Here is a 48,120-nt window from a genome sequence, read left to right on the forward strand (position 1 = left end):
TGTTGCCCATGCAAAACGTTCCTGCACAGTACAGGAAGGTTTTGTTGCCCTGTTGAGGCTCCTGCAAGGATGCAGGAAGGTTTTGTTGCCCCTGCAAAATGTCCCTGCACAGTACAGCTATATTTTAGGGTAACATTTTTGGTTTTTATGACATTCATGTAAAAGTGCCTTATGGTTTTGTTGCCAAAAAAGGCAAGATTGTTTCACCAAATTACTATATAAAAAGATCAGGATATGAACGTACCTTTTTTGAACCGTTACCGCCACGGGGAATTTTTACAATATGTAAAAGACGTGTCCCAATTGTTGAACGAACAGGATATGGCTGTTTTGCAAATTACCACGCAATATGATGCGCTTAGACCGCAGCTTGCTGCCATCGACACAGCTTTTAAACAAAGCTTGGCAAGCGGTATTACCCCTGAGCTTACCGCTTTGGACAACCAGAGGGATGATGCCCTAACGGGCTTGCGGTCCGTCCTTAACGGGTATGGTTATCATTATGAACAAACGCTTAAAGATACTGCAACGGCATTACTGGCAAATATTGACCAACACGGTACGAACATACAACGGTTGAGCTATCAGGAAGAAACCGCCGTTATAGACAGTATCCTAAAAGACTGGCAAAATCAAACCGAATTAAGCCAAGCAGTAACTACTTTGAACCTTGGCAAATGGCTGCACCATTTACAGGCAGCAAACACTGGATTTGCCACGCGGTATCTGGCAAGGGTAGAGCAGCAAGCTGCCAACCCCACCGAGGATATCCCCAAGCTTCGCGAAGCTGCCACTGCCAGTTACAGGAATTTAATGGCACACCTGCAAGCGCACGCTACCTTAAACACTGCGCCACAACACGCTATCGTGTTGCAACAGATCAGCGTATTGGCAGGACAATATAACCAAGTGGTCGAAAACAGGGCAAACAGTTCGCCAAACGCTGCAACAACCACCCAAACCAACACATAAACAACAAGCCCAGAACACGGGCTTTTTTATTGCCATCCCCCAAAAACAAAGCCCGATCAACCAAGGGGGTGCGACCACAGATAAAGCCCGCAAAGACTATTGATAACTTTTGGTGATAAGCGCAAAAAAAACCACTTCAATCCCAGAAGTGGTTTTTTTTGCGCTTATCCAGTATATCTATACCCCTAGCAAATCGCCTGCTTTACGTAAAGCTTCTAATTGCACTGCGGTGGGTTGACCGCCAAAATCTTGTTACGCCTCACTGTACAAATTCCTGCCATGACCATCTGGAGAGCCTTTACTGCCTGTGTGTTTTAAGTGCGATTTCTAGGCACTTTTACTACCCGCTGCTTCTAACAACGCCTTGCTTTGTTGTAATCTCTGTCTTTGATTGGCATATCTTTGGTTTTAAGGTTACTTTATTTTTTTTATTCTTACTCTTGACGGCACGAGCGGGACGCTCGCGCTAGCGTGGTAAACTTCGCAGAATAAGGGTTATATCTTAATTCTGACTGGGATTTTTAATCGACTCTAAATAGTTTTGTTGTTGTACCGCCCTTATCTTTTCTAAACGATCGGAAGAGACCCTTATATCAAAAGAGGCATTACCAAATACAGCCAAAACCTCCATTTGATCATCAGCATAATACACTCTGACAAAACCCAGTTTACTACCCCGATACTCTTCTAATACAGGGTATGCTTTAAAATAAGACTCCTCCAGATCATCCAATGTATAGGACTCTACGATATCAGCACCTTTTTCTTTGACCCCAAGGCTATTATTAAAATAATATATATCTTGTAACTGGATGCTACCATATAATTTATCGGGATCTACTTCGAACACTAATTCTATTTCACAATCAGCACTCTCATTAGATACACCGATTAGTCGCTTACCGGTTAGCTCTCTTGTCGTTTGTTTTGCTATCTCCATATCTAGTATACCTGTATTATCTACACTCCTAACAAATCGCCTGCTTTACGTAAAGCTTCTAATTGTGCTGCGGTGGGTTGCCCGCCAAAATCTTGTTGCGCCTCACTGTACAAACTCCTGCCATGACTATCGGGAGAACCTTTGCTGCCTGTGTGTTTAGGATGCGATTTCTCGGCACTTTTACTACCCGCTGCTTCTAACAGCGCCTTGGCTTTGTTGTAATCTCTGTCTTTGATTGGCATATCTTTGGTTTTAAGGTTACTTTATCTTTTATCTCTTTTGCTTACTCATACTATACCGCGAAGTCAGGAGACTTTGCGGAGCGGGGATATTTCTTTCTGTAATCCCTTCATATACTAAATCTCCACTATTATTAAAAAGTTGATAAAATGTATCTAATCCAAATACATCTACCCAAGAGTTAGAATCATGTACATAGGCATACATATTTGGCATTTCTCCTGCCAGTCTAATCGGGTCTTGGGAGATGTACCGTCCATCCTCAGGATCGTAGTAGCGGAACCTGTTATAGGCGAGTTCTATCTCGGTATCGTAGTACTGCCCTTGGTATACCAACCCTGTACCAGTATCAGAGGCAAAATGTACTTCCTTCTCAAAAGCAACACTATCATTAACCAGTACATTACTTGTACCTGTTAGGCAGCATAAAAGAGTAAGTATGTAAATCAGTTGTTTCACAGTTCTAAAAGTAAGCTTTATACTTTCAATTGAAAAATAAAAAACTGTAGGTATTTTCTCCAGCCGTGAGAACGGTTTATAATAAAGGGGAAGTGCGCAAAGGCTGTAGCCGCAGGCTTCCGCTTTATTATAAACCCTAGCCATCTGGCGACTGAAGATAAGCTGCGTTGCACGCAAAACAAAGGCGTAGCCGAAGCGAAGGGAGCAGCCGACGCAGACCGGGAGTGATAACGGAGGGATGCGCCACAAGCTGTTTTTTTTTCAATTGAAAATAAAATAACAACTTCAAAAAAAAACAGCGCAGTAGGCTGCGACTAGCGGCGTAGCCAATGAAGTGTGTAAGGATTTTTTTTGGCACATGTTTTTTGGTAAAACTGTGACTAAAAAAAGACTGGGAACACGACGAGGGGATGCAAGGCGGCTGGGGCTAAAGATTTTTTATGTTGCTTTTTCTGCAACTTAAAAATTTTTGCCATAGAAAGGGCAGCACCGAGACCTTATTGCAGCTTATTACAAAAGCCCTTTTCGGGATGATGTGATAATAGTAAACCCGACCGTAGGGAGACACTTGGTCTTTATTCATCCAGAGGAAAAGTAAATAGTAGGATTTTGGATAACCAGTAAATGCTTTCCCGACTTTCTGGATATTGGGGATGGCTCAACAAATGGATTATTTCTGCCAAAATGTATTGCAGCTCTTTTAGCTCTTCTTCTGTTGTAACTGGTAGTATCATTCGTGTTTTCATAAGGGTTTCTGTTTTAATGGACAGACATAGTTGTCTACCGCTATCTTTAAATAGTGTTTCTTAATATGGATTTATAAAAGAGTAATAGGGTGTAAAAAAAGTGCTAGGGGTTTATGACAATGGGTGCTTTTTTTCTAGTTCTGATCGTAATTCTGTAAACTGCGAGGTAATGTATTGTTCTGTGGAACTAATATAACGGTGCCCTGCAAAGAGTTGTACCTTTCTAAGATCGTGACCGTTTTTAAGCAAGTTGGCAATCACGCTTTGCCTTATTTTTTGTGGTGTAAACCTTTTTGCTGCCTTGTAATTAATAGCGTCATTAATGGTTACCTCCAGTATTTTATTACCACTTTTAGAGAGTAATAACAGCGCTGTTTTTGTGCTGTTTTTTATCTTTTTTCGATCCGTAGTAAGATACCTTTGTAATGGTAATAACTGCTTAGGGTGTAATTCTAACTCTCTACTGTTTTTAATGGCTAGGGTACAGTTTTCTAAGTCTATATCCGTGATCGTTAATTGCATGAGTTCTTTTACTGTTAAGCCTTGATATACCAATAACTGACGGATAATTTGATTACGTAGTTTTAATTGGGGTATGGCTTTATCTTCTCGGGTTAAGAGTTCGTTTAATTCTTCTGGAGTAAATAAGGTTTCTGTACTAATCCTTTTATCTGTTTTGTCTTGTAACAGGAGGGTTTTGCAAGGATGATGTTTTATATATCCAAGCTCTAGTAAACAGTTGTAATAAAACTTAATAGCACATAGATGATTTTTTAGGTTTCTAGAAGATAATCCAGATTTCCGTAATAAAGATATGTAGCTGATAATATCGCTATAACTAGCATTTTGTATATCAAAATTGGCAGTGCTAATAAATTGTTTAATGTTGTGTTTATAGGTATTCCCTACTTTTTTATGGTGTAGTTCTTCCCATTGTTTTAGGACTTCCATAAGATATGGTTTTGGTTAGTGTTACATAGTTTTGTGTGGTTTCTAAAGAGCTATGCCCTAAAAATTGTTGTACCAGTTGGATAGCTACCCCATTATCCACCAGATGGGAGGCAATACTGTGGCGCAAGTGGTGCAGGGTAAAATAAGGGGGCAACCCTATACGCTTTTGTAATGTTTTTAGCTCTTTCCTAAGTAAATATTGACTGATTATTTGATTCTCATACCTAAAAAGATAATCTGTAGTTTTTAAATTTTTATGAAGGATGTAATTTTTTATATATTCAATATGCTTGTATTGTAGTGGTATGCTCCTTTTTTTGTTAAACTTTCCAGATTCTACAGTGACTATTGCTTTTTCGATATAGATATCTTTTACTTTTAAGTGCTGCAGTTCTGCTGCCCGAAGCCCACACCCATACCCAAAGATCAGCAACAGTCTTTCTGTGGGGTAGATACATGCTTTATATAATTGTTTTATAGTTTCGGTATCTATTGGTTTTCTGGGTGTTTTCATAGTGTTTTTTAGCAAAACAAGAGCACCTACGGGGTTTTGTTGGACATGTCCAAAAAGACAGCACCAATCGTAAAACTGGTTTAGGGTAAGGATGTATTTATTTAATGTCCTGATTTTACAATAGGATTTTTCTTCTAACAAATATTGGTAGTATTTCTTAATGTCTTTATCGGTAACCCCTAACAACGTTTTATCTGCTATCCACTTGGTAAAATGATGTAAGTTTCCTCTTTTTGATCGGATGGTTTGATTCGTATATCCTATTGCTCTTAGGTAGCTTAAGAAAGGGGTTGTATACTTCATTGCACTTGTTCTTTTTTTAAAAAAGCCGAACGCCAGCTTTTTCAAGTAGTTAAATAATTGTTTTACAGTATCTTAACAGGTGTTCTGGTGTTCGGCAGGCAACCGAACACCAGACATAAGTAATTGATTTACAATATTGTATTGTTCGGTTTGGTGTTCGGTGGCTTGTGAACACCAGTTATATCTGGTCTATTTGGGTTTGTAATATGGACTGTATTTTGGCTTTTACGGCTTTATGATCGTCCCAGTGGCTTATCTTATAGGTGTACCCGCGATTGGCGTACCCAAACTGCTGTAAGTATTCCAGTTCTATCAATTGGTTAAGGTAATGGTGCATTTGTGTTTTGCCCAATCCCGTGGCTTGTTTCACATCAAAACGGGTAAAGGTGCCATCGGTGCTTTTGTTTTTAAAATGTGTTTTTAAACACTCATAAAACTGTCGTAAACTACCATGCAGTTCATCTACTTTTAAAACTATACTTTCCATTAAAATAGTACAGGCTGCTTGTAGATCCTGCTTTTGGGTTATAAGCCGTCCTTGATGGTCTTTTTTGCGTTGGTATTGGTTTAGGCAGGTGATTTGTGCCACTAGGTTTTGGTACATACCGTGCAACCGTCGTAGTTTATGGATGTTTTGGGGCAGTTGTATTTTATCGGCATAGGGGTTGACCACTTCACAGGGTTGCAACATTCTGATACAGTTCTGCACGAAGCGTTGTGTTTTTTGTATTTGCTGCAGATCGATCTGCCCTGATGCTAGCTTATTCTGATAATCAATTATTTTGCCTGTCTGTGCTACGGATTCATCTACGGCAATGACAAAACACCGGCTTATATTATCCTCGTAGGTATCGGCTTTGGTGGTACAGCTTAAACTGGATATCGGACCATTTACGATACGCTCCATACTTTGCATTTTACCGCTTTCCATCTTTTGGGTCGTGGCACTTATTAATTTACCGTTAGATTGTAGTTCCCGTAATGCCAGTAAAGCTTCTTCCTTGAGTCCATCCATATCCTCGAAGCATAATAATTTGTGTTGTAAAGTGTTCTGGCTAAAGTTATAAAAACTGCTTTCGGTTACACGGGTAAAACTCTTGTAATGTTCTGCAGGGATTAATTTGTAGATGCTTTGTAACAGCTTGGTTTTACCACTACCACTACTGCCCTGTATTAAGCCATGCAACGGTTGTTTGCTTGGGTAACTAATAGCTATAAGGAATAATAAAAGTCGATTATCGACCTCGCCCACTACCCCTGTTTTACCAATGGCAATATTGATGCGTTTTAGTAACTCCGGATGTTTTAGGTATTCGATACATTTGGCTTGGGTGGCGGCATCTATGGTATACTCTGGTTCTTTTTGTTTTTGGGTGGCTTGCTGTTCGAGCTCTAATGCGTAGTTCTGCCAGTGGTTTAGTATCGTATCTTCTGGTATATCCAATGCTTTGGAGGCTTGTTTGGCGTGCTTTTCTAAACTGGCATACTCATATAAGTCTAGCTTTTGGATTACTACACTATGGTTTTTGGGGTTTTTGGATTGTAGTGTGACTTTTAAGCTATCCCCCAGATTTCGTACTTGTCCTTTGATCGTAAAGTCTAAAGGCATTGCCTTTTCTGGTGATATTGCTTCTTTTTTATTTTTAGCTTGTGGTGCTACCACCTCTTGTAATAGTGTAGTAAATAACTCGGTAGATTCATTATTAACCCACAGGCTATTGATGTCCTCGTCCTTTGGGGTGTCAATGGCACCGATGGTTATATTGGGATAGTCTTTTTGTAACTGGCTTTGTAATTTCGTCGCTGCTGTGCGACCTGCTTCGTCCCCATCAAAAAAGACGATAATCGTCTCTAGGTTTTTTAGTTTATTTATTGCCTCGGCGTGTTCTGGGGTAAATCCGTTGGTACCATAACAGGCTAATACTGCTGTGTGTTTTGGTAAGTTACCGTGTAGTAGTAGCGTGGCGGCATCAATGATGCTTTCGGTCAGGATCAAGTGTATTGTTGTGGTATCGAGATATGCAGGATATAAACCTTTGCGGTTTTTTAAATAATAATGTACATTCTTTACCCCTGTCATGCTACGACCGTATAAAGATACGGTCTGCCCGTGGCTGTCTTGGAGAGGAAAAACAATACAATCCCGTAGGTCTTTAAAACTGTAAGCTGTAGTTCCTGAACCGCTACGGTGATTACTACCTACTTCTTTTAAGCCCAACAATCCTCTTGCTTTTAAATAGTTGGTAGCTTTTCTGCTTCGCGGCAGTTGTTCTTTTAGGGTCGTAAACACTTTGCCAAGGATCAATACAGGGGTTTTTGTTATGGATGGTTTGGTTTCTGCAGCAGGTACTAACATTGCTTTGGCTTTTTCAATGGCTTGGTGTTTTGTGATAGATTCTTTGTGCATGATAAAATCTATAACATCCATAGATTTGCCGCTCTTAGCACAGTTGCCAGAAAAACAATATACCGTGTTACTATCAAGGTACACTTGCATACTTGGCGTTTTATCGTCATGGAACGGACATTTGCAATGTTTGTTTTTAATTAATGTAACCCCGTAATGCTGTAATACCTCGGTAATCGATAAGTGTTCTTTGATTTGTGTGATTTCCATAAGGTTAATCTTTCACGAGTTCTATGATCAATACCTCCCTGTCTACCGTGATACGTACTTTATCTTGTGGACTGAACCCACAATCTTGTAACCACTTACCACATAGTTTTAAACCAGGATACGCTTTATACTTTTTATCAGCACATTTTCTGTGATCGGATTGTAGCGTGAGTTTTCTGTGTCTCATGAAGTTTTGTGTGTATTAAAAATTGTTGAAAAAAGTGTAATCTGATAAATACCTCACAAATCTAACTCATTTAACGTTTTTAAACAAGAGTTATTGTAATTGTTTTTAACCTATAAGTCGTTTATATTTGTCTTAACCTAGTAAATAGGTGATAAAAACGAGGTATTTATGGCTTTTTCAGAAAGATTGGCGTTTGCCAGAAAACAAAAAAAAATCAAACAGGCTGATTTAGGGAAGATGGTAGGAACATCTGGAGATATTATTGGTAAGTACGAACGTGGAGAAAACACACCATCTATTGATGTAGCTACTAAAATAGCAGATGCACTTGGGGTTACTCTAGATTATCTGGTAAAAGATGGGGAGTATGAGCAGATTGATAAGGAGACTTTAAAACGACTACAAGATATACAGCAATTGACCCCTGAGAATAAGGATCATGTTTTTGCATTGCTTGACGCTTTTTTAAAACAAGTGAAGCTGCAAAGTATTATGTAACAAAAAAACCACAACATCTGTTGTGGTTTTTTTTGGTTATTTAGTATATCTATACCCCTAGCAAATCGCCTGCTTTACGTAAAGCTTCTAATTGTGCTGCGGTGGGTTGCCCGCCAAAATCTTGTTGCGCCTCACTGTACAAACTCCTGCCATGACTATCGGGAGAACCTTTGCTGCCTGTGTGTTTAGGATGCGATTTCTCGGCACTTTTACTACCCGCTGCTTCTAACAGCGCCTTGGCTTTGTTGTAATCTCTGTCTTTGATTGGCATATCTTTGGTTTTAAGGTTACTTTATCTTTTATCTCTTTTGCTTACTCATACTATACCGCGAAGTCAGGAGACTTTGCGGAGCGGGGTACTAGTTACAAACTAGCACTAGCAGGGTACTTTATTTTTTATACCATGCTTACTCTTTGACGGCACGAGCGAGACGCTCGCGCTAGCAGGGGGACTTTGCGGAGCGGGCGGAAATTCATTATTTTATTTATCTTAATTCAAAAAATCACTTATTTCAGCTTTCAAATCATCACCTATATCCTTACGATCTAATAAATCTATCATAATGTTAGGATAGATTTTAGAAATTTTATTTTCCGAATCATTCAAGATTCTGCTTAACATCCAAACAGTATGACTTGTGGGTTTCTTATTAATTGAATCAATTAATTTTTCTTCGTAACCCATTTTATAGAATTTTTCTAAAAAATGAACAATTGGACCTGGACTGCCAAAATCTTCATCTGAATTAGTCTCTAAAATTAAAAAAAGCACGTCCATAATAAGATTTTTGTCTTCCATATACGCTGTCTCTTCAAGTAAATAGATGTTCTCATTTAACTCATCAACATCCAATGAATCAATTTGTTCCTTTAATTTTCTTAAAATTTCTTTCATCAATTGTAAATGTTTAAGTTTTGAGCATGACTAATTGCGTCATTTTTGATTTGATTAACAGAAGTATCTGGAACACCGTTATCGCTTAAAATTTTTGAATTCGCTTCAATACTTTCTTTAACACTCATATCTTTTGTTCCTTGCTCGATTTGTGCCTTATTTACTTTTTTATGTGTATCCTTATCTAAAGCAATAACAGGATTGTTTTTCGAAGCGTCTGTATCTAGTCTCTTTTTTGTTAAGCCTTTTTGTTTAAGGATTGAATTTTGCAAAACTTCATGTCCTTCTAAATTATCTCCAACTTTCGATTTTTTTCTAAAGTTATCATAAGTTAGAACTTCATTCTTTTTAACATATGTTTTAGAACTTAAACCAAATGGATCTATGTAAGAATTGGAGTCTTGCACGTACGTATAAGAGTTCATTCCTCCCGCCAGTCCTATTGGATCCTGTGAGATGTACCGTCCATCCTCAGGATCGTAGTAGCGGAACCTGTTATAGGCGAGTTCTATCTCGGTATCGTAGTACTGCCCTTGATACATAAACGGACAACTACCATGATCCCCAGATTTTAACCTACCAAAGCTATCCAAAGAACGCTCCCAAGTGGTTTCGCCTTCTTCATTATACATGTGTGTGGGCGTACCCAAATGGTCTGCTAATATACTAAATTTTTTGTCTCCTTTTAACTTTGCGGTGGGTATAAAACTGTTTTCTTCAAAAACCCATGTAATGATACCATCTTCATTAACGGTGGTATTGCTCAATATTTGTCCGTTCTGATTTTCTTTCCATTCATGGAGCGGTACATTGCCATCCCACAACCATCGGGTTGTAGTGTTTTTAAAGGTTTTGGATAGCCGTCTGCCTAAGGCATCGTAGGTAAATTTTACTTTGTGGTTATCTGGTCGTATTACTGTAGCCAGCATGCCCTGATCGTCCCATTGGTACCGCCAATGGTCTGTTTTGCTAGAGAACAGGCTACTGCTGCCTTTGTATTTTTCTGTCAAAAAACCTTCATCATCATATTTATAGTGCCATGCCCCTTTTTTGATGAGTTTGCCCCCATAGGCGTATTCCCTGTCTTTTAGGGTTTCGGTTTCGTAAAGGTTGCCTACGCTGTCTGCTGTCCTGTGCTCTTGGGTGCCATCGGCATATTTAGCATGCTCCAGATGCCCTGTTGGGGTATACCCATAGGTAGTGAGCCCTTGTTTGCTGTCTGTTATGGCATGAAGCCGATCATTGACCCCCCATGTATATTTGCGTTGGTGTTTTTGTTTTTTGGCGGTATGGGTTTCTTGCCCGGTTAGCCTGCCTATGGCATCATAGTCAAAGTTTTGTGTTAATTTACCTGGCAATATGCGGGCGAGTTCAAATCCCAGTGTATCGTATTGGTAATTTGCCTGCCATTGAGTTTGTTGATGAGAGGCTGTTAGGTTTGCCAGGTTGCCAAAATCATCGTGTTGGTATTTTATATCTGCCCCTAGGCTACTTTGCAGATTGGTGCGCACCCCCAAGGCGTTGTATTGGTGTGTTATGGTATGCCCGTTTACGGTTTCGTTTTCTATAAGCCCGAGTTGGTTTCGGGTAAATTCTACTTTGGCATCCCCGTTTTCTGCTACTAATAACTGCCCTGCATTGTTATAGGCAAAACTTTGTGATCCTGTATTGTTGTGCGATATTTTTGTGATCCTACTGGCTTTGTCGTAGGCGTACTGGGTTGTTTTTCCGCTGGGTTTGGTAAGTTGTATTACCCGTCCTGCCAAATCCCGCTCGTAGTATTTGCTTTGTTGGTCAAAACTGGTTTCTTCAATAACATTGCCCACGGTGTCCAATGTAAATTTATAGGGTATGTTTTTTTCGTTTACGATCTCGGTAAGTTGCTCTTCTGTATTATAAAAATAGTGTGTTGCGCCCCGTTTGTCTGTACGGCGGGTGAGTTTCCACATGCCTTTGTATTGGTAGCGCACTTCTTGCTGCTGGTCTTTATAATGCAACAGGTTGTCTATGCCGTCATACGCCAGTTCTATGTGGTTGCCATCAAAGTCTTCTACTTTTATAATTCGGTCTATAAGATCAAAACTTCGTTTTTGCACCGCTCCTTTTGGGTTGGTGATTTGTATGCACCTACCCAGGTTATCGTATTGATATTTGGTGGTATTGCCTTGGTTATCGGTCACGGTTTCTATCAAATATTGGCTGGTATACCCTAAGGTAGTGGTATTACCCAAGGCATCGGTGATATCTTGTAATAGCCCATCTTGATAGTTCATCTTACTGGTGGCGCCCATTGGATTTTGCCGCTCTATAACATTGCTTTGGTCGTCATATTTCCATTTCCATCTTCCTCCATTGGCATCTAACGCGGTTGTGGGCAGATGTGGCTGGTTGGTATCTGTATATTCTGTTACCACGGTTGCCCCTATGGGGTCTACCACTTGTGTTTGGTTCCCAAGGTCATCATAGCTGTACATATAGGTATTGCCCATGGGGTCGGTTTCTGACAGCAACTGGTTGTCTTTGTCATACAACCAATGGTGCTCTGCGCCATTGGGGTCAATTTTTTTTGTTACCAAGCCACCCTTATGGTAATATTCTGTAAGGTGGCCAAGGCTATTTTTTACCTGAGTGAGCCCATCAAAAAATGTAAGTTTATGGTTTTGGATATTACCATCTCCCCAGGTGTGTATACAGCGAGATCCGATTTTGGTGCCATCGTATTTAAAAAACCAGTTTAATCCGTTACGCCAGGTTTCTTTTATCATTAGATAGCCTTGATACTCAAAATACATACTATCTCCTACGGCATTGGTTTGCTGTAGCATGTTCCCTATATCGTCGTATTTGTATTGTGCTATTACAAAGGTGGTTGTATTGTTTTCTGGATGCGGGGCATGTATCTCTATAACACGTCCTTCTGTATCATTTTGAACTGTTAATGTACGGTGTGCGCTATCTATAATCTGAGTTAAATATCCCTGGTCATCATATTTAAACTGAATGCTAAAGCTATTGGTATTTACAATGCTTCTTAATAATTGTACTTCATTAAAAGTTTTTTGGGTAAAATAATAGAATACTTCTTCCTTTATATTCCATACATAATATTCTCCTTTATCGTTCACTCGCATTTCCAACTGCTCTGCTTTATTAAAGGTTGGCGTATGTATTTGTGGTGTCCTAAAGGCTATAGGCCGCCCATCTTGCATACGCAAAGTGATATTGTTTTGCTCGGGGTCTACTACAATACCTATATCATAACTATGGTGCCACCCATTACCTAATGGTCCTTTGTAATCACTTTCTGCATACCAGGTGCGCTCCCAAGATAGTGGTATAGGGCCGTTTAATGTAAAATCTTCTTCATCTGTAAAAAACATCCCTGATGCCACATCTACAGGGTGACCAGTTGTAGTACATATTTTTTTATGAAGCTTGTCTTTTAACGCATCACTTTTGATTAGTTTATTGACAGCACCATGCCCAACCTTTGCTGCTAATTTTTTAAAATGCCTTCCAAAAGCTCCTTTTGCTGCTTTTGTTGCTAATGCCATTGGGTTAAAAGGGGCTGGTACCGGATTGGTAAGTATGCTGGTTGCCATTGGGATTGGGGTTATTACCCCAGTTGGCATAAAGAGTTGTAATTTAAACTTGGTACTATCATCTGTGTTTTTACTTTTTCGAAAAGTATGTGGTGAAGGAATACCAATATCCCAACAGTCGTTATGCAAATGAACAGTTCCTCCTGCTATGGGATCATCATCTGCCAATGCTAGCAAGCTTCCGAATAGTGCGTGTCCTTTGTTTTTTTCTATAGCTGCCGATGTTGCTGGAAAAAAACCAGGTCCCATAGGGAAATGCGGAATACTTTTTGTTGGAGTTCCTGCTACTGCTCTTGGAATGAATCCTCCTATTTTTACAGTAGCACCCAACATGCCTACTGCCATAGTTGCTACAGTATGCCCAATGGTAACTGCTTTGTTTACATTTGCTTCTTGTTGCTCTGCATTAGAGATATTATCTGGATCTTCTGGGGTTGGAGGTTCTGGTGGGGGTGGTATAAAAGAGGCTATGGCGGCAGCTATAAAATCTTTAGACCTAAATAACATCCCAATGTACGGGTGAGGCATAGGGGTTGGTATCATAGGTGGCATGGTGACTATATGCACATCTATTCCTATAACAGGATCCATTTGTTTGGTGATCGGAAGGCAGGCGATACCCTGCATTCCTAATGCCCCTAATATGGGCAATACAGCGGATTCTGCCAGATTAGTTGCAAGCCCCGTAATCGCACCAAAAGCCTGTATCCCGGCATCTGCTGCATTGAGTGCCTGTGCGGTTGCTTTAGTACCTGTGCTTAGATTATCATTATTGGCAATATCAGAGGCATTGGTTGCTGCCTGGTTTAATCCTCCTAATTGCTCCCCTACAGTTGAATTGATATTTTCACTTACCCAGTCAAAATGGTTCTCTTCTGCTGAAGCGTCTATTTTTCTATTTGATTTTACTAGTTTAGCCATTCTGATCTATTTTTGCATGTAAAAAATATAGGCAAGAAGAAAGCTTACTACTGCCAAAAGCGCCCCTATAATAGCCACTATCGTTCTACCTGATACTTTAGTTTTTGATTTTTTCTCTAATCGTTTGTAATATTCTTTGTCACTAGCACTTAACAAAAAAAATTCTTTGTAAAAAGCAATACCACAAAATATGGCCACTACCAAAAAGGCCCCTATGGTTTTCCATGGGATGTTATCTATATATATTGGTACAGCGTTCATACTTATAAGTTATATTAATTATTTTGCGGGCAAATTGTTGTAATACATAAATATTGCCAGACAACTACACATGCCCGCAGCCATGACCACACCCAGAATTATGCGCACGGTTTTTTCTCCAAAGGTTTCTATCCAGTATACTACATTAAAATATCCTCCTCCCGGCTCCAGTGTCCATTTCCAGTTTAGGATAAGCCCTAAGAGATAAATACCAAATCCCAATACGCCGATTAAATACCCGTAGTGTGGGTTTGTTTCCATAAATTTCAAAAAATTGTCTATCATAACGTTTTTCTTGTTTTACCGTATTTTTCTACCTCGGTACGCCAGGATTCTCCCCAAACAGGGATTAGATCCTCATCCATTTTTTTATCGGATATGTGTTTTAATCGCTCCCCATTATTTATCAATTTTTTTAGTATGAAAGGAAAAGTAGATCCTTTTATTAGTTCTGGAGAAAGCTTATATACCAGATCGTACGCTTTTATATAGTGTTTGGATGCCTCTGAGTATGCTCCTGTTTTCTCACATGCCCACCCGCATAGCCTAAATGTTTCGCTTTGCATTACATAATCTTCGCACGCTGTATATGCCTCATTGGCTATGAGGTAGTTTTCTAATGCTGTTTCCCATTTTTTCTGCACGCTGAGTAAGGCCCCAAGGCCAACATGGGTTTGCCCTATTAACCGATTAGATAATTCTGGCTCTATCAAATTTTTTGACAATAAGGAGGCTTCGACAGCTTTTCCTGCATAATATACTCCTTTGTTATATTTTTTATATCCCACCTGATTGTTATATAATATAGTATATACTATTACAATCTGTGCCAACCAGTTTGGGTCTTTTTTTAGTTCGTTTGTTGCTATGGTCAAACATGTTTTGGCATGTTCTTGTACTTCGTCTTTCTTTCTGTTTTTTACGGCATTCATTAATTTTACCAGACTGGTCCTGTATGGGGTCTCGGCAGCATTAGGGTTTCCTAGTGCAGTAAGCTCCTCTACAGCTTCATCCATATCCAATTGAGGATAAATGGTGTATACTCTCTCTTGGTTGCCGTTTTCTAGTTTATCAAAAATTTTGTTGGTAAGGGTATCACTAATACCAAAAACAAGATGCGGTGCTGTTTCTACCTGCAATAGGTCTTCTAACCACCTGCAGGCTTCATTTTTCTCTACCTGGTACATTCGTATTACAATACTAACTTTGGTTTTTTGATCCGGGATTAAATAGTTTGCAAAATTGTTTAGATTTTTAACCAGAAGCTGCGCTACATTATTGTCTGATCCCAATGTGTAATCGGGTTTCCATTCTATGGTTTTAAAAGGTATATCTTCAGGAATTTTTGCAGTGTTCCATTGGTTTATTTCTTCTTCTATTTCTTCTAACAAGTGTTTGCTATATACTTCATGGCCAGAAAAAGGTTCTTGTAAAACCATTACAAAATCTTCCTGATCGGTATCTACAGCCAACATATACTCAAAAAGGGTATTGATCATATCCTCTTCATCGTGTTCTGACAGGATTCTAACCACTTTTACCCCAGGGGTATTAATTGCTATAGTCCATTTCTGGAGCAATTGATTAATACGTTCTTGTATGGGATTGTTCTCTGTCATTAATTTAATTTGATGATAGTGCCTTGTACTGCTGTTGTTGCCGAAGAACTTATGGTAGCTTTTGCGGTTCCGTTAATGGTTACTTCATTCATAGAATTAACATTTACTTTTTGATTAGAGTTTACGCTAACTTCTTGATCCCCATTAATGGTTACTGCTTTTGTACTTGTATTCGTGATAGAGTCTCCACCATCTATTGTTATATTTTTTCCTGTTAAGCTAATTGTACCGTCGCTGTTTAGGGACAAGGAACTTTCTCCCGTGGTTAATTTTATAGACGCAGAAGAGCTTACCGCTATATTGCCTTCTCCATCTAATACCATTTTATTTTTCTTTGCATCAGAAACCGTTATACTACCTGTATCATCATCAAAAATAATAGTGTTACCACTACGTGTTGTAATGCTTTTTATTTTATTACCATCCAGGCCTCCTGCCCCTGTTGTACCGCTAAACAGGCTACCCATTACAAACGGGCGGTTTGGATCGTTGTACCGAAATCCTACCATTACCTGATCGCCTACTTCCGGGATATGCACAAACCCCCTGTTTACACCTACCAGATCGCTTTTTCCTGCATCTGGAGTCATCACTCGTATCCATGAGGTTTTCATCTCTGCTTTTTGCCATAAAAACTGTACTTGTACCCTTCCTTTTTTCTTAGGGTCGTTATTGGATAATACGGTTGCTATTTGCGGTTGTGCCACCGGAAACTCTACCCCTGGTTCTGGTAAAACTTCTACCCCAGACGAGATTGCTTTAAATTGGTTGGTGTACTCATAAGATCCTGTTGCATTATGGGTAATTTGGGTGATTATGTATTCGCCATAATTTTTTATGTCAAACTCTCCTTTATCGTATCGTGCAGAGGTGACTTTTATTACCGATCCCACGGTAAGTCCTTGCAGGTGACTGGTTGCGCTAAGAACGTTTGCATCTGCTACAGCACTGGACTGCTTGTTTTTAAGAACGGTGTCTATCTCGCTCTTGTCTTTTACCCTTGCTACAGAAAATCCATTAGGCTCGATGGTAAACAGTTTTTTGGAACTGTCTAATGCAAAGGCACCCAACTCGTTTAACCCTGCTACGTTTCCTTTGGTTTTGGATTCGTTTTTTTTATCATCCAATGCATTGTACGAAAAGTTAGTATAGTTGTTTGCTTTGGCTTGTATGGATATGCTTATGGTGTTTATATCTTTACCATACTCTATTGGTATTGCTGCTTCTAAATTTGGTTTCCCAAAAATAAGTTTTACACCATCATAATACAGCCACTCATTGTATTGTTTTGCCAAACGTTGTATAAATTGAAAATGGCTTTCCTGATATTGCGCCTGATACTCTATTGGTGTTTTAAATACCGGAGATACGGCTGCTTGTACTCCTGCTGCACTAACGGTATCGTTGATTATAGAGGAAAGGCTTTTTTGCAACCAGGATTGCATGTGGACCCCTGCTTCTAGTTTTATGGTATTGGAGTAGCCACTAACAATAAGTTTGCTGTTAAACCCATTATCGTGCATAAGTTGCACATTGGTAATCACCCCCAAAAATTCGGTTTCATCAAAGCCGATCACTACTGGTTTGCCCAGCCATTCTTTTGATTTATCTAATGTGTGTGTCCCTAAAGACTCTATAGTATCATAATCCAGAGTAATTTCAAAATCATGATGTTCATTTATTTGCTGATTAAGAGATACATTCTCAAAGTTGACAAGAAATTCTCCATCTATACTTATTTTTGTTTTTGGCTCTATCATATCACACTATTTTTATTTACATCAAAAAAGTTATTTTTTTATCTTCTTTAAAAGCATAGCGATGCTAACTTTTAATTAGTATGCGGGTAAACGGGCATTGTTTTGAAAGTCTTAAATACCTGTTTACTATGTTTTATTCATAAAACTGAACCGTTTGGTACTCGCCTGATGGTTTTATGACATTGATTATTTCTTGCTTTATACGTTGCATCTCCTTATCTGTAACTTGATAATCTAATGCAAATACCAAAAATATTGTATTGCCCTGATGCACCCATATCCAATTTATTGTTTTAAAATAAATCTCTACTTCGTTGTATCTTTTTAAACTCTCGAAACAGGATTTTGCTTTTTGTGGGTCTTTAAAATCCCATTGCTCTACAGATATATGACTTGATCCTTTGTTATCTTCTGGAACTATATACGAATAGTGAACAGAGGACACTTCTAAAAAATCTTTGTTTTTAAAATCTCTGGCCAATGTTTTTAAAAAGCCTTTAGATTTACTCCCCTCCCGTATTTTTTTTAAATCCCGTAACTCATTAGGGTCTTTATCGAATTTATATCCTTTAAAATCCGCTAGTAACCCTTTATTGATTATGGATATTTTTTCTGTTGTATTGCTCTTAATACTATCATAACTTATATAAAAAACCTGGATAGAATCCTTTGTTTCGACATTTGTTTCTTGCTGTAATTGAACCTGTTTTTTTACAAGGTTTTCAGATTGTTTTTCTTCTTCATTTTGTTTTCTTTCTTTACAGCTTATAAAGAATATGAATATTGTAATAAATTTTAGCATCAGGTTCATACTATTGTTTTATAGTTTTATTAATAGAGGCTTAGCCGCAGCTTCATATACTATCTGTGCTAATCGATTATTACTAACTTCTTCTAAAGAAACAGATCCTGATAGTTCTTTAATCAAATTATTAAATCTATCCCATTCGCCAACACCACAAATTTCTATACATCCTATCGATCCGAAAGTCCCTGAAGATGGATAATCCGGGCCTCTATGCACAAAAAACCCTGCATATACCCGCCATGCCATCTCCTCCATAGTAGTTATATAATCCCATGTTAATATATATGATTGTGCATCTTGCAAACCTACCACATGTGCATTAACAGTAGTTGTTCTTTTTACACCAAACCGTATTGCTTCAAAATCTTCTGTAACCTCGTTTCCTAATGTATCTTTGCCACTTACCTGCACTTTATATAAGGGCACTTGATATTTTAATCTTTTTGGACGATAAGGATAACTTGTTAGTTTAGCCACCCCTACTTTATTGTTAGTTACCGTAATTATTACTTTTTGCATATTGTATTATAATTAAAGTTTATTACGGATATCATTTTTATGTTATTCCTGAAAAAAGACATACAAGTTTTCCTTTTTTAAGGGTTTCCATCTAATTCCTTTAAATTCTTTTTTTGCCCAATAAAAAGCAACATCAATGCTTTTAATATCATCCAGACCACCTGTAAAACTTAACATATTCTCATGAGTATTACCTATGGTGTTTCCTACCACTTGTATAGACCCTTGTTTTGAGGACATTAGTTTATTGAGGGCATTTATATTATTAATTTCAGTTTCTACTGTTTTACTTTGCAAAAGTGCATTCCATAGATCCTCAATACGCTGCTCCTCTGTTGGCTTTATAACCGAAATCGATACTGCAATAACAACTAATACCAAAAGAGTAATTGAAACAAATATCTTAAGATTTTTAATCACATAGTCATATTACACCAGACCAGTTTATATATTAGAAATTAGAATAATTGCTATCTAAATTTTCTTCAGGTTTTAGTTTCATAAATGATATGTTTTTAAAAGAAAAGTTAAGTGTAAAAAATCTAAGTTTTGATTTTGTGCAAAGTAAAGCACCTCTTATCCTATTAACCTGAAACCCGATTCATCTGAAATACATCAGTTTGAATGAAATTCTGCTAAGAATTTTGCATCAACCTTTCGACAAGCTCAAGATGACTGGCATTTCAGCACTAAAAACCCATTCTCGATAGCTCTCTGCTGAACTTGCCGAAGTATAGTTTTTACATATCATCTCGAATGCAATCGAAAGACTAATACAAAAACCACTCGAATTGACGGTTTTTTTATGGTACATACCCAAATATTAATCCAACTCGGGTTATTAGCATAACTACTATATGGTATACAATTTATCATACACGTTTATATACACAAACATGATTTTTGTACAACTATATGGTTATCAAAAAAACAGATAAAAAAGCAAGCCAAATAATTTGACTTGCTTTTGTACTAAATTATGCTACTGGCCAACGGTTATCTATAGTTGCGTTACCAATAGACATCTCTTCTGCTGATATTGTAAAGTTGATGGTCATTGGGGTATCTCCGTTTACTTCTAAACTTTCTTTGTAGTATACGATATATCCATTTTTGAATCCAACCGCCCTCATTGAGGCATCTTCATTGGTTTTCTTAAAAATGATTTCACCTTCTATTGCCTTAAACTGACTGTTTAGCATTGCTTCGATAATAGAAGTATCTTCTGTAGACTCAACAGTGATATTAATCCTACCACCGTATACATTAGAAGAAACTTTACCTTTTTTGTCTGTGTCTCTACTAAATATGTATTCTGTAGCCAATACATCAAATTCTTTTCCTGCAAACCTTAATGATGCTCTAAATGATCCCATAATGTTTTTTTTTAAATAATTAATTAATAATTGATTTTGGTTGTTTTGCACGTATAGCGACTAGTATTGTATAGATACAAAACAGACCTGATTTTCTATGCCAATAGAAAATTTTCTCAACTAAAAATAAACGTGCTTATTTGGGAGGAACTCCCGAGTGAATACTCATTGAATAGACCTAACCGATCTATGACCAGACAAGTACGACAGTTTATTTTACAAGAAAGAAGAAGATTCTAAATTGTCATTTGTTACTTCAAATATACAGAAATAGTTTTTATAAAAAAAATATTTCTGCTTTAAAATATTCAAATTTTACTTTTAAAAAAAGTAAAGGTGATAATCAACAAAAAGATGATATTACAAAGTATTATTTTATGTAAAATATCATTTGTATACGTAATGTTTTCGTTTATATTTTTATCCAGTTGTTGCTGTATTATATTTAACCTGGATTGTTGCTGTTTTTGTAAGCTATCGGTAATCTTATATAATCTGGCTATTTCTTGTTGTACATCGGTATTATTACTATTCTGCCTGGAAAACAAATAGGATATGTCTTCTATTTTTTTTTGTATATTTTCTTCTTTATTATTAGGTAAAAATAACTTTTTTGCAGGCGTTTGTGTATCTACAATAGTATTGGGGGTTATTAGTTTTGTGGATATCTCATAATCCCTATCCATCTTGGTATATAAATAGGTTACAACACATAATGGTATTAGCCCAACAAAAAAGAGTATTTTGCTTCTTATATTTTTGATCTTTTTCTTAGATGGTTTTATGTAGTAGGTTTCTTTTCCTGCTTCCACCCCGTCTTCTTCCTCTTCTTCCTGGTATTTAGCTTTTTGATCCAAAAACTCATACCTGTCCAGGCTATATTTATCGAGATATACTTGTGCTCTTTTTTCTCTAACCAACCAATCTAATACCTCTCTTACATATCGTTCTGTAATTTCGGGGTTATCAATTTTCCATAAAACGTCTCCCGCAGTTAACCCTATTGGTTTTTCTCTGTCTGCATTATACATTATTTTTAAGATAACGTCATGTATAGGTAAATCTGTAGATGTACTCATTTTTTTAAAGAATATGATGTTCTGAAATAAAATAATATTGCTTTTTACTACCGTCTGTATACATTTTTGTATTCTTTTTGGATAGTATTTCTTCTAATACTTCTATCTTTTCTCTTAGTTCTTTTACTATTTTGGTAAAAGCTGCATGTGATGTTCTTCGTTTTCGTTTTATATGTTTGATCTTGGTTTTGAGTAAAAAATCGTTTTTTACAGGAATTCCTGTTTTTGTAAAAATTAAATCTGCCAGATAGTCTTTTCTTCTTAAGGTTCTTCTAAACAAATCTTTATTAATATTTCTACTATTTTTTCTGTACATACGATACAATCGTCGTCGTTCTTTTCTTTTTACTTCTTTAGAAAACAGTGGCACTAACGATTTATAACTGTCTATTGCTATTTCTAATTCTTCTTTACTTAGCAAATACCCGGTAACTGCATCGGGATTATCTTGTGGGCTATATTTTTTATTTTTGTAATATTTTTCATACATATAATTTCTTGGTAACATCCCTAAACTGTTAGAGTAGGTGGTATCCCTTAAAATCATTTCTTTTATTTTTTCTCCCGATTTGCTTCTTAAAAACCCCAGTTTTTTTGCATGATATTCTAAAGATCCCGTAAATGTGGCATTAAACCGTATAGTTTTACTTAATACCGAATCCAATGCTTTATCAAAGGATGTAGCAAATAATGTTTTATTTATTTTAGGAAAAACAACCCCTCCCTGATAGGTGCTGTTATCGGGAGCATCGTATACATAGATATTATCTACTGCTGGTATGCTTGTGAATATATTTTCGTTTTTGATAAGGTCGTTTTCTACTATAAACGCTCTTATAAAACCAGAATGATTTGTGCTAACACGACCTAAAATATCTTTTGCTTGTAAAAGATAATCCTGATGCTGATCGTCTGCTTTATTTTCTAACTGGTAAAAAATTATCCTGGAGGATGTTTGTCCTAGTTTTTGGGTAATATCTTTGATATTTGGTGGGGTGAAAAACCGTTCTTCGCCAGCTACCATTATAATATTATTGGTAAAACTTTGCTCTGGCATACCTGCTATTGCATATTCAAAACATTGTTCTATACCTTTGGTATTGATCTCATTGGCAACATAATTTTTTGTGTCCAAAAATATATTTTGAAGATAGTCTACCCATAAGGAAAAAGATTTGGTTTTTGGTAAGGCATAAAATTTTCCGCAACCATAAGAACTGGCACTAAAACTAAACTCATATCCTTTATATTTTTCTTCGGTAGATAGTAGTACCCATATCCTCTGCAAGGAACTCATGAGCAGAAGCTGCTTTTTCTTAAGCTCTTCTCCACAATCAAAAATAAAATGAAAGTTTACAATTTTATTGTCTGCTTTTATATCTTTTAATTTTCTGATCAATACATCTTCTCCATCTACATTTATCAATTTATTGTCATAGTGATTCCAAACGCTTATTGGTACTGCTACGGTTGTAGAATCTTCAGTTTGTATTATTTTTTCTTTATGTTTTGAAAGGTCATAGATAAATCCTCCTCCTATTTCATTGGCATCTATATACGTATACGCTCCTTTTGTTTTTTCAAAAAAGGCTAATGAATCTACTTGATCTATAGCATATACCTGTTGCTGCCCGATTTGTTTTAACAGGGATCCCGGTATCCAACCTATGGTTCTGGAAACAGAATCCTCTGGTTTAAGGTGTGCCAGATTAGAAACTAATGCGGCTTTTTTATTGGGGTTGTATTTATATAAAAACACAAACTGATCCAGCATTAGTTTTTTATCGCTTTTTTCTTTAAACAACGGGTCTTTGAATACGTATACCGAGTCTTCTTTAACATATTTTTCGATAGTATATAAGGTGTTAAGATCCTGCACCCCTACTGCATACCGCATAGGTTTGTAATTATACTCGCTTAATTTTGGGTGTGCATAATGTATGACATTATCTTTATGAACCCACCCTACATATTTTGCTTTTTTGGCATCTTTAAAAGTTCTTTTTCCGCTAAATAAAAAGGAAAATAATCCTTTAGGCTTTCCTAGTACCTCAGGGTCTGCTGTTGCTACTTCTAAATAATCATTTTCTTGATCCAGCACATAAAAGGGGGTTAGCATATCCTGATCCTCTCCTTTTTTTTGTGCGTAAGGATCTAAATACACCAAATTTTTGGATCTGTCTGAATATACTTTGTATACACTTTTATCTTTTTTCTGTCTTTTTCGTGTTTTTGTGGTTTCTTCCAGATTATAGGTGTTTCTTTTTGTTTTTTCGATTTTGGTATATTTCTTAACCTGTGCTAAAAGCGGTGTTTCCAATACCGATAAAAGACTTAAAAACGTACCTAAAAAAAGTACTGTACCTGTTTTAAGTTTTTGTTTTTTATTGTGTTGCGAATATTGGATCATTGGTTAATTATACTTTGTGTTACTTGTATTTTTTTTAAGCAATTAAAGGTGTCGATCACCACTTCATTAATAAGTACCGTTTTCTCCCCTTTTCCTTCTAAATGGTGTAATCCCTGACAATAGCTGTACAGGTCATTATATTTTGCACCATTGATTACTACGATTACCTCATCGGCATCGTTACAAGTATACCTGTTTTCGATATGTTTTAAACTTTTGTAATAATCTTTTTTATTGTTAACAGAAGCATCTGCGATGGTCTGCAACCTTATTTTTATATCCTCTTGTGCCAAGGATAAGGAATCTAAATTACCAGATTCTTCGATAGGCTCGAATAATGGTAAAATCTGTATTTGATGGCTAACGGGGTATTTAGAGGTGTTTGTTTTTAGCTTTACGCTATATATCCCCGGGTTTTTATATACATATACGACTTGCCCCTCGTAGGCATCTACAGTACCTGTTTCTCCAAACTCCCAAAACCAGGAATCTATACCGGGCCCATAAGATGAAAAGACCAACTCCTCGCCTACATACCCCACATCTACCCCATAGATTCTGGCAATAGAGTCTTTTGCTTTTTTCTTAGGCAACGAGATTACCTCTATATATTTGGATATTTTATATTTGGCATCTACCTCCAGGGTAACCATGTATTTTCCTTTTTTGTCATACGTATAGTTAACATCATGAGCGCGCATTATGGTATCGCCATTACCCATATACCATATCATATCACGGTTTTTATAATCTAAACTATCGTTTACTGAAAAATTTAGTTTTTCGTTTACTTCATAATGATAATTTTCATTAGAGTCGTATATCGAAAAATCCATATTGCTTATCGTAGTCTTATAGGGCATCCATATCGCTATGATTAATGCTGCGATAATAGCAATGGCAAGTACTATTAATATGACTTTTTTATTAAATCTCATCGGTTTTAAATATTTGCTTTACATTCATTAAGGTTATCCAAAATGATTTTTTTGTTTTTTAGCATAGAACTATGTTCTTCTCTTGTATCAAAATAAATCTGTAATATATTAGCCGACTGGATCCCAAAAAAGTACTTTGAATTCATTTTATTTTCTTTGTACACCGATCGAATACCAAATATTTTTTTATTTATTTCGTCCTTTTTTTGCACTTGATGGATATCGAATTCCATTGCTTTTACTTCTTCATGAATATTTTTTACTTTTTCGGTATATTCATTTTGCTTTTTTATAATAGTTTCATAGTTATTGATTGCTTCCAGCAACTCCCCATTATCTACCACGGGTATTTTTACTATATATTTTGTTTGAATAATATATAGTATGACAATTGCCAACGTAAATAGTAGTATAAATTTTATTCTTCTCCAGAAGGATTCGCTTAAATTATCTGTTTTCATGTTTTTGGATATTTTAATTACCTGTTCTTTACTACAAAGTCTGTTGTTATTTTTTTGACTTTACCCCTTCGGCCCTGTATTTTTCTCTGCACTTTTCTAACAACTCTTTATTATAGAGGTATTCTTCGGATTCGTTTTCATAGTCATCTACTATGGTTTGAATTGCTTTTACCTGCCCTAATAGTTCGTTGTATAATTGAAATTTATATCCTTCTACAACAGATTCTGTGTTTGCAATTTCGTTTTCGATATCTGTTCTCATATTAGATATTAAACCTTGAAACTGTTTGTGCTCTCCCAGAGTTCTTTTTTTGTTTTTTAATCTGTACAGATATTTGGTAATCTCATCCAGCTTGAAGGTTATAGATGCTTGTTTTTCAAAAATTTTATTGTACTCTGCATGCTTTTTTTCTAAGACATCTATTCCTTTTTTTCCGGTATGGATTGCAAACAAGCTACTACAAAACAGGACTGTTAGTGTTATCAAAAAAACCAACAAAAATTGTAGTTGAGAAGCTCTTCTTTTTTTATAATTTAAAGGTTTCACGAGTTTATAAATATTAAATAGTTACCTAAATTCATTTTACATACAACGAGGTTAGCATTATACTGCTAATCTATTATAGACCAGGATTTGTTTTTGGGCGTGGATTTTATACTTATACTTTCTTCGCTAATCACGATATTATCTTTTCGTTGTCCTATATACTCCAGATCACTTAACCTTCGCCATAATTTATCCATAACTGCCACAAAGTAATCTACCTTATCCATGGTGGTGTTGATATCCTGGTGGTTATAGTTCATATCGATTACATCTCCTAATGTAGACTCAAAAACCGATGGTTTTATATCTATCCACTCGTAGTAATATTGTAATAGTTTTTCTTTTTCGGTTTCGTCCATAATGGCCAGTTCGTTAGACAGGTAGTTTGCCAAAATGGATATTTTTTGTGCGATATACACCGGGGGTTGTTCTTCTCCTGTTTGGTTAAACTCAAAAGTATGTTGGGCCACAAAATCCATTACCTTATCACTTAGCAAAAAGGTATTACGAACCAGTGTATTGCTTTGTTGTTTTTCCTTGTTTTTTTTATTGATAATCACCGAGTAGTTTCGTAATCTTATTAATACTTGTGCAATTTTTTTATAAAATTCGTGCAGTGGTTTGTGATACAAGATTCGGGATACGGGCGGGGTATATTCTTTATCGATGATAAAGTTACCGTTGCGCCAATACACTTTACCTGCCAATAAAAAATAGGTATCCAAAAAGCTACTGTTAAATTGGCTTTTGGGCACTATTTTAAGACTCACTTTTGGTAACACATTTGGGTGATGCAAAGGGATTACCTCCGGATCTGGTTCTCCTACCGGGATTAGCTCAAAAGGATTGATAGTTACCATAATATAAAACTCTAAGTTGCTATTGGTATCTATATCTTTGGATTCTATCTTTGCCACAGGAGCTTCGCCCCCATACATATCTGTAGAGAATTTTATTTTGCATCCTCCTGCGGTAATTGCATTACAACTTTGCAGTGCCAGTACCAATCGCTCTTCGGTATGGGTTTGGGTTTCTATTTCTAAGGCAGACAACATTCCTTGTTCTGCTTGCAACAAGCCATAATCATAGGTATGGATTCTGGTTTGCACGCTATCTCTAATGGTATCTACCGAGTTAAAATAACTTTCTACAAAATGATCTTTGGTTAGTTTTACTCCGTCTGTCCAATTAACTGCATAATGGTTGCTATTTTTCATCTGCTTATATTTTTATGTTTTTCAACTGTGCTATCTAATTTGCTATTGTTGTTCTATTATTTTATTTAACTCTGCCTAAAATGGTTTTAGGTATTTTGGTTTCTTTACCCAATTTTCAAAATGGATAGTATAAGTACTATTATATGATCTTTAATTTCATCTTTTCTGGTTTTTATAATCCACTTTAAGAACCTTCTTCAAAAAGATCCTTGTCATCAAGAAGTATTTTTCCTGTTTTCCCATCAATACGAATATTATAAATATAAAGCCCTTCCACATAATAGACCCACCACTCTCCTTCATCTTTTCGAATAGTTGTATTACCTGTATCTTTAATATCTACCTCACGTTTTTTTAGTAATTTTAATAAATCTTCCCAGGTATAATCAAATCCTTTATCATAATCGGTTTCTTTTATTAGATTGCCTTGCTCGTCGTATTCTTTCCAGATTCCTTTATAAAAATCATTTTCCAAGAAATAACCTTGTATCTTTAGCTTACCATTTTTGTGATAAGAATTAAAATCTTCAATGTGTTTATCCTTATACTTAATGGTCTCAATATACTCTCTCTTTCTCTCTCTCTGTTTTATAATTGTTCCATTATATAAGGTGTCAGCATATTCTTTACGATGGTTCTTATTTTTATCAAATTTTTCTATATCAAAAGTATCCATAGGTTCTTTTTTAGTAAAACCCTGTGCTTTACAGTTTATAACGGATAGTATAAGTAGTATTGCGATCTTTAATTTCATTGTATAACCTTTTATGACTATTCATCTAATGGATACTCTTGGTCAATTTCTTTTATTATTTTTCCTGTAACACCATCAATAAATGCTCTTCTTAAACTGCTCTTGTTTTCTTTCTCCCATGTAATATCCCAACTTGTACCACTTTCATCAGAACCACGTGCAATAATTAGATAATCAGACTCCATATTTATATTTCTTTCTTTTATCCATTCTAATACCTCTTCCCAAGTAAATTTATACGGAGCATCATAGTTGGTTTCTTTTATTAAGTTACCTTGTTCGTCGTATTCTTTCATTATGCCCGCTAAAAAGTCATTAGGAAAATCCTCTACAGTAGATTTTAAATTACCATTCTCGTAATATCTATTAATTGTCCTAAAATATGCACCTTTTGGCTGAATGGTTTCAATATATTCAAATTGTCTTTTTCTTTGATGAGCAAAGGTGCTGTCTTTTAAAAAAAACTCATATTCAAGCAAATGATTTTTATGTTCATTAAAGGTTTTTATATCAAAAGTATCCATAGGTTCTTTTTTAGGAAAGCCCTGTGCTTTACAGCTTTGTATGTAAAAAAACATGCTTAGTATTAAAAAGGTTGCCAATTTTATTACTACTTGCATCGTATAGCTTGTTCTAAGTTGTTTTTTAGTCATTTAATAAATATCCTCTTTTCTGGTTTTTACGATCCACTTTAAGAGCCTTCCTGAAAAACATTTTTAGCATCTTGTATTACTTTTCCTGTTTTGCCATGGATAATCACATCATGAATATAAATACCCTTTACATAAGAAAATCGCCAGTTTCCATCTTCTTTTCTAATGGTGGTATTATCTGTATCCTTTATATCTACCTCGCGTTTTTTTAGTAATTTTAATAAATCTTCCCAGGTATAGTCAAACCCCTTGTCATAATCTGTTTCTTTTATTAAATTGCCTTGCTCATCGTATTCTTTCCATATTCCTTTTTCAAAATCATTAGGGAAATTAAGTCCTTTTAACATTAAACTTCCATTTGGATAAAATCTTCTGTAAATTTGAAACACCTCCTCAAGAGATGGAGAAGTTTCATACTCTACAAAACCAGATAAACTATCCCCAAATTGTCTAACATAAGTGTTATCTTCTTTATAATACCCTTCATATTCAGGTTCTTTTGATCTTTCATAGTAACCTTTAATATCAAAAACTTCTATTTTCTTTTGCATTAGATTATTATTATTTGTCTGTGCTTTACAACTTCCAATTGTAAGCATTAAGATTATTAATATCTTGATTTTCATTTTTTTTTTCATTCTTTAAAGACTAGTGCATTGCTCCACAGTTTTTTCCATTGCCATAGCCAAGTGAGTATTCGTTTTTTGCTACCATATTTTTGCCAATGGGAATAGTCCATAATATTGTATGTCGCTCCCTTTTTATAACTATAGGCATTCTTTTTATGGGATGAAAAGGTATGGTACAGCCCTAATGCATGCAGGGCTTCATGAGATACAGTAGCTTTATCATGCCCACCAAATACTACTACGGTATCAGAGGATATTGCCATCGCTTGCCCATTAACTTTTCCTGATTCTATACCGTTTTTATCAAAAGTCGGACACTTATCTGGGATAAAATATACCTTTAAATAATCTTTGTATTTGGCATCTACTTTTTTATTGAGATACGCATGTATGCCTGTTTTATTATCTATATACCCTTTCTTTTTACCTGCAAATTTGGTGTTAAAAGTTATATCTGCTGTTAGATCCATAGTTTCTTCTACAACTTTTGGAGTTATTAAACCTTGTTTTAAATATCTTTCTAAAAGAGCTTTTTCACCTACAATTTTTCCTTCTTTCCACTTTCCCTTTCCACTTAGATCTGTTTTAATCTTCACAAACACCACATCTGCTTTATACCGATTGGCTTTATCATTTTTTAATACCATTAACTGCCCCAGTTGTCTTTTTTGGTACATTACCTTAATGGTTTGATCGGTGGCAAACTCTTTTAAACATTCGATCTCTACATGATCTTTTAACCGTTTTTTGCCCTTGGATTGTGCAGGGATGGTATCGGTATTGATTTTAAACAGGTTGGTATCGTACTCTAGGGTTAAATCTTGTTTTTTTGGGTTGGCTATCGTTTCTAATTGCAGGCTTAGGGTTACTTTTTGCCCGGGATAGATCGCCAGCCAACTTTGCAGATATTCTATCTCTTTTCCTTTTTTATCTTTATACCACGGTAGGGTAATGGTAGTGTATTGGTTATCTTTTAAATCGGTATACTTAGTATCTGTTGCGTATTTGGTAAAGACATTAGAGCCGCTTACCTTTTTATTGGCCCCCAAAATATCCTTGTAGGTCAACAGGTCTTTTTTTTCTGATTTATCCCGCATATAATCAAACCCATACTCCCCATCATAGTCTTTGTTTGGTCTAAAATCCACTACGACTTCTGGCGGTGGTATAATCTCTAAATAATTACTTTTTTTGTGTACCTCATTATACTCTACCCTGGCAATAAGTTCGTCTATATCTTTATTTTTAAAATCCAGCCATACTTCTTTTATCTCAAAAACAGGAAACTCTACCAATCCATCGGTTGCGGTTTTAGAAAAGATGAATTCTTTTTTGTTTTTCTCGAATTCTGAGCCATCTTTTTTAGTGATGGTAACTTTTACGTCCCCTCCCTTAGTGTTTTTTAACTGAGCTTGTATACTTGCTTTTTTTGTGTACAGAATCTCTGTTATGCTCTTTTTATCTTCATCTACCCAATCTACCTGTACAATTTCTGGCTCAACACTCTCTTCTTTTGCTTGGTATGGTAGTTGTTCTATTGGTTTTACCCAATTCTCTTGCCAGTGTTTTATATAGGTTTGCCCTCTAAATTGTTGTATCGCTGGGGATATTACTAAATCTATTGTCATTGGTGTTTCTCCCTGATTAGAAAACGCTTCTTTATATTGCACTAATGCGGCATCGTTAAAACTATAGGCAAACTGTACCGGGGTATCAAAAGAGTCTTTATAAAAGGATAGTTCCCCCCCAGTCAATTTACAGAGCTCTCCTTCTTCACTATGGAGCATCCACCATACCAGCACCTCATCGCCGTACCCGGATAACAGGGTAAGGTATATAAAGCCCCCCATTGGCTGTTCTCCTGCGCGCCCTGTTTTTGGGTTCATAAAGCGGTGGTACACTACCTCTGCGTTTTGTACTTCCCACTCCCTGCCAAAGACTTTTAATTTTGCTATATACCCCATATTACCCTTCTGTTATTTCTGTATATCCATCTTTGTTGTTAGAAACGCGACGTACATACAGAACAGTTTTGTTTTTATTGTTGAAAGAACATGTTATCCTGTTATTTTCTTTATGCTCATTAAAGGTTTTTATATCAAAAACTGCCATCAGTTCTTTTTTAGGAAAATCCTGTGCTTTACAGTTTATAACGGATAGTATAAGTACTATTGTGATCTTTAATTTCATTATTTATTAATCTGCTATTTTTAAACTATGCCCATTATTTTTTCATTAATTAAAATACAATAACCTATATCTTTTTTAAAAGGAGATATTTATCTTCACATTCGGATAATCTAAGATATGGATTCATATTGTTTCCATAATTTTGAATAATTAAAGACTCTTTCTCATATTTAGCATAAATAATCTCTTTTGGATCATCTCCATATAAATTATCAAAATAAATATATGATGCGCCCTCATTTTTCACTATTCTTATATTTCCTGAAATATTTTTTTTGTTTGTCTTAAATTCATATTTCAAATTAGTAATCTGAATAGTTAACTCACAATTGTTTCTTCCTGTCAACTCATAAATACCATTATAGTTATGTTGGTCGTTTTTAGAAACATTTAATACTTCAGAATTCTTTTCTTTACCTAAAGAACCAGAAACTTCTTGTTTAATTGAAATTTTTTTTTGGTTTATATAATTCCCTTCTTTACAAGAGAATAAGCTCAAAGAAAAAAACAAAAAACAAACAAGTCTTATCATTATATTCTATCTAAAATGGTTTTAGGTATTTTGGTTTCTTTACCCGATTTTTTCATTTGCTCGACATAGGTCTTATATGCTTTTTTAGCTTTTTCTTTATCTCCTAACCCCCAATATGCATCACCCAAATTTATATACGCAACTGTACGGTCTGGAAACTCTTTCGTAATTTTTTTTAATAAAAATATAGCTTCTTTGTATGCACCCGATTGCTCTAAATAATATGCTATATCGTTGTACTTTGTCAAATTTTTACTAAAAGGAACATTTTTTAAACAAGAACTCAAAACTAACGTGTCCGCTTTTAATATTAATTTTTTATAATATTTATTATTATACAGATTCTTTACATTATTAAAATAATCATCTATATTTTGCTCATAATCTTCATTTTGAAAATTTTGAAAGCTAATTAATTTAATAAATTCGTTTTCAATCTTATCAATCGCATCATAAGAATACAATGGTTTTTCTTTAAACTCATGACCAAAAATGGTTTCTTCATTACGATCACTATATAAATTGAAAGCTTTAGTTATAAAGACATCTTTATTTTTAAAGTGTATATAGTGCAGTTTGGATTTATTTTTATACAAAAACAAATCCAATGTATAATTGAGTTTTAATCCATTAGGAATACACTCACAGTTTATCTGAAAATCATTTACCATTTCTTTATCGGAAATCTCCTCAATTAATTTAGATGCAGAAATATTATATTGATTATTATTTCCATCAATTATTACTGTCTTATCTGTGTGATTAAGCTCAATTTTGTACTCTACATCTTTGCATGTTTTAGATGTACTGTAAATAATGGAATCATTAGATATTAAACCTCTATTAAACGTATTGTCTTTTAACTCCGATTTTTTTATAGAATTTATATCTGTTTTCTTTTCCTTACAAGAAAATATATTTGCCAGAATGATGATTATATAAAAACACTTAAACATTATAATTTATTTTTTAGTTTATTATATCTTATAGAAGCATGTGTCATATCTCTATTAGGCCCATATAGCTCAATTATTGTTTCTTCATAAGATTCATGATTATCTCCCCAATCATTAGGGTTTCTAGAGATTTATGATTTATGATCATTTTTATCCTTATCCTCATTATATTAAACTATGCCCATTATTTTTTTACTCCTATCCTCATTCGCAACACGCTTGGCTCTAACTATTTTTTCAAGACATATTAATGTTAACTATTTTTTCTTTTTCAGGATCAATAATTATAATTTCGGATGAGTCTTTTCTAAGATTCATCCTTTTTACTTTTAGTTTCTTTTTCTGATTCCATATATTTTTTAAATCTTTTCCGTTAAAATCATCTTCATTGATTAAAGATTTAGTTCCATTATAACAAGAAGATAGGTCAATTATATCAATTTTAGTTTTCTTTACATCATTGTTAACTTTTATTAAAGCAATCAATGATTCCTGACCACCTCCACAGCTACCTCTTAATTTATAAAGTCCCGTAGAAGGGTATATAAAATAAAAAAGATAGTATTTAAAGTTATCTTTTTCAAAACCAGCAATTTCCATTAGTTCCCCTTGGCACGATTCTTTATCTGTTAATCCAACCAATGATATCTTTTTTTTCTTTTCACCATTAGTAATGAGAAAATTTCCATTAGAATAGTTTTTGTTAAGGTTAAGATTTAATAGGTTATCCTTATTTTTGATAGTCAACTTACCTATAAGAACTGAATCATCTACAATTCCTTTAAATAATACTGAATCATTTTTTTTCAGAACAAACTCATTTTTATTCTTAATTCCCTTTAAATAAATTAAAGTTTTATAAAGGTCTTCATCTTTATAATTATAAAGAGAGGCAAAAACACTATCATCCTCTCTAATATTTAGATTTAGCACCACTTCTTTAGAATTTAAAATACCTGTAAAACTTAAGTTTGGATTAACAATGTCTATTTTCTGAAACCCTTTTTTTACTGTATCATTAGCAAAAATAATAGAACTGCTATTGTCCTTTTTATTTTCTTTACAAGCAAGAATGGTAAGACTAAATAGCAATGAAAGTTTGATGATAAATGTTTGTGTATGTGTCATAATTTTAATCTAATTCTTCACATAAGGATTGCACATAATATCTGGTGGTCTGTGCTCCATTAAACATGAACGTTGCTGATCGTTCTATTAATATTATCCATAGTTTTTTTATTTACTTCTGTTTTACAGTTTATAAAAAAAACCAATAAAATTAGGTAATACAATAATTTTGATTTCATACCATTTAGTTATTTATATACATTCAACCTGCTCCTTCTATTTTATCAATAAGAATTTTATTGTCGTTTGTGAAAATTAAATAAAGGAATGTAGAATACTCATTTCGATGTTTTTCTTCTCCATCATCATAAAAATTAACAGAATTAATGTTAATAAATCCTTTGCAATCTCCCGAATCTTCAGTTATAGTATATTCTTCTTCGCCTTCTATTTCTTTTAAAGCTTCTGTGAGCAAGGAACAAAAGTTTTTATAATAGTGTTTATCTATATTGTTAGTTAAAAACGTAGAAATTTTGGTAGAATCCTGAATACAAGTTTTTTTGATTTCATCAAAAAAGATCTTTATTTTTTCGATATCAATTTGCTTACTACAATCTTTTTTAAGGTTTTTGTTGTAATCTTTAATTGTTATCTGCTTAACACTTTTATCTTCATTCTTACTTTTACAAGAAAAAAGAGTTGTTGTTAATATTAAGACTATAATACTGATTTTTTTACACATAATTTATCTTGTTGATTTATAAGAACCATCTTCATCAATAGAGTATTCTTTTAATATTTTTTCTTCTTCAGAAACTGTATATTTTTTAGGCTTCATAATCATAAATTCATCTCCAATTTTCACACTACCATATTGGATTTTTTGAGTTCCTGATAGCCACTTCCTTGGTTTCCTCCCAGATATATGTATTTTTTCTTTTTCGAGTTTTTACCAACTACAAATGCAACATGAGAATAATTCAAAACATCTTCTAAAGAAAAAGAGAAGAGTTGATCGTAGTTTTTGATTTCAGTTATTTTACCTTTTTCATTGTAACTAACCCACTCACCAACAAAAAAGTTATTATATAGTAATCCTTTTCCTTTCAACCTTCCTGATTTATAAAAAACTTTGCTAATGGAATATTTACTGTTGTTTTTTTGAATTTTTTCTGAATAATAATCTCTTGATTCTGATTGGTGTACAAAATCACCTTTATCATTATAAAAATCATATTGCTTTAACTCTAAATGCTTATTATTTTCAAATATTTCTATGCCAAATGTATCCATAGGTTCTTTTTTAGGAAAACCCTGTGCTTTACAGTTTATAACGGATAATATAAGTAGTATTGCGATCTTTAATTTCATTGTATAACCTTTTATGACTATTCATCTAATGGATACTCTTGGTCAATTTCTTTTTGCACTTTTCCTGTGGATCCATCTAAAATTGCTACTCTCAAACTGCTTTTATCCTCTTTCTCCCAAGTTATAGCCCATATAGGTTTTTCCCCTTCTTCTTCTCCTGCATTTCTATAAATCTCAAAATAATCAGACTCCATATTTATATTTCTTTCTTTAATCCATTCTAATACCTCTTCCCAAGTAAATTTATACGGGGTATCATAGTTGGTTTCTTTTATTAAGTTACCTTGTTCGTCGTATTCTTTCCAAATCCCTTTTTCAAAGTCATTCGGAAAAAAATCTCCTGTCAGCATAAGTTTTCCATCCTCATTATATTTATTAAAAATATGTATTAGATTATTTTTTGGCATTATTACTTCTTCATACCCAAATTGCCAAGTTCTTTGTTCAACAACCGTACTATCTTTTCTTATATAATTGTATCTGCTTAAATGATCTTTATGCTTATCAAAGGTTTTTATATCAAAAGTATCCATACTAGTGTGTTTTTTTATCTGCGCTTTACAAGAAGTTATAATAAGAATAAATATTAAAATAATAAGTCTATACATAATTCATTATTTAAGAGTTTTCCATAATCGTTTCCACTGCCAGAACCAGATCATATTTCGTTTTTTACTACCATATTGTGATAAGTGAGAGTAATCCATAATATTATATGTTTCTCCTTTTTTATAGCCATACGTAGCGTTGTTATCAAAAGTATGGTGCAGACTCATTGCATGTAATAACTCGTGTACCACAGTTGCGTTGTTTTTACCAGAAAACACTGCTACTGCTTTACTAGGATTTTTTTTAGCATAGCCTCCTAGCTTAATAACTTTTTTATTTTTAGTATCATATCGTCCCCCTGTATCCCCAAAGAAAAAAACCTTATATGCGTTTGTATGCTCAGAGTGTTTCTTGTTAAATACAGTTTCCATATGAGTAACAAGTTTATCTCCAGTGGTATTATGAACCTTATTAAGTAAATTTTTCCTTGTTACCGGATCTTTTAAAATATAATCTTTATTAAAATCTGGATATTTCAATTTTTTGGTTACCGGATCTAAAGCAGTCATATCCAAAAATGTTTCTTCTATTTTAGCATCTACTAAAGCTTGTTTTAAGTATTTGATAATGATCTCATCTTCACATTTCCCAGAAGTGTTTTTTGTATTACCAGTTTTTCCCTTTCCTGTATTTTTTAAATTTGTTTTTACTGTTACCAATACCACATCTGCTTTATACCGATTGGTTTTATCATTTTTTAATACCATTAACTGCCCCAGTTGTCTTTTTTGGCACATGACCTTAATGGTTTGATCGGTGGCAAATTCTTTTAAACATTCGATCTCTACATGATCTTTTAATCGTTTTTTGCCCTTGGATTGCGCAGGGATGGTATCGGTATTGATTTTAAACAGGTTGGTATCGTACTCTAGGGTCAGATCTTGTTTTTTGGGGTTGGCTATCGTTTCTAATTGCAGGCTTAGGGTTACTTTTTGCCCGGGATAGATCGCCAGCCAACTTTGCAGATATTCTATCTCTTTTCCTTTTTTATCTTTATACCACGGTAGGGTAATGGTAGTGTATTGGTTATCTTTTAAATCGGTATACTTAGTATCTGTTGCGTATTTGGTAAAGACATTAGAGCCGCTTACCTTTTTATTGGCCCCCAAAATATCCTTGTAGGTCAACAGGTCTTTTTTTTCTGATTTATCCCGCATATAATCAAACCCATACTCCCCATCATAGTCTTTGTTTGGTCTAAAATCCACTACGACTTCTGGCGGTGGTATAATCTCTAAATAATTACTTTTTTTGTGTACCTCATTATACTCTACCCTGGCAATAAGTTCGTCTATATCTTTATTTTTAAAATCCAGCCATACTTCTTTTATTTCAAAAACAAGGAATTCTACCAATCCATCGGTTGCGGTTTTAGAAAAGGTTAATTCTTTTTTGTTTTTCTCGAATTCTGAGCCATCTTTTTTAGTGATGGTAACCTTTACGTCTCCTCCCTTAGTGTTTTTTAACTGGGCTTGTATACTTGCTTTTTTTGCGTATATAATCTCTGTAATGTTTTGTTTATCCTCATCTACCCAATCTACCTGTACAATTTCTGGCTCAACACTTTCTTCTTTTGCTTGGTATGGTAGTTGTTCTATGGATTTTACCCAGTTTTCTTGCCATGGTTTTATATAGGTTTGCCCCCTAAATTGTTGTATGGCAGGAGAGATAATTAAATTTATGGTCATTGGGGTTTCTCCTTGATTAGAAAACGTTTCTTTGTATTGTACCAATGCGGCATCGTTAAAACTATAGGCAAACTGTACCGGGGTATCAAAAGAATCTTTATAAAAAGATAGTTCTCCTTGGGTCAACTTACAGAGTTCTCCTTCTTCACTATGGAGCATCCACCATACTAATGCCTCATCGTCATACCCGGATAATAGAGTTAGGTATATGAAGCCTCCCATTGGTTGTTCTCCTGCGCGTCCTGTTTTTGGGTTCATAAAGCGGTGGTATACTACTTCTGCGTTTTGTACTTCCCACTCGCGACCAAAGACTTTTAATTTTGCTATATATCCCATATTACTCTTCTGTTATTTCTGTGTCGCCTTCTTTGTTTTTAGAAACACGACGTACATATAGAATAGTTTTGTTTTTTATTTTATTTTGGTTTACATCCCCATCAAAATCGAGCATTCTGGTAAAAATGGGCATTGGTAACCACTTATTGGTGTATAATATCCAGCCATAGGGACCATTATCATCTTCCAGCTTGATCACATTGTTAGGAAACCGTATGTTTTGATCGTCTATAAATCGATTAAACCACCTGCCCAGGGTTACATCTTCGGGTAATTTTACAGAAAAGGAAGCGTAATGTCTTTCCTGCGGGGATCGTTTTATTTTTACGGTTACCTGCATTAGCCTAAAGGTGTCTACATTGTTCCAATACTCCTCGTCATTAATCTCGTTATTCACCATCCATAGTTTATAAAACGGACTTGGTATTTTTAAATACATGCTTCTGGAAAATACATAAAATGGTGGCACCAGAAACCATAATATGGTTAGCATTGCCCAGAGTTCATATCCTAGCTTATTTGCCCACGAAAACACAAAGTAGTAAATCCACGAGGCGAGTATGATGGCTATAAACAAGGCTAGTATAATTAACCACCTGTTTTCTTTAAATCCTATACTGTTAAAGATCTTACTGGTAGAAAACCAATTAAACAAAAACCCCATGCCCAGATAACCACAAATCGAAATGACCAAGCCGCCCCAGATAAATTCGTATTTAAGAAACCCCAGTAAACTTGGCAGTGCCAGGATTATGGCCAGTAGCAGAACAAAAATGATTAGTTTTTTCATTTTTAGTACTGCTTTTCCTTTTGCCAGGGTATTTAATACTACTACTGCCACAATCATTATTAGTGGTGCCAGTAAGTATTTTAGAAAAAAAAGTAATAATACATTCATTGGTTGTAGGTATATATATATTTTAAATACTTGGTGCTAAAATTTGTTGTTCTTTAACGTTCTCTACTTTTGCACTGGTGTTTTCGAGTATGGTATCATACCCCAGATAGTTTGTTCCTAATTGAAATCCTGTGGTGTATAAAATTTTATGCTGTACCATAATTTCTCTATTAGAAAAAGTAAAAAATTCTAATATTTTTTTAATAATGCTTTTGTTTTTTTGTAATGTTTTATAGTCCTGATGCTCTTCTAGCTGCATTATTGCATAAATATCATCCTGCTCGCTAACAACTGGTCCCTGGGTACCTATATCATACCCCAGTACCCCATCGCCCAAAGACATAAAAGGGCTTTGTTTTAATACACATGGCCTGTACTCTAATACGACATCAAATCCTAATACAGATCGCAACAGTTCTTGTAACTCTGGTAAATTTTCTTTTAATTGCTCTGCATTACATAGATTGAGAAACAGTTTATATAGCTGCTCTTTTTGTAAAGGGATGTCTTTTTTGATGATCGCATTTGCAAATGTAAAAAGGTTTTGTTTGGCATAATCATCGGTAAAAATATTAAGGTGCCTATTGGATAGTTTTAATTTTTCTTCAAACAAAAAGGTATCAAAAGGAATAAAGAAATGGATATTTTCTTCTTCTTTTTTTCGATTTTCGCGTATGGCATCTACAATCTCTTTATTGCTCATAGAGGGAGTGCTGATTACCAATGGGTGAAATAATATTTCTGGTAATTGATGATAGATACTGTTACGGCTTAAATGAATAAATACCGTATCTGCCTTAGGGGACATACTTAAGGGATCATAACTACTTAAATCCAGCACATCTTTGGAGAATGCCCTGCTGTTCATACCATGGTTTTTTATCCATACGTTGCGATCTTTTGCATCCCCCAGAATAAACATAAGTTCTTCATAGAACACTTCTGCTACAAAACTGGTAATTTCACTTTTTTTTATGTCATCCAGGTCTACTGCCATCTGTTATTGTTTTTCCCAGATTAAACTTTCGTCTTTATAATCTACCAATACCACATCGCCAGAAACCACACTTTCTGATACTATCATTCTGGATATTGCTTTTTTAAGATAGGTACGGATCACTCCCGATATTGGTCTGGCTCCATAGGTTTTTGAATATCCTTTATTAGATAGATGTTTTAACGCCTCTTCAGATAAATTAAGGGTTATATTTTTTTGTTGTTTTAATTGCTGTTGCAGGTTTTGGAATTGCAACACAAAGATCATTTGTGCTACTTGTTCATTAATTGGGGCAAAAGGCACTACCTCTGTAATCCTACCCAAAAATTCTGGTCTGAAATGATCGCTCATTACTTCGATCAATTGATTAGAAGATGGTATTTTTTGCTCGCCAAACTGCTCTGCAATCCATTGGCTGCCAATATTAGAGGTAAATATAATGATGGCGTTGGAAAAATCTCCTTCGCGCCCCAGTTTATCATGAATATGTCCTTCGTCCATAATTTGTAAAAACACATCGTATACCGAGCTGTGTGCTTTTTCGATCTCATCAAATAGTATGATCGAATATGGTTTTTCTCTAATTTTATTTACCAGCATCCCTCCTTCTTCATACCCTACATATCCGGGAGGTGCCCCATATAAAAGTGCTGCAGAGTGTTCTTCTTTAAACTCTGACATATCAAAGCGAATCATGGCACTTTCATCATCAAAAAGTAATTCTGCCAAAGATTTTGTAAGTTCTGTTTTTCCGGTTCCTGTTGGTCCTAAAAAGAAAAATGATCCTATTGGTTGTTTGGGGTTACTTAATCCGCTTCTGGATTCTATAATGGCATCAGATAATGTAGTAATGGCATGATCCTGCCCTTTTACTCTTGCTTGCAGGCGTTCTTCAATATTAAGAAGTCTTTCTTTTTCTTCTGCTTGTATTTTTCCTATAGGAATCCCTGTTATGCTTGCTACCATAGCCGAAATCTCATGTGCTGTGATTTCTTTAACAGGCTGTTGTGCTATTTTTTTTGCTTCTGTAAGGTATTCTTCTAGTTTTTGAACGAGTTCTTCTTCTTTTTCTATGGTAAGGATATCATATTTGGTCGAGATATTGTTTAACACTATCGGGCTAATCCTGTCGGTTATTAAGCGATACAAGAAATACAGGTTGGATACCGAATCTTTTTCTCCCGGGGCTACTGCTTTTAACTGTGCTTGTAATGCTTCTATTTCTTTTAAAGAATTGGCATTACTGGTATGCACGGATGCCAGTGTTCTGTCTAACAGCTCTATTGCTCCATAAGGAAGCTTGTTTTCTTTAAAATACCGTTTGGAGTATTGTACTGATTCTGTAATGGCTTCTTCGGCTATTTTTAATTGATAATATGCGGTGAGCTTGTATCTGTGGTTATCCAAGCATTTAAGCAATACTGTTTTTTCCAGCTCTTCAAGCTTAATAACTTCGAGCTTACGGTTTATAGAATGTTTTTCTATCGTTTTTCTGTAAGCATCGGGATTGATGGTGGCAATCAAATTAATAGATCCATCATTAAGTTCTGCAGATATTAAATTGGTTACTGCTCCTGATCCTCCCTGAGCTCCTTCGGTAAGAACTTGTATATCATCGATAATTAAAAGGCAGTTCTCTACTTTTTCAATTTTATCAAAAATATCGCTTAACTTTTTGGCAACATCGCTCTCGTTTGCGCTATTTGCCAATAGTTTGGATGCATTAAGCCCTATTATTTGTTTTTCGGAAACTAAAGAGTTTTCTGATTCTGCGATATGTTTAATTAAGCCTTTGATAATACCTGTTTTGCCTACCCCAGAATCCCCTACCAACAAAATACCTCTGTTTTCTTGTCGTTCGAGACTTTCCAGAATGCTTCTCATTTCTTTGTCCCGACCCAAAATCAGAGTACCTTCGTCTATATTTTTTTGGGTAATAAGATTTGTACAATAGGGTATTGACCCTACTAGTTCTGCATGCTCGCTATCGGTTAAGTTTTTTGAGGAAAAAATAGGAGAATCGTATATTTTATAAAATTCTTCTTCTGTTACCGAAATGGTTTCTAATTGCTTGTTACTGTATACAACTCCTTTTCTTATAATTGCTGTAAATACACAAACCCCGTCTATATAATCGGTTCCTAATTTTAGTTTTGACCGCTCTGATTCTTCGAATACTTTATCTACCTCATCATCTGGCACAGGTTCTGTAGCATCGGGATCTTGGGATTCGTATATTTCTTTTCGCATTTCGAACCATTCTTGCAGGTAATCCACATCTTTACCCATACTGGATAATATGTCGCTTACTCCTGTGGGTTCGTATAGTAATGCTAGTGCCAAATGTGCTACTCCATAAGTCGTATGTCTATCTTTTGTGGCAAACGATTTTGCTAATCGTACTGCAGATACTAAACTTGGACTAAAATTATTTTCGATCATTACTAATTATATTATGTTTACACGATAAGGGGTACTGTGTACAGATTTGTTTTCTAATTCTAATTGCAAGTAATGCCCCAGTCGTTTTTTGTTTTCGTTGTTTAAATTTTCGCTTTCACTTAACATAACCTCTACATTAATGGTTCTTACCAATCCCTGTTTTTTATGTACAGATATTCCTACCCCTGATTTTACAGAAACGTTTTTAACTACATTTCCTAATATCATACATACAAACTCTTTGATATCTTCATTGGATACTATCCTATCCTTGGATAGTAGTCCATATCTAAAACTGCTTATTTTTTCTTTTGCCCCTTTTTTTACTATTCCCCCAACGGTATCTGTTTGTAATCGTACACTATCTGCTTGCAGCTCGATGGTTTGATATTGGTTGAGCAAGGTTCCTTGTTTTATATCATTAGCTAACCCTGCATTTGCGGTCCAATAAACACACTCGTATATGTCTGATGTTTTATACGGAATAGTTTGCAAATAGACTTTATCGCTATTATCACTTACATCTTTGTATCTGAAGTTTACTTTACGTTCCAGATTGTCTAATTTATCATTAAGATCTTCGAGATATGCGTTTAATAAGTCGTATCCTACAGCAGAAAACGAACTTCCTTCTTCTCTAACTGTTTGTATTACATCATTTAAAACAGCTTTTGCATTGCGCTCATCAAACTGCTCTATATCCCCAAAATAGGAAGAAAAAGAACCTTCCATATTGTTTATATCATTTTTTAATGCGCTCTTATAAATTTTTCCTTCATTATCTATAAGGGATTCTACATTCAAGAAATATTCTTTGTCGCTAAAATAAAGGGAAACGATCTTCCCGTTTCTTTTGATATTATGTTGCTTATATGATCTTTTTCTGTTAACTACCGGAAATGTGTTTGTAGAAATAGTAATCTTGTCGAGTTCTTCTTTTGTAAAAGCCACCGAAAATGATATTTGCAACCAAAAAAGTTCTTTATCATATTCTTCTATTTCTTCCTGATTGAATATTTTGCCACACCTACTTGTTAATTTATCTCTTTTTTTAGTGCTATTGCTAAGATCTATTGTATATAAATAATCCCGATAATATCTTTGTATAGTGGTATAGTAATGTTCTTTATTTGTATTTATATCTTCTTGTTCCTGATATAGCCTTAAATCATTACCTTCAAAATCCTGTACTTTGCTCATTTTAAGATATGGGTTAAGATTAGAGTCTCTTAACAGGATGCATATTGGTATTTTGTTTATTTCTTCCAGCAAAGATTGGTCGATATCTATACCCACCCAAATGGTATAATCTGGCACTTGGTTTTCTTTATAAGAGTTTATAATGTGTTTAAACCCTTTATCTGTTTCAAAAGCCAATTGTCGCTCCCAGGCGGTGCAATAAACTTTTGCTTTTAATAGTTCTTGTTTTTCGATTGGAGTAAAAAATATATCGTTTAATTCTCCTTTGACTATTTTTTGAAAATATACCTGGGTAGTTTTTTCTATTTCTCCAACCTGCTCAGACGGTTGTACACTTAGTAGTGCATGTGATGGTGTAGGAAGCGACCAGTTTTCGCTGACTAATATTTTTGATATTCTTTCCAGAAGTCTGGCGTCTGATATTTTTACTTCCTGATATATTTTTGATAATTCATAAGAGAATACGTCTAAAAACATCTCAATAACCGGATCGACTTTTTGAGTGCTTTCTATTCCCCACAATTCCATAGAACGCATTTTCATACGTTCTTTAATTTTTTTATAATTATTATCAACCATACCTTTAGGTTATTATTGAGTTTTTTATGAATCTATTACATGTTACAAAAACAATTTTTATATAAACTCGACAAAACTCATTGTTTATTGGGATAAAGGGCTTACGTACAAGGATGTATTAAAGTTAAATGCTACTCCGGTCTGTACAATGTTTCCAGAAACACTTATTACTGCTTTTCTTCTTACTTCGGAGTATTTTTTAGAATCCATATCTGTATCGATCTCACTTAGATTTACTTGCACTTTTATATCTGTAAGTCTGGTTTCATATTTAATGATCGATTCCAAAAGTGATATTCTTACCCGCTCTTCCCATTCATAAATTTTAACCAGTTGATTAAATTCGAGCTCCCATATATCGGATCCAAAATCGTTTCTTCCTGCAACTTCACCATATCTACTGGTTATTTGCATCATAATATATTGAGCTATAGATTCTTCTACCGAGCATCTTTTTTGCGTTTTTCCGTGTAACATTCCGGAAAAATCTACGGGTAACTTTATATACTTCATCTGCTTTGTATTTTAGTGCTCATAGTTCGTTCATTTTTAAAATAAAAAGAGGGTTTTAATATCCTAAGAAGCATAAATAATGTGGTCTTAAAAAACTTGGGAAATAAAACAATAATTTGGTATAATTTATTATTGTTTTAGATAACACAAATTTCTAAAAACCACTTAAAACCAGTAATATTTACTATTTCTTTAATTTCACCACAAAAAGCGAAATACAGTTTTTGAAAAAACTGTTATCCTATTTTTTTAAGCGAAGCCAATAAACAAATGATTATATTGAACATACATTGACTTCGCTATATGGGGATAAATGCAAATAAATAGTAATCTTAATATTACTGTTGTTTATATTCGCTATGCCATTCTGCATTTTCCGGACCATCTCCTTTATGCCCGTCTAACTGAATTACAAAGCTTTTTGCAGGGAAATATGGTGTAATATGTATATCCAACAGTACTCTGTCTTTTTGGTTTTTATCTTGTTCTATTTTCATTACCTGAAATCTTTCGATAAGTTTAGAAGGTCCTTGTATGCCATCCAAAAACTTAACGATTTGGCTTCTTAAATCTGCTTCTGTACGTGTTGTCCAGTTTTCAAAGGCTCTTCTGTTCAAGAAATCAAAAAGTACTTTGGTTATATGATCAAATACTCTTACTACAGAGTATGTTTGTAGTCCCAAATTATCCCCGTTGAATAATGTTTTGGCAGAGAATGCCATAACTTTACTGTATTCGTTAACCATTGGTACTAATCCCATTTTTTCCAGCTCTGAGATTTCGCTCTTTTTAAGATCAAAACGCACGCTTTCTACTTCATTAATCCCACCAAATTTTTTACCGGCAACTACCTGGGACATCAAAGTACTGTATATTTTTCCGGCTAGTGCAGAGGATGGAGGAACGTACAGGTTGTCTTCTTCACCTACCATATCGTCTTTTTTTCTTCCCAATAACCAGTTACAAGCCATTAGAGTGTTTGATTTAAAAACGTCTCCTCCTGTATGGTTTGCATTAAAGAAAATATCTACTACATCGTCTGGGGATTCTAAATCCTGAAAATCTGTTACCAAAACAGTTTTATTATCATAAGCTATTTTTGACCATTTATCCAAAACAGCATTAGATCCTAAATATCCAGGGACATTTAATATTCCATAATTACTTCTAAGATCCAGACGATCAAAGTTTTGTTTTAACTCATTTGCTACATAATCTATAAACAGAGTATTATCCAAGTCTTTTAATTGGTCCAAATCTGCATTAAGTATAGTTACATTTTTTACTTTATCAGATTCTGTATTTTTATAAAAAAGTGCCATAGACCTGTATGATCTCTCCAGCTCTTCTGTAGCTTTTAATGCCTTTTTTAGGTTTACATTTAAAGTCGTATCTGCTTTTTCTGCACGATCTTTTGCAATATCACGCATCCCTTCGGTATCTTTTCCGCTATTTAGCAGACCAATCCAAACGTTTAATCTATTGGATAAATTTTTTCTTTCTGTTTCCCATTGCTCATCGGTAAGAAAGATGTTTCTTCTTGCCTTTCTTTTAGGATTAAGGTTAGAGAAACCATCTATTATATTCTCTAAAAAAGAAAACCCTCCATATTCTGCTAACGCATCTACCGAAGGGCTACCTTTTTGAACTTGTTTTTCTTGTGTTGAAACTGCTTTGTTTTCTTTTGCTTGTATTGCCATAATAATATATTGTCGGTTTATGAATATCTTATCTATTATTTAGTTTTTGCATTTTCAATCTCTTTTAGAGATTCTTCTAATACTTGAACAATAGCGGCTCTGGTTTCTGGGTTTTCCAAAGCTTTTTTCAATCCTTTGTTAGAGGTAAGTTGACGAACAATTTTGGTATTCTGTTCTTTTTCTATATCCAGCTTACTCAAAAATTCACTGTTTTTTTTAATAGATTTAGATCCAAAATCCCCAAGGTTTTTAAAGCTTACTTTTTCTTTTACATCTGTTCCTTGTTCGTCCTGAAATTCGACTTCTACATTTGGAGCAAATTTTTCAAATACCTGTTCTACGGTCTGAAGACCATAAACAGCTTCTGGCGTAACCGGGGCTTCGTTTGTTAATTTTTGAATTAACAAAGTTTTGTTTGCTGGGATATCTGCAATAGATTCTCCCGCATCTACTTTTACTTCGTTACCACCTATTCCATAGTTATACATAGACATATTTTAAAGTTTTTTGTTTTATATTATTTTTAATGTTCGAATTATTATTTTTATTTGATTTGGTAATTATTTTTCCTATTTCTTATAGATTATTCCTTGATATATGCTACAATAAAAATCTATTCAGATCCAAAAAGTATTTATATGTAATCAACATACTTGATACGTTTCTTAACCTAGACAAACAATTTTTGTTTTCTTTTTTTAACAAAATTAAACTGAACAAAATTCATATAAATACAGTGTGTAATTGATTAATTAAAAATGCTCAAGAAAGTATTCGCTCTTGATTTTTATAACATATACCAAAGACAAAAAATAAGTTTATATGTATATTTATTTAGCATTTAATAATCTATTAAAACCGTTACTTTATACAGGTGGGGTAAATATGTAACAAACTTAATAGATATCACTTAAATATACATACGGTTTAACCACAATATTACTGAGGTTTATACACTAAAACTCATTTAAAAACACTGTAAACAGCTAATTAACAACAACTAATGTATTTGATGTAAAAATTCTTAATTTTTACTTAAAAAAATCATAACACCCTTTTACTTATCCCAATACAATAAAATCAATGAATTATTTATCAAACTTTTAGTTTCATATACATAATTTAATCTTAGAACTCATCTTGACTTTTTCTATTTCCTAAAAAAATGGCTGAAATTTACCCATATTTCGTTACTTTTCTTACCCGTAGCGCTGCTATGGCTTTCAAAAAGTGCCTCATCTGGTCAAATTTCAACTCATTTTCGGTTAAAAACAAAAAGTCAAGATGAGTTCTTAAAGTTTTGAGCTATGATTGTACTGTAATTAGTAATTCATCCCTCTCAAAACCAACTTTATCAAAAGACAGTACAGTCGTTTCTTTTAAACAACAACATTTTTTGATCATTTGTAAAATTAGATATCATCATTTTTTTTCACCCCCCTATTTTCAGTGAAATTTGAGCACAAAATCCCTAAACATAATTCATATACAATAAATAGCTGTTTTCTTGCTCTTTATGATTATCTCTTCGTACTCTGATGCTATTTTTATATTTCAAAAATTACTGAATATAATTATGTATATATCTCTTTGCTATATTTCTATACTTTTTTTCGCTTTCTTATGAAAAATCATTGTTTTTCTTTAAAAGCATTATTCATACAGAGTATAATAATCCAATTTAAAAGCAACACAAATCAAAAAAACAATCGTATTCTTTATAAAATTCAGTTCCTGTTATTGTTTTTTGTTACCCAAAAAATGTTTGACTTTTACTTATAAGTTTATAATAGAATTTGTCATTTCTTCCCTTATAAAATTAAGGTTTCTGATTCCTGTATATTCATTTACTATAAATTTTAACAAATAGCCTTGTTTTTTTGGGTAAAATTGTGGTTAGCCTGTATTTTTACTATGTTTTGGCAGCCTCCTTTTTTTTGGCTTTTGGGTTGTCCTTATATTTTTCATAAAAGTTAGTTTTTATGTTGGGTTAAGACAAAAAACGTCCGTTTGTTGTGCAATATTACAAGTTAAAAGTTTCATTTTCGGACACCGAAGTCTTTTTTATAAAAAAAACATAAGCAGGGGTTCATGAATATATGGCAATTAAAAACATAGGCTACTTTAGAAAGCTCCTATGCGAATTTCCAAAAAGAATACGTTCT

General features: G+C 34.5%; 46 protein-coding genes. 2 read left to right on the forward strand and 44 right to left on the reverse strand.

Annotated features, from left to right (window positions below; translation table 11 throughout):
- The first annotated feature begins 321 nt into the window (after window positions 1–321).
- Complete coding sequence (locus tag ACZIYX_RS16960) at window positions 322–972, forward strand: DUF6261 family protein (RefSeq protein ID WP_462683486.1); 651 nt, start codon at window positions 322–324, stop codon at window positions 970–972.
- Between the two features lie 502 nt (window positions 973–1,474).
- On the opposite strand, the gene ACZIYX_RS16965 is transcribed toward ACZIYX_RS16960, so the two are convergent.
- From ACZIYX_RS16965 to ACZIYX_RS17000, 8 genes are all read right to left on the reverse strand, one after another.
- Complete coding sequence (locus ACZIYX_RS16965) at window positions 1,475–1,912, reverse strand: hypothetical protein (protein ID WP_462683443.1); 438 nt, start codon at window positions 1,910–1,912, stop codon at window positions 1,475–1,477.
- Window positions 1,913–1,932: 20 nt separating this feature from the next.
- Window positions 1,933–2,154 carry a hypothetical protein gene (locus tag ACZIYX_RS16970; RefSeq protein WP_462683444.1) on the reverse strand — a complete coding sequence of 74 codons (222 nt, stop codon included), beginning with the start codon at window positions 2,152–2,154 and terminating at the stop codon, window positions 1,933–1,935.
- A gap of 28 nt (window positions 2,155–2,182) precedes the next feature.
- Complete coding sequence (locus ACZIYX_RS16975; RefSeq protein ID WP_462683445.1) at window positions 2,183–2,611, reverse strand: RHS repeat-associated core domain-containing protein; 429 nt, start codon at window positions 2,609–2,611, stop codon at window positions 2,183–2,185.
- 575 nt (window positions 2,612–3,186) lie between these two features.
- Window positions 3,187–3,357, reverse strand: coding sequence for a hypothetical protein (locus tag ACZIYX_RS16980; RefSeq protein ID WP_462683446.1), 171 nt, complete (start codon window positions 3,355–3,357; stop codon window positions 3,187–3,189).
- A 111-nt stretch (window positions 3,358–3,468) separates the two neighbouring features.
- Window positions 3,469–4,308: a tyrosine-type recombinase/integrase gene (locus ACZIYX_RS16985; protein WP_462683447.1), complete on the reverse strand. Its 840-nt coding sequence runs from the start codon at window positions 4,306–4,308 to the stop codon at window positions 3,469–3,471.
- Window positions 4,271–5,125 carry a tyrosine-type recombinase/integrase gene (locus tag ACZIYX_RS16990; protein ID WP_462683448.1) on the reverse strand — a complete coding sequence of 285 codons (855 nt, stop codon included), beginning with the start codon at window positions 5,123–5,125 and terminating at the stop codon, window positions 4,271–4,273. Before ACZIYX_RS16990 ends, ACZIYX_RS16985 begins: the two co-directional genes overlap by 38 nt.
- Window positions 5,126–5,303: 178 nt before the next feature.
- Window positions 5,304–7,742, reverse strand: a complete 2,439-nt coding sequence (locus ACZIYX_RS16995) for a CHC2 zinc finger domain-containing protein (RefSeq protein WP_462683449.1) — start codon at window positions 7,740–7,742, stop codon at window positions 5,304–5,306.
- Window positions 7,743–7,746: 4 nt separating this feature from the next.
- Window positions 7,747–7,929, reverse strand: a complete 183-nt coding sequence (locus ACZIYX_RS17000; protein ID WP_462683450.1) for a SymE family type I addiction module toxin — start codon at window positions 7,927–7,929, stop codon at window positions 7,747–7,749.
- A gap of 168 nt (window positions 7,930–8,097) precedes the next feature.
- Here ACZIYX_RS17000 and ACZIYX_RS17005 point away from each other — a divergent pair, with 168 nt between their 5' ends.
- A complete protein-coding gene (locus ACZIYX_RS17005) occupies window positions 8,098–8,427 on the forward strand; it encodes a helix-turn-helix domain-containing protein (protein ID WP_027413367.1) in 330 nt (109 codons plus the stop codon).
- 49 nt (window positions 8,428–8,476) lie between these two features.
- On the opposite strand, the gene ACZIYX_RS17010 is transcribed toward ACZIYX_RS17005, so the two are convergent.
- The 36 genes from ACZIYX_RS17010 to ACZIYX_RS17185 all read right to left on the reverse strand — a co-directional run bounded on the left by ACZIYX_RS17010 (window position 8,477) and on the right by ACZIYX_RS17185 (window position 46,449).
- Entirely contained in the window at window positions 8,477–8,698 is a 222-nt protein-coding gene (locus ACZIYX_RS17010) for a hypothetical protein (RefSeq protein WP_462683444.1), read from the reverse strand.
- 219 nt (window positions 8,699–8,917) lie between these two features.
- A complete protein-coding gene (locus ACZIYX_RS17015) occupies window positions 8,918–9,322 on the reverse strand; it encodes a hypothetical protein (protein WP_462683451.1) in 405 nt (134 codons plus the stop codon).
- Window positions 9,322–13,845, reverse strand: coding sequence for a DUF6531 domain-containing protein (locus ACZIYX_RS17020; protein WP_462683452.1), 4,524 nt, complete (start codon window positions 13,843–13,845; stop codon window positions 9,322–9,324). The genes ACZIYX_RS17015 and ACZIYX_RS17020 overlap by 1 nt, the downstream gene beginning before the upstream one ends.
- Before the next feature lie 6 nt (window positions 13,846–13,851).
- Window positions 13,852–14,106: a hypothetical protein gene (locus tag ACZIYX_RS17025; RefSeq protein ID WP_462683453.1), complete on the reverse strand. Its 255-nt coding sequence runs from the start codon at window positions 14,104–14,106 to the stop codon at window positions 13,852–13,854.
- A gap of 18 nt (window positions 14,107–14,124) precedes the next feature.
- Window positions 14,125–14,367 (reverse strand): immunity 17 family protein, encoded by a 243-nt coding sequence (locus tag ACZIYX_RS17030; protein ID WP_462683454.1) that lies wholly within the window; start codon window positions 14,365–14,367, stop codon window positions 14,125–14,127.
- Between the two features lie 20 nt (window positions 14,368–14,387).
- Window positions 14,388–15,725: a tetratricopeptide repeat protein gene (locus ACZIYX_RS17035; protein WP_462683455.1), complete on the reverse strand. Its 1,338-nt coding sequence runs from the start codon at window positions 15,723–15,725 to the stop codon at window positions 14,388–14,390.
- On the reverse strand, window positions 15,725–17,485 hold the full coding sequence (locus ACZIYX_RS17040) for a type VI secretion system Vgr family protein (RefSeq protein ID WP_462683456.1): 1,761 nt from the start codon (window positions 17,483–17,485) through the stop codon (window positions 15,725–15,727). The genes ACZIYX_RS17035 and ACZIYX_RS17040 overlap by 1 nt, the downstream gene beginning before the upstream one ends.
- Before the next feature lie 133 nt (window positions 17,486–17,618).
- A complete protein-coding gene (locus ACZIYX_RS17045) occupies window positions 17,619–18,296 on the reverse strand; it encodes a hypothetical protein (protein WP_462683457.1) in 678 nt (225 codons plus the stop codon).
- Between the two features lie 9 nt (window positions 18,297–18,305).
- Window positions 18,306–18,812, reverse strand: coding sequence for a hypothetical protein (locus ACZIYX_RS17050; RefSeq protein ID WP_462683458.1), 507 nt, complete (start codon window positions 18,810–18,812; stop codon window positions 18,306–18,308).
- A gap of 42 nt (window positions 18,813–18,854) precedes the next feature.
- Window positions 18,855–19,232, reverse strand: a complete 378-nt coding sequence (locus ACZIYX_RS17055; RefSeq protein ID WP_462683459.1) for a hypothetical protein — start codon at window positions 19,230–19,232, stop codon at window positions 18,855–18,857.
- A gap of 557 nt (window positions 19,233–19,789) precedes the next feature.
- Window positions 19,790–20,188, reverse strand: coding sequence for a type VI secretion system tube protein TssD (tssD, locus tag ACZIYX_RS17060; RefSeq protein ID WP_462683460.1), 399 nt, complete (start codon window positions 20,186–20,188; stop codon window positions 19,790–19,792).
- Between the two features lie 308 nt (window positions 20,189–20,496).
- A complete protein-coding gene (locus ACZIYX_RS17065) occupies window positions 20,497–21,267 on the reverse strand; it encodes a DUF5457 domain-containing protein (protein WP_462683461.1) in 771 nt (256 codons plus the stop codon).
- Window positions 21,268–21,271: 4 nt separating this feature from the next.
- The gene (gene tssR / locus ACZIYX_RS17070; RefSeq protein ID WP_462683462.1) at window positions 21,272–23,677 is read right to left on the reverse strand and encodes a type VI secretion system protein TssR domain-containing protein; all 2,406 of its coding nucleotides are present in this window, start codon (window positions 23,675–23,677) and stop codon (window positions 21,272–21,274) included.
- Complete coding sequence (locus ACZIYX_RS17075; protein WP_462683463.1) at window positions 23,674–24,615, reverse strand: PKD domain-containing protein; 942 nt, start codon at window positions 24,613–24,615, stop codon at window positions 23,674–23,676. Before ACZIYX_RS17075 ends, tssR begins: the two co-directional genes overlap by 4 nt.
- A 5-nt stretch (window positions 24,616–24,620) precedes the next feature.
- Window positions 24,621–25,076 carry a type VI secretion system TssO gene (gene tssO / locus ACZIYX_RS17080; RefSeq protein ID WP_462683464.1) on the reverse strand — a complete coding sequence of 152 codons (456 nt, stop codon included), beginning with the start codon at window positions 25,074–25,076 and terminating at the stop codon, window positions 24,621–24,623.
- Window positions 25,077–25,122: 46 nt separating this feature from the next.
- Window positions 25,123–25,623 (reverse strand): hypothetical protein, encoded by a 501-nt coding sequence (locus tag ACZIYX_RS17085; RefSeq protein ID WP_462683465.1) that lies wholly within the window; start codon window positions 25,621–25,623, stop codon window positions 25,123–25,125.
- A 65-nt stretch (window positions 25,624–25,688) separates the two neighbouring features.
- Window positions 25,689–26,840: a hypothetical protein gene (locus tag ACZIYX_RS17090; RefSeq protein WP_462683466.1), complete on the reverse strand. Its 1,152-nt coding sequence runs from the start codon at window positions 26,838–26,840 to the stop codon at window positions 25,689–25,691.
- A gap of 184 nt (window positions 26,841–27,024) precedes the next feature.
- Window positions 27,025–27,594 carry a hypothetical protein gene (locus tag ACZIYX_RS17095; RefSeq protein WP_462683467.1) on the reverse strand — a complete coding sequence of 190 codons (570 nt, stop codon included), beginning with the start codon at window positions 27,592–27,594 and terminating at the stop codon, window positions 27,025–27,027.
- 17 nt (window positions 27,595–27,611) lie between these two features.
- Window positions 27,612–28,247, reverse strand: coding sequence for a hypothetical protein (locus ACZIYX_RS17100; protein WP_462683468.1), 636 nt, complete (start codon window positions 28,245–28,247; stop codon window positions 27,612–27,614).
- 38 nt (window positions 28,248–28,285) lie between these two features.
- Window positions 28,286–28,873, reverse strand: a complete 588-nt coding sequence (locus ACZIYX_RS17105; protein ID WP_462683469.1) for a toxin-antitoxin system YwqK family antitoxin — start codon at window positions 28,871–28,873, stop codon at window positions 28,286–28,288.
- Between the two features lie 8 nt (window positions 28,874–28,881).
- Window positions 28,882–30,840 (reverse strand): type VI secretion system tube protein TssD, encoded by a 1,959-nt coding sequence (tssD, locus tag ACZIYX_RS17110; RefSeq protein WP_462683470.1) that lies wholly within the window; start codon window positions 30,838–30,840, stop codon window positions 28,882–28,884.
- Between the two features lies 1 nt (window position 30,841).
- Complete coding sequence (locus ACZIYX_RS17115; protein ID WP_462683471.1) at window positions 30,842–31,066, reverse strand: hypothetical protein; 225 nt, start codon at window positions 31,064–31,066, stop codon at window positions 30,842–30,844.
- Window positions 31,067–31,130: 64 nt separating this feature from the next.
- On the reverse strand, window positions 31,131–31,598 hold the full coding sequence (locus tag ACZIYX_RS17120; RefSeq protein WP_462683472.1) for a hypothetical protein: 468 nt from the start codon (window positions 31,596–31,598) through the stop codon (window positions 31,131–31,133).
- Entirely contained in the window at window positions 31,598–32,554 is a 957-nt protein-coding gene (locus ACZIYX_RS17125; RefSeq protein ID WP_462683473.1) for a tetratricopeptide repeat protein, read from the reverse strand. The genes ACZIYX_RS17120 and ACZIYX_RS17125 overlap by 1 nt, the downstream gene beginning before the upstream one ends.
- Before the next feature lie 237 nt (window positions 32,555–32,791).
- Window positions 32,792–33,682, reverse strand: a complete 891-nt coding sequence (locus ACZIYX_RS17130; RefSeq protein ID WP_462683474.1) for a hypothetical protein — start codon at window positions 33,680–33,682, stop codon at window positions 32,792–32,794.
- Between the two features lie 202 nt (window positions 33,683–33,884).
- Entirely contained in the window at window positions 33,885–34,364 is a 480-nt protein-coding gene (locus ACZIYX_RS17135; protein WP_462683475.1) for a hypothetical protein, read from the reverse strand.
- 119 nt (window positions 34,365–34,483) lie between these two features.
- Entirely contained in the window at window positions 34,484–34,993 is a 510-nt protein-coding gene (locus ACZIYX_RS17140) for a hypothetical protein (RefSeq protein WP_462683476.1), read from the reverse strand.
- A gap of 17 nt (window positions 34,994–35,010) precedes the next feature.
- Complete coding sequence (locus ACZIYX_RS17145; protein WP_462683477.1) at window positions 35,011–35,526, reverse strand: hypothetical protein; 516 nt, start codon at window positions 35,524–35,526, stop codon at window positions 35,011–35,013.
- Between the two features lie 81 nt (window positions 35,527–35,607).
- The gene (tssD, locus tag ACZIYX_RS17150) at window positions 35,608–37,626 is read right to left on the reverse strand and encodes a type VI secretion system tube protein TssD (protein WP_462683478.1); all 2,019 of its coding nucleotides are present in this window, start codon (window positions 37,624–37,626) and stop codon (window positions 35,608–35,610) included.
- Between the two features lies 1 nt (window position 37,627).
- Entirely contained in the window at window positions 37,628–38,524 is an 897-nt protein-coding gene (locus ACZIYX_RS17155) for a TssN family type VI secretion system protein (RefSeq protein WP_462683479.1), read from the reverse strand.
- Between the two features lie 22 nt (window positions 38,525–38,546).
- Window positions 38,547–39,521 (reverse strand): hypothetical protein, encoded by a 975-nt coding sequence (locus ACZIYX_RS17160; RefSeq protein WP_462683480.1) that lies wholly within the window; start codon window positions 39,519–39,521, stop codon window positions 38,547–38,549.
- A gap of 3 nt (window positions 39,522–39,524) precedes the next feature.
- Window positions 39,525–41,963, reverse strand: a complete 2,439-nt coding sequence (locus ACZIYX_RS17165) for an AAA family ATPase (RefSeq protein ID WP_462683481.1) — start codon at window positions 41,961–41,963, stop codon at window positions 39,525–39,527.
- Window positions 41,964–41,969: 6 nt separating this feature from the next.
- Window positions 41,970–43,742: a hypothetical protein gene (locus ACZIYX_RS17170; protein WP_462683482.1), complete on the reverse strand. Its 1,773-nt coding sequence runs from the start codon at window positions 43,740–43,742 to the stop codon at window positions 41,970–41,972.
- An 84-nt stretch (window positions 43,743–43,826) separates the two neighbouring features.
- A complete protein-coding gene (locus ACZIYX_RS17175) occupies window positions 43,827–44,255 on the reverse strand; it encodes a GPW/gp25 family protein (protein ID WP_462683483.1) in 429 nt (142 codons plus the stop codon).
- A gap of 338 nt (window positions 44,256–44,593) precedes the next feature.
- Window positions 44,594–45,955, reverse strand: a complete 1,362-nt coding sequence (locus tag ACZIYX_RS17180; protein ID WP_462683484.1) for a DUF5458 family protein — start codon at window positions 45,953–45,955, stop codon at window positions 44,594–44,596.
- Window positions 45,956–45,990: 35 nt separating this feature from the next.
- Complete coding sequence (locus tag ACZIYX_RS17185) at window positions 45,991–46,449, reverse strand: hypothetical protein (RefSeq protein WP_462683485.1); 459 nt, start codon at window positions 46,447–46,449, stop codon at window positions 45,991–45,993.
- Window positions 46,450–48,120: the final 1,671 nt, after the last annotated feature.

This window comes from Aquimarina sp. (assembly GCF_977115655.1).

Excerpts from the sequence above, each read along its gene's own strand:
- ACZIYX_RS17160 (WP_462683480.1), bottom strand. The coding sequence starts at position 39,521 with ATGGCAGTAGACCTGGATGACATAAAAAAAAGTGAAATTACCAGTTTT.
- ACZIYX_RS16985 (WP_462683447.1), bottom strand. The coding sequence starts at position 4,308 with ATGGAAGTCCTAAAACAATGGGAAGAACTACACCATAAAAAAGTAGGG.
- tssD (WP_462683460.1), bottom strand. The coding sequence starts at position 20,188 with ATGGGATCATTTAGAGCATCATTAAGGTTTGCAGGAAAAGAATTTGAT.
- ACZIYX_RS17015 (WP_462683451.1), bottom strand. The coding sequence starts at position 9,322 with ATGAAAGAAATTTTAAGAAAATTAAAGGAACAAATTGATTCATTGGAT.
- ACZIYX_RS17095 (WP_462683467.1), bottom strand. The coding sequence starts at position 27,594 with ATGAAATTAAAGATCGCAATACTACTTATACTATCCGTTATAAACTGT.
- ACZIYX_RS17170 (WP_462683482.1), bottom strand. The coding sequence starts at position 43,742 with ATGGTTGATAATAATTATAAAAAAATTAAAGAACGTATGAAAATGCGT.
- ACZIYX_RS17045 (WP_462683457.1), bottom strand. The coding sequence starts at position 18,296 with ATGAACCTGATGCTAAAATTTATTACAATATTCATATTCTTTATAAGC.
- ACZIYX_RS17105 (WP_462683469.1), bottom strand. The coding sequence starts at position 28,873 with ATGAAAATCAAGATATTAATAATCTTAATGCTTACAATTGGAAGTTGT.
- ACZIYX_RS17075 (WP_462683463.1), bottom strand. The coding sequence starts at position 24,615 with ATGAGATTTAATAAAAAAGTCATATTAATAGTACTTGCCATTGCTATT.
- ACZIYX_RS17010 (WP_462683444.1), bottom strand. The coding sequence starts at position 8,698 with ATGCCAATCAAAGACAGAGATTACAACAAAGCCAAGGCGCTGTTAGAA.
- ACZIYX_RS17165 (WP_462683481.1), bottom strand. The coding sequence starts at position 41,963 with ATGATCGAAAATAATTTTAGTCCAAGTTTAGTATCTGCAGTACGATTA.
- ACZIYX_RS17155 (WP_462683479.1), bottom strand. The coding sequence starts at position 38,524 with ATGAATGTATTATTACTTTTTTTTCTAAAATACTTACTGGCACCACTA.
- tssO (WP_462683464.1), bottom strand. The coding sequence starts at position 25,076 with ATGAAAACAGATAATTTAAGCGAATCCTTCTGGAGAAGAATAAAATTT.
- ACZIYX_RS17145 (WP_462683477.1), bottom strand. The coding sequence starts at position 35,526 with ATGGATACTTTTGATATAAAAACCTTTGATAAGCATAAAGATCATTTA.
- ACZIYX_RS16965 (WP_462683443.1), bottom strand. The coding sequence starts at position 1,912 with ATGGAGATAGCAAAACAAACGACAAGAGAGCTAACCGGTAAGCGACTA.
- ACZIYX_RS17025 (WP_462683453.1), bottom strand. The coding sequence starts at position 14,106 with ATGAACGCTGTACCAATATATATAGATAACATCCCATGGAAAACCATA.
- ACZIYX_RS16960 (WP_462683486.1), top strand. The coding sequence starts at position 322 with ATGGCTGTTTTGCAAATTACCACGCAATATGATGCGCTTAGACCGCAG.
- ACZIYX_RS16995 (WP_462683449.1), bottom strand. The coding sequence starts at position 7,742 with ATGGAAATCACACAAATCAAAGAACACTTATCGATTACCGAGGTATTA.
- ACZIYX_RS17175 (WP_462683483.1), bottom strand. The coding sequence starts at position 44,255 with ATGAAGTATATAAAGTTACCCGTAGATTTTTCCGGAATGTTACACGGA.
- ACZIYX_RS17130 (WP_462683474.1), bottom strand. The coding sequence starts at position 33,682 with ATGACACATACACAAACATTTATCATCAAACTTTCATTGCTATTTAGT.
- ACZIYX_RS17020 (WP_462683452.1), bottom strand. The coding sequence starts at position 13,845 with ATGGCTAAACTAGTAAAATCAAATAGAAAAATAGACGCTTCAGCAGAA.
- ACZIYX_RS17115 (WP_462683471.1), bottom strand. The coding sequence starts at position 31,066 with ATGAAATTAAAGATCACAATAGTACTTATACTATCCGTTATAAACTGT.
- ACZIYX_RS17135 (WP_462683475.1), bottom strand. The coding sequence starts at position 34,364 with ATGTGTAAAAAAATCAGTATTATAGTCTTAATATTAACAACAACTCTT.
- ACZIYX_RS17050 (WP_462683458.1), bottom strand. The coding sequence starts at position 18,812 with ATGCAAAAAGTAATAATTACGGTAACTAACAATAAAGTAGGGGTGGCT.
- ACZIYX_RS17005 (WP_027413367.1), top strand. The coding sequence starts at position 8,098 with ATGGCTTTTTCAGAAAGATTGGCGTTTGCCAGAAAACAAAAAAAAATC.
- ACZIYX_RS17000 (WP_462683450.1), bottom strand. The coding sequence starts at position 7,929 with ATGAGACACAGAAAACTCACGCTACAATCCGATCACAGAAAATGTGCT.
- ACZIYX_RS17030 (WP_462683454.1), bottom strand. The coding sequence starts at position 14,367 with ATGGAAACAAACCCACACTACGGGTATTTAATCGGCGTATTGGGATTT.
- ACZIYX_RS17140 (WP_462683476.1), bottom strand. The coding sequence starts at position 34,993 with ATGAAATTAAAGATCGCAATACTACTTATATTATCCGTTATAAACTGT.
- ACZIYX_RS17035 (WP_462683455.1), bottom strand. The coding sequence starts at position 15,725 with ATGACAGAGAACAATCCCATACAAGAACGTATTAATCAATTGCTCCAG.
- ACZIYX_RS17040 (WP_462683456.1), bottom strand. The coding sequence starts at position 17,485 with ATGATAGAGCCAAAAACAAAAATAAGTATAGATGGAGAATTTCTTGTC.
- ACZIYX_RS17185 (WP_462683485.1), bottom strand. The coding sequence starts at position 46,449 with ATGTCTATGTATAACTATGGAATAGGTGGTAACGAAGTAAAAGTAGAT.
- ACZIYX_RS16990 (WP_462683448.1), bottom strand. The coding sequence starts at position 5,125 with ATGAAGTATACAACCCCTTTCTTAAGCTACCTAAGAGCAATAGGATAT.
- ACZIYX_RS17180 (WP_462683484.1), bottom strand. The coding sequence starts at position 45,955 with ATGGCAATACAAGCAAAAGAAAACAAAGCAGTTTCAACACAAGAAAAA.
- ACZIYX_RS17065 (WP_462683461.1), bottom strand. The coding sequence starts at position 21,267 with ATGAGTACATCTACAGATTTACCTATACATGACGTTATCTTAAAAATA.
- ACZIYX_RS17100 (WP_462683468.1), bottom strand. The coding sequence starts at position 28,247 with ATGACTAAAAAACAACTTAGAACAAGCTATACGATGCAAGTAGTAATA.
- ACZIYX_RS17090 (WP_462683466.1), bottom strand. The coding sequence starts at position 26,840 with ATGAAAAATAGCAACCATTATGCAGTTAATTGGACAGACGGAGTAAAA.
- ACZIYX_RS16970 (WP_462683444.1), bottom strand. The coding sequence starts at position 2,154 with ATGCCAATCAAAGACAGAGATTACAACAAAGCCAAGGCGCTGTTAGAA.
- tssD (WP_462683478.1), bottom strand. The coding sequence starts at position 37,626 with ATGGGATATATAGCAAAATTAAAAGTCTTTGGTCGCGAGTGGGAAGTA.
- ACZIYX_RS16980 (WP_462683446.1), bottom strand. The coding sequence starts at position 3,357 with ATGAAAACACGAATGATACTACCAGTTACAACAGAAGAAGAGCTAAAA.
- tssR (WP_462683462.1), bottom strand. The coding sequence starts at position 23,677 with ATGATCCAATATTCGCAACACAATAAAAAACAAAAACTTAAAACAGGT.
- ACZIYX_RS17120 (WP_462683472.1), bottom strand. The coding sequence starts at position 31,598 with ATGATAAGACTTGTTTGTTTTTTGTTTTTTTCTTTGAGCTTATTCTCT.
- ACZIYX_RS17125 (WP_462683473.1), bottom strand. The coding sequence starts at position 32,554 with ATGTTTAAGTGTTTTTATATAATCATCATTCTGGCAAATATATTTTCT.
- tssD (WP_462683470.1), bottom strand. The coding sequence starts at position 30,840 with ATGGGGTATATAGCAAAATTAAAAGTCTTTGGCAGGGAGTGGGAAGTA.